This is a genomic window from Thermus caliditerrae, from assembly GCF_021462525.1.
GTDB classification, from domain to species: Bacteria; Deinococcota; Deinococci; order Deinococcales; family Thermaceae; genus Thermus; species Thermus caliditerrae.
Map to the genome: position 1 here is coordinate 219450 of NZ_JAKEDT010000001.1, position 54472 is coordinate 273921.

General features: G+C 67.4%; 57 protein-coding genes and 1 tRNA gene (2 of these 58 only partly in view). 34 read left to right on the forward strand and 24 right to left on the reverse strand.

Annotated elements, in window-relative coordinates; genetic code table 11:
- On the forward strand, window positions 1-339 hold the 3' portion of the coding sequence (locus L1088_RS01135; protein WP_234553364.1) for a CCDC90 family protein. Its footprint begins 33 nt before the window's first position; 339 of the gene's 372 nt are visible here — the last part of the coding sequence; its start codon lies beyond the left edge, outside the window; its stop codon occupies window positions 337-339.
- Between the two features lie 27 nt (window positions 340-366).
- On the opposite strand, the gene L1088_RS01140 is transcribed toward L1088_RS01135, so the two are convergent.
- The 5 genes from L1088_RS01140 to L1088_RS01160 all read right to left on the reverse strand — a co-directional run bounded on the left by L1088_RS01140 (window position 367) and on the right by L1088_RS01160 (window position 3124).
- Entirely contained in the window at window positions 367-660 is a 294-nt protein-coding gene (locus L1088_RS01140) for a nucleotidyltransferase family protein (RefSeq protein ID WP_234553365.1), read from the reverse strand.
- Window positions 661-717: 57 nt separating this feature from the next.
- Window positions 718-1365 carry a chromosome segregation protein ScpA gene (locus L1088_RS01145; protein ID WP_234553366.1) on the reverse strand — a complete coding sequence of 216 codons (648 nt, stop codon included), beginning with the start codon at window positions 1363-1365 and terminating at the stop codon, window positions 718-720.
- Entirely contained in the window at window positions 1362-2375 is a 1014-nt protein-coding gene (trpS, locus tag L1088_RS01150) for a tryptophan--tRNA ligase (RefSeq protein ID WP_234553367.1), read from the reverse strand. The genes L1088_RS01145 and trpS overlap by 4 nt, the downstream gene beginning before the upstream one ends.
- A 47-nt stretch (window positions 2376-2422) precedes the next feature.
- Window positions 2423-2509, reverse strand: a tRNA-Leu gene (locus tag L1088_RS01155).
- Window positions 2510-2554: 45 nt separating this feature from the next.
- Window positions 2555-3124, reverse strand: coding sequence for an apolipoprotein A1/A4/E family protein (locus tag L1088_RS01160; RefSeq protein ID WP_234553368.1), 570 nt, complete (start codon window positions 3122-3124; stop codon window positions 2555-2557).
- Between the two features lie 168 nt (window positions 3125-3292).
- Between L1088_RS01160 and leuC the strand changes: the two genes are divergently transcribed.
- From leuC to ilvD, 7 genes are read left to right on the forward strand one after another with little or no spacing between them, the layout of a single operon-like run.
- Window positions 3293-4705 (forward strand): 3-isopropylmalate dehydratase large subunit, encoded by a 1413-nt coding sequence (gene leuC / locus L1088_RS01165; protein WP_234553369.1) that lies wholly within the window; start codon window positions 3293-3295, stop codon window positions 4703-4705.
- Window positions 4706-4708: 3 nt separating this feature from the next.
- Window positions 4709-5314, forward strand: coding sequence for a 3-isopropylmalate dehydratase small subunit (leuD, locus tag L1088_RS01170; RefSeq protein ID WP_234553370.1), 606 nt, complete (start codon window positions 4709-4711; stop codon window positions 5312-5314).
- Window positions 5311-6348 carry a 3-isopropylmalate dehydrogenase gene (gene leuB, locus L1088_RS01175; protein WP_234553371.1) on the forward strand — a complete coding sequence of 346 codons (1038 nt, stop codon included), beginning with the start codon at window positions 5311-5313 and terminating at the stop codon, window positions 6346-6348. Before leuD ends, leuB begins: the two co-directional genes overlap by 4 nt.
- Before the next feature lie 5 nt (window positions 6349-6353).
- Complete coding sequence (locus tag L1088_RS01180) at window positions 6354-6893, forward strand: Uma2 family endonuclease (protein WP_234553372.1); 540 nt, start codon at window positions 6354-6356, stop codon at window positions 6891-6893.
- Window positions 6890-7423: a Uma2 family endonuclease gene (locus tag L1088_RS01185; RefSeq protein ID WP_234553373.1), complete on the forward strand. Its 534-nt coding sequence runs from the start codon at window positions 6890-6892 to the stop codon at window positions 7421-7423. The genes L1088_RS01180 and L1088_RS01185 overlap by 4 nt, the downstream gene beginning before the upstream one ends.
- On the forward strand, window positions 7420-8154 hold the full coding sequence (locus L1088_RS01190) for an SDR family NAD(P)-dependent oxidoreductase (RefSeq protein WP_234553374.1): 735 nt from the start codon (window positions 7420-7422) through the stop codon (window positions 8152-8154). The genes L1088_RS01185 and L1088_RS01190 overlap by 4 nt, the downstream gene beginning before the upstream one ends.
- Window positions 8151-9818, forward strand: coding sequence for a dihydroxy-acid dehydratase (gene ilvD / locus L1088_RS01195; protein WP_234553375.1), 1668 nt, complete (start codon window positions 8151-8153; stop codon window positions 9816-9818). Before L1088_RS01190 ends, ilvD begins: the two co-directional genes overlap by 4 nt.
- 48 nt (window positions 9819-9866) lie before the next feature.
- Here ilvD and L1088_RS01200 read toward each other — a convergent pair whose 3' ends face one another.
- The 9 genes from L1088_RS01200 to L1088_RS01240 all read right to left on the reverse strand — a co-directional run bounded on the left by L1088_RS01200 (window position 9867) and on the right by L1088_RS01240 (window position 16890).
- Window positions 9867-10256 (reverse strand): c-type cytochrome, encoded by a 390-nt coding sequence (locus L1088_RS01200; RefSeq protein WP_234553376.1) that lies wholly within the window; start codon window positions 10254-10256, stop codon window positions 9867-9869.
- 35 nt (window positions 10257-10291) lie between these two features.
- Window positions 10292-11347, reverse strand: coding sequence for a polyamine ABC transporter substrate-binding protein (locus L1088_RS01205; protein WP_234553377.1), 1056 nt, complete (start codon window positions 11345-11347; stop codon window positions 10292-10294).
- Window positions 11344-12123, reverse strand: a complete 780-nt coding sequence (locus tag L1088_RS01210) for an ABC transporter permease (protein ID WP_234553378.1) — start codon at window positions 12121-12123, stop codon at window positions 11344-11346. Before L1088_RS01210 ends, L1088_RS01205 begins: the two co-directional genes overlap by 4 nt.
- Window positions 12120-12980 carry an ABC transporter permease gene (locus L1088_RS01215; protein WP_234553379.1) on the reverse strand — a complete coding sequence of 287 codons (861 nt, stop codon included), beginning with the start codon at window positions 12978-12980 and terminating at the stop codon, window positions 12120-12122. The genes L1088_RS01210 and L1088_RS01215 overlap by 4 nt, the downstream gene beginning before the upstream one ends.
- Window positions 12973-14043, reverse strand: a complete 1071-nt coding sequence (locus L1088_RS01220; protein WP_234553380.1) for an ABC transporter ATP-binding protein — start codon at window positions 14041-14043, stop codon at window positions 12973-12975. The genes L1088_RS01215 and L1088_RS01220 overlap by 8 nt, the downstream gene beginning before the upstream one ends.
- A gap of 433 nt (window positions 14044-14476) precedes the next feature.
- A complete protein-coding gene (gene rodA / locus L1088_RS01225) occupies window positions 14477-15556 on the reverse strand; it encodes a rod shape-determining protein RodA (RefSeq protein WP_234553381.1) in 1080 nt (359 codons plus the stop codon).
- Window positions 15557-15560: 4 nt separating this feature from the next.
- Window positions 15561-15782 (reverse strand): cell division topological specificity factor MinE, encoded by a 222-nt coding sequence (gene minE, locus L1088_RS01230; protein ID WP_038047258.1) that lies wholly within the window; start codon window positions 15780-15782, stop codon window positions 15561-15563.
- Window positions 15782-16585 (reverse strand): septum site-determining protein MinD, encoded by an 804-nt coding sequence (gene minD / locus L1088_RS01235; RefSeq protein WP_038047260.1) that lies wholly within the window; start codon window positions 16583-16585, stop codon window positions 15782-15784. The genes minE and minD overlap by 1 nt, the downstream gene beginning before the upstream one ends.
- A complete protein-coding gene (locus L1088_RS01240; protein ID WP_234553382.1) occupies window positions 16582-16890 on the reverse strand; it encodes a winged helix-turn-helix transcriptional regulator in 309 nt (102 codons plus the stop codon). Before L1088_RS01240 ends, minD begins: the two co-directional genes overlap by 4 nt.
- Before the next feature lie 98 nt (window positions 16891-16988).
- On the opposite strand from L1088_RS01240, the gene L1088_RS12400 reads away from it, so the two are divergent.
- The 3 genes from L1088_RS12400 (at window position 16989) to L1088_RS01250 (ending at window position 19151) form a co-directional block, all read left to right on the forward strand.
- Window positions 16989-17123 carry a hypothetical protein gene (locus tag L1088_RS12400; RefSeq protein ID WP_267960886.1) on the forward strand — a complete coding sequence of 45 codons (135 nt, stop codon included), beginning with the start codon at window positions 16989-16991 and terminating at the stop codon, window positions 17121-17123.
- Between the two features lie 9 nt (window positions 17124-17132).
- The gene (locus tag L1088_RS01245) at window positions 17133-18677 is read left to right on the forward strand and encodes an acyl-CoA mutase large subunit family protein (protein ID WP_234553383.1); all 1545 of its coding nucleotides are present in this window, start codon (window positions 17133-17135) and stop codon (window positions 18675-18677) included.
- A gap of 87 nt (window positions 18678-18764) precedes the next feature.
- Window positions 18765-19151 (forward strand): nuclear transport factor 2 family protein, encoded by a 387-nt coding sequence (locus L1088_RS01250; protein WP_234553384.1) that lies wholly within the window; start codon window positions 18765-18767, stop codon window positions 19149-19151.
- Between the two features lie 148 nt (window positions 19152-19299).
- Here the strand turns inward: L1088_RS01250 and acs are convergent, their stop codons facing one another.
- Window positions 19300-21246 (reverse strand): acetate--CoA ligase, encoded by a 1947-nt coding sequence (gene acs / locus L1088_RS01255; RefSeq protein ID WP_234553385.1) that lies wholly within the window; start codon window positions 21244-21246, stop codon window positions 19300-19302.
- A 129-nt stretch (window positions 21247-21375) separates the two neighbouring features.
- Between acs and L1088_RS01260 the strand changes: the two genes are divergently transcribed.
- The 10 genes from L1088_RS01260 (at window position 21376) to L1088_RS01305 (ending at window position 34962) form a co-directional block, all read left to right on the forward strand.
- The gene (locus tag L1088_RS01260) at window positions 21376-23916 is read left to right on the forward strand and encodes an AMP-binding protein (protein ID WP_234553386.1); all 2541 of its coding nucleotides are present in this window, start codon (window positions 21376-21378) and stop codon (window positions 23914-23916) included.
- Window positions 23894-25777 (forward strand): acetate--CoA ligase, encoded by a 1884-nt coding sequence (locus L1088_RS01265; protein WP_234553387.1) that lies wholly within the window; start codon window positions 23894-23896, stop codon window positions 25775-25777. The genes L1088_RS01260 and L1088_RS01265 overlap by 23 nt, the downstream gene beginning before the upstream one ends.
- 185 nt (window positions 25778-25962) lie before the next feature.
- Window positions 25963-26211 carry a DUF4212 domain-containing protein gene (locus L1088_RS01270; RefSeq protein WP_038047276.1) on the forward strand — a complete coding sequence of 83 codons (249 nt, stop codon included), beginning with the start codon at window positions 25963-25965 and terminating at the stop codon, window positions 26209-26211.
- Between the two features lie 9 nt (window positions 26212-26220).
- On the forward strand, window positions 26221-27963 hold the full coding sequence (locus L1088_RS01275) for a sodium:solute symporter family protein (protein WP_234553388.1): 1743 nt from the start codon (window positions 26221-26223) through the stop codon (window positions 27961-27963).
- A 37-nt stretch (window positions 27964-28000) separates the two neighbouring features.
- The gene (locus L1088_RS01280) at window positions 28001-28372 is read left to right on the forward strand and encodes a hypothetical protein (protein ID WP_234553389.1); all 372 of its coding nucleotides are present in this window, start codon (window positions 28001-28003) and stop codon (window positions 28370-28372) included.
- Window positions 28326-30074 (forward strand): DUF294 nucleotidyltransferase-like domain-containing protein, encoded by a 1749-nt coding sequence (locus L1088_RS01285; protein WP_234553390.1) that lies wholly within the window; start codon window positions 28326-28328, stop codon window positions 30072-30074. The genes L1088_RS01280 and L1088_RS01285 overlap by 47 nt, the downstream gene beginning before the upstream one ends.
- Window positions 30071-30247, forward strand: a complete 177-nt coding sequence (locus L1088_RS01290; RefSeq protein ID WP_200874489.1) for a hypothetical protein — start codon at window positions 30071-30073, stop codon at window positions 30245-30247. Before L1088_RS01285 ends, L1088_RS01290 begins: the two co-directional genes overlap by 4 nt.
- Window positions 30244-32793 carry a sensor histidine kinase gene (locus L1088_RS01295; protein ID WP_234553391.1) on the forward strand — a complete coding sequence of 850 codons (2550 nt, stop codon included), beginning with the start codon at window positions 30244-30246 and terminating at the stop codon, window positions 32791-32793. Before L1088_RS01290 ends, L1088_RS01295 begins: the two co-directional genes overlap by 4 nt.
- Window positions 32717-33076 (forward strand): response regulator transcription factor, encoded by a 360-nt coding sequence (locus L1088_RS01300; RefSeq protein WP_234553392.1) that lies wholly within the window; start codon window positions 32717-32719, stop codon window positions 33074-33076. The genes L1088_RS01295 and L1088_RS01300 overlap by 77 nt, the downstream gene beginning before the upstream one ends.
- Window positions 33073-34962 carry a 3'-5' exonuclease gene (locus L1088_RS01305; RefSeq protein WP_234553393.1) on the forward strand — a complete coding sequence of 630 codons (1890 nt, stop codon included), beginning with the start codon at window positions 33073-33075 and terminating at the stop codon, window positions 34960-34962. The genes L1088_RS01300 and L1088_RS01305 overlap by 4 nt, the downstream gene beginning before the upstream one ends.
- 197 nt (window positions 34963-35159) lie before the next feature.
- Here L1088_RS01305 and purD read toward each other — a convergent pair whose 3' ends face one another.
- Genes purD through L1088_RS01330 form a run of 5 tightly spaced genes read right to left on the reverse strand, consistent with a single transcriptional unit; the run spans window position 35160 to window position 39526 of the window.
- A complete protein-coding gene (gene purD / locus L1088_RS01310; protein WP_234553394.1) occupies window positions 35160-36407 on the reverse strand; it encodes a phosphoribosylamine--glycine ligase in 1248 nt (415 codons plus the stop codon).
- Complete coding sequence (gene purN, locus L1088_RS01315; RefSeq protein WP_234553395.1) at window positions 36404-37294, reverse strand: phosphoribosylglycinamide formyltransferase; 891 nt, start codon at window positions 37292-37294, stop codon at window positions 36404-36406. Before purN ends, purD begins: the two co-directional genes overlap by 4 nt.
- A gap of 4 nt (window positions 37295-37298) precedes the next feature.
- Entirely contained in the window at window positions 37299-38195 is an 897-nt protein-coding gene (locus L1088_RS01320; RefSeq protein ID WP_234553396.1) for an MBL fold metallo-hydrolase, read from the reverse strand.
- Complete coding sequence (locus L1088_RS01325; RefSeq protein ID WP_135260004.1) at window positions 38189-38983, reverse strand: fumarylacetoacetate hydrolase family protein; 795 nt, start codon at window positions 38981-38983, stop codon at window positions 38189-38191. Before L1088_RS01325 ends, L1088_RS01320 begins: the two co-directional genes overlap by 7 nt.
- A 9-nt stretch (window positions 38984-38992) precedes the next feature.
- Complete coding sequence (locus L1088_RS01330; protein WP_038043654.1) at window positions 38993-39526, reverse strand: glycerol-3-phosphate acyltransferase; 534 nt, start codon at window positions 39524-39526, stop codon at window positions 38993-38995.
- 90 nt (window positions 39527-39616) lie between these two features.
- Here L1088_RS01330 and L1088_RS01335 point away from each other — a divergent pair, with 90 nt between their 5' ends.
- The 8 genes from L1088_RS01335 (at window position 39617) to L1088_RS01370 (ending at window position 46596) form a co-directional block, all read left to right on the forward strand.
- Complete coding sequence (locus L1088_RS01335) at window positions 39617-40651, forward strand: substrate-binding domain-containing protein (RefSeq protein WP_234553397.1); 1035 nt, start codon at window positions 39617-39619, stop codon at window positions 40649-40651.
- 10 nt (window positions 40652-40661) lie between these two features.
- Window positions 40662-41105: a YqhA family protein gene (locus L1088_RS01340; protein WP_234553398.1), complete on the forward strand. Its 444-nt coding sequence runs from the start codon at window positions 40662-40664 to the stop codon at window positions 41103-41105.
- Window positions 41106-41108: 3 nt separating this feature from the next.
- Window positions 41109-41789, forward strand: a complete 681-nt coding sequence (locus tag L1088_RS01345) for a hypothetical protein (protein WP_234553399.1) — start codon at window positions 41109-41111, stop codon at window positions 41787-41789.
- Window positions 41786-42907, forward strand: a complete 1122-nt coding sequence (gene mqnE, locus L1088_RS01350; protein ID WP_234553400.1) for an aminofutalosine synthase MqnE — start codon at window positions 41786-41788, stop codon at window positions 42905-42907. Before L1088_RS01345 ends, mqnE begins: the two co-directional genes overlap by 4 nt.
- On the forward strand, window positions 42904-43713 hold the full coding sequence (locus L1088_RS01355; protein WP_234553401.1) for a menaquinone biosynthetic enzyme MqnA/MqnD family protein: 810 nt from the start codon (window positions 42904-42906) through the stop codon (window positions 43711-43713). The genes mqnE and L1088_RS01355 overlap by 4 nt, the downstream gene beginning before the upstream one ends.
- Window positions 43714-43777: 64 nt before the next feature.
- Window positions 43778-44314, forward strand: coding sequence for a YceI family protein (locus tag L1088_RS01360; protein WP_234553402.1), 537 nt, complete (start codon window positions 43778-43780; stop codon window positions 44312-44314).
- A gap of 171 nt (window positions 44315-44485) precedes the next feature.
- Entirely contained in the window at window positions 44486-45520 is a 1035-nt protein-coding gene (gene aroF / locus L1088_RS01365) for a 3-deoxy-7-phosphoheptulonate synthase (protein WP_234553403.1), read from the forward strand.
- The gene (locus L1088_RS01370; RefSeq protein WP_234553404.1) at window positions 45517-46596 is read left to right on the forward strand and encodes a prephenate dehydrogenase/arogenate dehydrogenase family protein; all 1080 of its coding nucleotides are present in this window, start codon (window positions 45517-45519) and stop codon (window positions 46594-46596) included. Before aroF ends, L1088_RS01370 begins: the two co-directional genes overlap by 4 nt.
- On the opposite strand, the gene L1088_RS01375 is transcribed toward L1088_RS01370, so the two are convergent.
- Together L1088_RS01375 and L1088_RS01380 are read right to left on the reverse strand one after the other, a co-directional pair.
- Complete coding sequence (locus L1088_RS01375) at window positions 46581-47540, reverse strand: GGDEF domain-containing protein (protein WP_234553405.1); 960 nt, start codon at window positions 47538-47540, stop codon at window positions 46581-46583. The two genes, L1088_RS01370 and L1088_RS01375, sit on opposite strands and share 16 nt — an antisense overlap.
- A 46-nt stretch (window positions 47541-47586) precedes the next feature.
- A complete protein-coding gene (locus L1088_RS01380; protein WP_234553406.1) occupies window positions 47587-48933 on the reverse strand; it encodes an FAD-binding oxidoreductase in 1347 nt (448 codons plus the stop codon).
- Between the two features lie 259 nt (window positions 48934-49192).
- Here L1088_RS01380 and L1088_RS01385 point away from each other — a divergent pair, with 259 nt between their 5' ends.
- Entirely contained in the window at window positions 49193-49645 is a 453-nt protein-coding gene (locus tag L1088_RS01385) for an EVE domain-containing protein (RefSeq protein WP_038047320.1), read from the forward strand.
- Here L1088_RS01385 and pilC read toward each other — a convergent pair.
- Window positions 49620-50840 (reverse strand): type IV pilus assembly protein PilC, encoded by a 1221-nt coding sequence (pilC, locus tag L1088_RS01390; RefSeq protein ID WP_234553407.1) that lies wholly within the window; start codon window positions 50838-50840, stop codon window positions 49620-49622. The two genes, L1088_RS01385 and pilC, sit on opposite strands and share 26 nt — an antisense overlap.
- Between pilC and L1088_RS01395 the strand changes: the two genes are divergently transcribed.
- Entirely contained in the window at window positions 50839-51432 is a 594-nt protein-coding gene (locus L1088_RS01395) for an L-threonylcarbamoyladenylate synthase (RefSeq protein WP_234553408.1), read from the forward strand. The two genes, pilC and L1088_RS01395, sit on opposite strands and share 2 nt — an antisense overlap.
- A complete protein-coding gene (gene scpB, locus L1088_RS01400) occupies window positions 51425-51946 on the forward strand; it encodes an SMC-Scp complex subunit ScpB (protein WP_234553409.1) in 522 nt (173 codons plus the stop codon). Before L1088_RS01395 ends, scpB begins: the two co-directional genes overlap by 8 nt.
- On the opposite strand, the gene L1088_RS01405 is transcribed toward scpB, so the two are convergent.
- On the reverse strand, window positions 51893-52972 hold the full coding sequence (locus L1088_RS01405) for a PIG-L deacetylase family protein (RefSeq protein WP_234553410.1): 1080 nt from the start codon (window positions 52970-52972) through the stop codon (window positions 51893-51895). The genes scpB and L1088_RS01405 overlap by 54 nt on opposite strands.
- Before the next feature lie 116 nt (window positions 52973-53088).
- Between L1088_RS01405 and L1088_RS01410 the strand changes: the two genes are divergently transcribed.
- Both L1088_RS01410 and L1088_RS01415 read left to right on the forward strand, forming a co-directional pair.
- Entirely contained in the window at window positions 53089-53712 is a 624-nt protein-coding gene (locus L1088_RS01410) for a GNAT family N-acetyltransferase (RefSeq protein ID WP_234553411.1), read from the forward strand.
- 15 nt (window positions 53713-53727) lie between these two features.
- Window positions 53728-54472 carry the 5' portion of a DEAD/DEAH box helicase gene (locus tag L1088_RS01415; protein ID WP_234553412.1) on the forward strand. 1457 nt of this gene lie beyond the right edge of the window, so 745 of the gene's 2202 nt are visible here — the first part of the coding sequence; its start codon is at window positions 53728-53730; its stop codon lies beyond the right edge, outside the window.

The window sequence follows — 54472 nt, forward strand, 5'->3', positions numbered from 1 at the left end:
GGGATCGTGGAAGGGGTCATGGCCACCCTCCCCTCCCGGGTGGCGGGGGTGGAAAACCGCATGGACCTCCTGCGGCAGGAGCTCAAGGGGGAGCTGCAGGCCCTGCGGCAGGAGGTCAGGGAGGAAATCCAAGCCCTGCGGCTGGAGGTCAGGGGGGAAATCCAGGCCCTGCGCCAGGAGCTCAAGGGGGATGTTCACGCGTTGCACCAGGAGGTTATGGGAGAAATCCAGGCCCTGCGCCAGGAGGTCAAGGGGGACATCAACGCCGCCCTCAACCGGCTGATGCTCTACTTCACCGCCCTGGCCGCCGCCTTGGCCCTGCTCACCCTGCTACGCTAGACAGGCCATCGCTCGTAAAGCCGCCAGTCACGCAACCCTTAGCGCCTCCCGCTCCACCCGCCCCCGCAGCTCGGGCCGCAAAGACCCCTCGGTGACCAGGTCCACCCGTGTGCCCAACACCTCCTCCAAAAAAAGCTTAAGGCCCATATACCCCAGAAAACCTGGGCGGCGTGCGAAGCGCACCAGGAAGTCCACATCGCTTCCCGGCCCGGCTTCCCCGCGGGCGGTGGAACCGAAAAGATAAAGGGCTTCCACCCCAAAGCGCTGCCGCAACTCCTCCAGGTGTGGGGCCAGCCTGCTTTGGACCTCCTCGAGGCGCATCGCCCTCATTCTACAAAGCGCCAAGACCCCAGGAGCGCCTCCCAACGCCCAAGCCCCCTACGCCAGCCGCTCCTCCAAAGCCCCTTCCGCCTCCACCCAAAGGGGGCCGAAGGGCTCTTCCTGGTCTAGCCGCACCAGGCCCAACCGGTGTGCCTCCAAAAGCGCCGCGAAGCCCACCACCCGCTCCCCCCAGCCCCGCAAGGGCAGGCGGTGGAAGGCCACCCGCCCCCTCAGGAAGCCCTTCAACCGCTCCCAGGCCTCCTTTAGGCCAAAGCCCTCCCGGGGCAGGGCCAGCACCGCCTTGCGGAAGGGCCGGGCAGCCTCCTTGAGCGCCTTGGGGGAAAGGCGTAGGGCGGGCCGGGGCACCGGGGGCGGGGCCACGGGAAGGAGCCGGGCCCGCCGCTTGAGGCGCTCCTCCAAAAAGGCCACGGTCTCGGAAAGGTCCACCAGCACCCGCACGATGGGGGCCTCCTCCCCCTCCTCCTTGGGGGTGAGGGCCCGTTCCGGGGAAAGCTTCAACACCAAAAGCTCGGCCAGGAGGGGAAGAAGCTCTGCCCGGGCCCGGAGGTCCTCCGGCACCTGGGCCAGGGCTTGCTCCACCACCAGGAGGACGGGAAGCCCCTTGGGGGAAAGCCTTCCCCGCCTTAGGGCCTCCCGGAGCTCCACCGGGGTGCCGGCAAACCCGGGAAACTCCAGCCGGATCACCGGAATACCGGGCGCTTCGTGGGGAGAAGGAGCCCCACCTTCTCCCGCACCTCCTCCATGGTGGCCGCCGCCACCGCCCGAGCGCGCTTGGCCCCTTCCAGGAGGGCGTCCATCACGTAGTCGGGGTCCTTTTTAAGGGCCTCTGCCCGCTCGCGGATGGGGCGCAGGGTCTTCATCAGTTCCTCAAAGAGGATCCGCTTCACCACCAGGGTGCCAATGCCCGCCTTGCGGTACTCCTCCCTCAGGGCCGCCACCAGCTCCTTGGGGGCGAAGTAGGAGAGGTAGGTGAAGACGATGGTGCGCTCCGGGTCCCCGGGGTCGGAAAGGCGGATCCTCTGGGGGTCGTCGGGAAGGTGGCGGATCTTTTCCCAGATGCTCCTTTCGTCCTCCAAAAGGCCGATGGTGTTCCCTAGGGACTTGCTCATCTTGGCCTTGCCGTCTATGCCTGGCACCCTGGGGGCCTCGGGGTTCAGAAGGGCCTTTGGCTCGGGGAAAGTCTCCCCGAAGAGGGCGTTGAAGCGCCGGGCGATTTCCCGGGTGAGCTCGATGTGCTGCACCTGGTCCTCCCCCACGGGGACGGTGTCCGCCTTGTAGATGAGGATGTCCGCCGCCTGGAGCACGGGGTACATGAGGAGGCCTGACCAGACCGCCTCCTGCTTGGCGGCCTTGTCCTTGAACTGGGTCATGCGGGTGAGGTCCCCCAGGGGGGTGAGGGTGGTGAAGACCCAGGAGAGCTCGGTGTGCTCGGGCACGTGGGACTGGACGAAGAGGGTCACCTTTTCCGGGTTGAGGCCAGCGGCCATGTTCACCAGGGCCGCCTCAAAGGTGCGCCGGGCCAGGGTGGCGGGGTCGTAGGCCAGGGGGTTGGTGAGGGCGTGGTAGTCCACGATGCAGAAGAAAGCCTCCCGCCCCAACCTCTCCCCCAGCTCCACCCACTGCTTGATGGCCCCCAGGTAGTTGCCGATGTGGATCTCCCCCGAGGGCTGGATGCCGGAGAGAACCCGCGTCATGGGCTTAAGTGTAGCAAAAGGGCGAGGCCCCCTTGCGGGGGCCTTCCTGGTGCCGGGGGCGGGACTTGAACCCGCACGCCCTCGCGGGCACACGACCCTGAATCGTGCGCGTCTACCAATTCCGCCACCCCGGCAGACGCAAGGGTCATTGTACGGAAGGCCCTTATCCCCGTCAAGCCCTAGCGCCAAAGGGTGAGGAGGGCCAGGATCACCGCCAGGGCACTGAAGTAGAGCATGAGGCGGTTTAGGGCGGTGTTGATATCCCCCTTTAGCTCCTGGCGCAGGGAAGCCATATCCCCCTCTAGCTCCTGGCGCAGGGAAGCCACATCCCCCTTGAGCTCTTGCCGCAAGGACGCCATCTGCTCCCCAAGACGCCCCTCCAAAGCCCCCATCACCGCCTTGAGCTCCTGGCGTAAGGAAGCCATGTCCCCTTTGAACTCCTGGCGTAAAGAAGCCATGTCCCCTTTGAACTCCTGGCGTAAAGAAGCCATTTCCCCCTTGAGCTCCTGGCGAAGGGTGGCCATCTCCTCCTTAAAGCGCCCCTCGAGGGCCGCCATGTCCCCCTTGAGGTCTTGGCGTAAAACCGCCATGTCATCCTTGAACTCCTGGCGTAGGGCCACAAGTTCCGCCTTGATCTCCTGGCGCAAAAGATCCATGCGGGTTTCCAAAGCGGTAACCCGTTCAGGGAGGGTGGCCATCACCCCTTCCACAATTCCTTCCAACTTGTAGAGGCGCTCCTCCGTGGTCATCTACCCCCAGGCTAGCACAGCACTTGACCCCGGGGCAAAGGAAGCGTAGGCTATAGGACAATGCAGCGGGGCTTTCTGCTAGACCTAGGCCGGGCAGGCCCGGCTTAGGGAAGCCCTGTTGCCTTCCCCCGGGCCCAAAACCCGGGGGATTTTTGCAAGGGAGGGAGCATGGGAAAAACGCTTTACGAAAAAGTCTGGGAAGCGCACGAGGTCAGGAAGCTCCGAAGCGGGCAAAGCCAGCTTTTCATCGACCTGCACCTCCTCCACGAGGTAACGAGCCCCCAGGCTTTCGGGATGCTGAAGGACCTGGGGCTCAAGGTGCGCTACCCCCACCGCACCTTCGCCACCGTGGACCACATCGTCCCCACCCACGACCGCACCGAGCCCTTCCAGGATCCTCTGGCCCAGAGCATGTTGGAGGCCCTCCGGCAGAACACCAAGGAGCACGGGATCACCTTCTTTGACCTGGGAAGCGGGAACCAGGGGATCGTGCACGTGATCGGCCCCCAGCTGGGCCTGACCCAGCCCGGCATGACCATCGCCTGCGGGGATTCCCACACCTCCACCCACGGGGCCTTCGGGGCGGTGGCCTTCGGCATCGGCACCAGCCAGGTGCGGGACGTACTCGCCACCCAGACCCTGGCCGCCAGCCGGCTCAAGGTGCGGCGCATCAACGTGGAGGGGAGGCTCGCCCCCGGGGTCTACGCCAAGGACGTGATCCTGCACATCATCCGCCACCTGGGGGTGAAGGGGGGGTTGGGCTACGCCTATGAGTACGGGGGAAGCACCGTGGAGGCCATGGACATGGAAAGCCGCATGACCCTTTGCAACATGTCCATCGAGGGCGGGGCCCGCATCGGCTACGTGAACCCCGACGAGACCACCTTCGCCTACCTGGAAGGCCGCCCCTATAGCCCCAAGGGGGCGGAGTGGGAGGAGGCCAAAAAGCGTTGGAAAAGTTTCGCCTCCGATCCCGACGCCCATTATGACGACGTGGTCACCTTCCGGGCCGAGGAGATCCCCCCCACGGTCACCTGGGGCATCAACCCCGGGCAGGCGGTGCCCATTGACGGTAGGATCCCCCTCCTGGAGGAGCTTCCCGAGGAAGAGCGCCCCGTGGCGGAAGAGGCCTTGGCCTACATGGGCCTGAAGCCCGGCCAGCCCATCAAGGGGGTGCCCATCCAGGTGGCCTTCATTGGGAGCTGCACCAACGCTAGGCTTTCGGACCTCCGGGAGGTGGCCCGCTTCCTGAAGGGCCACAAGGTCAAGAAGGGGGTTAGGGCCCTGGTGGTGCCGGGCTCGGAGTGGGTGGCCCAGAAGGCCGAGGAGGAGGGCATCGCCGAGGTCTTCCGCGAGGCGGGGTTTGAGTGGCGGAACCCGGGGTGCTCCATGTGCCTGGCCATGAACCCGGACCGCCTGCAAGGGGACGAACTGGCCGCCAGCTCCTCCAACCGCAACTACAAGGGGCGCATGGGAAGCCCCAGGGGGCGCACGGTCCTCATGAGCCCCCTGATGGTGGCAGCGGCGGCGGTGACGGGCGAGATCGCGGACGCCCGCGAGGTGTTTGGGATTGGGAGGTAAGCCATGCTGGAAAAGTTCACCACCATCCGCGGTAAGGCGGTGCCCCTTAGGGGCGAGGACATCGACACCGACCGCATCATCCCCGCCCGCTTCATGAAGGCCCTCACCTTTGAGGGCTTGGGCCAGTATCTCTTCTACGACGAGCGCTTTGACGAAGGGGGCAACCCCAAGCCCCACCCCCTGAACGACCCCCGGTACCGAGGGGCCACCATCCTCCTGGTGGAGGCGGGGTTCGGCTCCGGCTCCAGCCGGGAACACGCCCCCCAGGCCATCAAGCGGGCCGGGTTCAAAGCCCTCATCGGGGAAAGCTTCGCGGAGATCTTCTTCGGCAACGCCACCGCCATCGGCCTCCCCTGCGTGACCCTGGCTCCGGAGGACCTGGAGGTGCTCTTCCAGGCGGTGGAGAAGGACCCGGCCCTCGAGGTGGAGGTGGACCTCCTGGCCAAGGAGGTGCGCTTTGGGGACCGCACCGCCCCCCTCTCCATTCCCGAGGCCGCCCGGGAAGCCCTGGTGGAAGGGCTTTGGGACCCCATCGGGGAGCTTTTGGAAGCCGGGGAGCTTCTGGACGAGTTTGACCGCAGGCTCCCCTACCCCAGGAGGGCGGAATGAAGCTGGCGGTCCTGCCGGGAGACGGCATCGGCCCCGAGGTGACCGAAGCCGCCCTAAAGGTGCTCCGGGCCCTGGACGAGGGCCACGGCCTGGGCCTCGTCTACGAGGTCTACCCCTTCGGCGGGGCGGCCATCGACCAGTTCGGCGAGCCCTTCCCCGAGGTTACCCGCAAGGGGGTGGAAGGGGCGGAGGCGGTGCTCCTGGGGAGCGTGGGGGGGCCCAAGTGGGACAACCTTCCCCGCAAGATCCGCCCGGAAACCGGGCTTCTCGCTTTAAGGAAAAGCCAGGACCTCTTCGCCAACCTGCGCCCCGCCAAGGTCTTCCCCGGCCTGGAAAGGCTTTCCCCTTTGAAGGAGGAAGTGGCCCGGGGGGTGGACTTGCTCATCGTGCGGGAGCTCACCGGGGGCATCTATTTCGGGGAGCCCCGGGGGATGTCGGAGGCCGAGGCCTGGAACACCGAACGCTACTCCCGCCCTGAGGTGGAGCGGGTGGCTAAGGTAGCCTTTGAAGCGGCCAGGAAGCGTAGGAAGCACGTGGTGAGCGTGGACAAGGCCAACGTCTTGGAGGTGGGGGAGTTCTGGCGCAAGACGGTGGAGGAGGTCCACCAAGGCTACCCCGAGGTGGCCCTGGAGCACCAGTACGTGGACGCCATGGCCATGCACCTGGTGAAGAACCCGGGGCGCTTCGACGTGGTGGTCACGGGGAACCTCTTCGGGGACATCCTCTCCGATCTGGCCTCGGTGCTTCCCGGCTCCTTGGGGCTTCTCCCCTCCGCCTCCTTGGGGCGGGGCACCCCGGTTTTTGAACCGGTGCACGGCTCCGCCCCGGATATCGCCGGGAAAGGCATCGCCAACCCCACCGCCGCCATCCTCTCCGCGGCCATGATGCTGGAGCACGCCTTCGGCCTGGTGGAGCTGGCAAGGAGGGTGGAGGACGCCGTGGCCCAGGCCCTCCTGGAGGCCCCCCCGCCGGACCTGGGGGGCAGCGCGGGCACGGAAGCCTTCACAAGGGAGGTCCTCCGCCATCTAAAATAGGGAAAATGCTCCGCCACCGCTTCACCGCCGAGGACTTCCACCGCATGCACGAGGCCGGCATCCTCCCCGAGGACGCCCGGGTGGAACTGGTGAGGGGGGAGATCTTCATCATGAGTCCGGTGGGCAAGCGCCACATGGCGGCAGTCAAACGGCTTATGGATCTCCTTTTTCCCCTGCAGCAGGCGAGGAAAGCCCTTCTGCAGGTGCAAGATCCTCTGAGGCTTTCCCCGGAAAACGAGCCCCAGCCCGACCTCGCCCTCCTCGCCTACCGGGAAGACTTCTACCGCGACAAGGTGCCTGAGGCCCGGGATGCCCTCCTGGTGGTGGAGGTGGCGGACACCTCCTTGGACTACGACCTGAACGTCAAGGTGCCCCTCTACGCCCAGGCTGGGGTGCCGGAGGTCTGGGTGGTGGACCTGGCCCGGGACCGGGTGCACGTCTTCCGCAGGCCCGCCGGGGAGGGCTATGGGGAGCGGGAGGCCCTCGAGGAGGGCGAGCTGGAGGTGCTGGGGCTCAAGGTCCCGGTGAAGGAGGTCCTGCCGTGACCCGCCACAAGATCTCCCTGGAGGAGTTCCACCGCATGGTGGAGGCCGGGGTCTTCCCCGAGGGCTTGAGGCTGGAGCTGGTGGAAGGAGAACTTATGGAGATGAGCCCCATCGGCAAGCGCCATGCGGCCAAAGTGGCCCGGCTCACCGCCCTCCTCGCCCCCCTGGTCCCAGAAAAGGCCATTCTCTTTGTGCAAAGCCCCTTGGTGGTGGGGGAGTCGGAGCTCTACCCCGACCTCGCCCTCCTGCCACCCCGGCCCGACTTCTACGAGGAAAGGCTACCGGAAGGGAAAGACGCCCTTTTGGTGGTGGAGGTCTCCGACACCTCCCTCCGCCACGACCTGGGGGTGAAGGTGCCCCTCTACGCCAAGGGAGGCGTGCCCGAGGTCTGGGTGGTGGACCTGGAAGGCAGGCGGGTTCTGGTGCATAGGGAGCCCAAGGAGGGAGGCTACAAGGAGGTGAGGGCCCTAGGGCCGGGCGAGTCCCTGAGCTTTATGGGGGTGGGGATCCCCGTGGAGGTCCTGCTATGAGAAAGACCCTGATCCTCACCGGGGCAAGCCGCGGGATTGGAAAGGCCCTGGCCCTGGAGCTGGCCAAGGCGGGCTACCACCTGGTGCTGAACGCCCGCTCGGAGAAGCCCTTGCTGGAGGTTCTGGAGGCGGTGCGGGCTTTAGGGGTAAGGGCCGAGGCGGTGGCGGGAAGCGCGGGGAAGGCCGAGGTGGCGGAGGCCCTGGTCAAGAAAGCGGAAGCCCTGGGGGGCTTTTACGGGTACATCCACAATGCCGGGGTCCTGCACCCGGGGCCCTTGGTCTACGAGATCGCCGAGCCCCTCTTCCTGGAAGTGCTGGAGGCCAACCTCCTGGCAGGCTACCAGCTGGCTCGCTTCGCCTACCCCCTCCTGCGGCCCCAGGGGGAAGGTCTGGCGGTCTATGTGGGCTCCGGGGCGGCAGAGTCTAACCTCCCCGGCATCGGGGCCTACGCGGTGGCCAAGGCGGCGGAGGAGCACTTGGCCAAACAGCTTGCCGCCGAGGTGCCGGAAGTGAGCTGTTTCGTCTACCGCCCTGGGGTGGTGGAGACCGAGATGCAACGCCAGGCCCGGGAGGCCCAGGGGAGCGCCGCCCCCGTGCTCCACCGGGTTTTCAGAGGGTACAAGGAGGAGGGCTACCTCCTCACCCCGGAACAGGCCGCCCAGGCGCTGGTGCGCCTTTTGCCGCGGGCGCGCCAGTTCCACGGGAAGACGGCATCCTGGAGGGACGCATGAGATCCGACCGCATCAAGAAGGGACTGCAGCAAGCCCCCGCCCGCTCCATGCTTCGGGCGGTGGGGGTAGGGGACGAGGACTTCGCTAGGCCCTTCGTGGGGGTGGTGAACACCTTCACCGACGGCATGCCCTGCAACTACCACCTGCGGACTTTAGCCCTGGACGTGAAGGCGGGTCTTAGGGAAGCTGGGGTCTTCCCCTTTGAGTTCGGGGCCCCGGCCATCTCCGACGGCATCAGCATGGGCACCCCCGGCATGCGGGCGAGCCTGGTGAGCCGCGAGGTCATCGCCGACAGCGTGGAGCTTGTGGCCCAAGGCTACCTCTACGACGGCATGGCGGTCCTCTCCGCCTGCGACAAAACCATCCCCGGCGGGGCCATGGGGGTGATCCGCAGCGGGGTGCCGGGCATGGTCCTCTACGGGGGGACCATCGCCCCCGGGGAGTGGGGAGGAAGGAAGCTCACCATCGTTTCCGTGTTCGAGGCGGTGGGGCAACGGGCCGCAGGGAAGATCACCGACGAGGAGCTTCTGGCCATCGAAAAGCACGCCATCCCCGGCCCGGGGGCCTGCGGCGGCCAGTATACCGCCAACACCATGGCCATGGCCCTCGAGGCCCTGGGCCTCTCCCCCGTGGGCTACAACGCCATCCCCGCCGTGCACCCGGAAAAGGCCAAGGCCACCCGGGAAGCGGGGCGCATCCTGGCCGAGGCCATTGAACGGGACTGGAAGCCCAAAGACTTCCTCACGCGGAGGAGCTTCCTCAACGGCATCGCCGCCGTGGCCGCCACCGGCGGGAGCACCAACGCCGTGCTCCACCTCCTGGCCCTGGCCAAGGAGGCGGGGGTGGAGCTCTCCTTGGACGACTTTGACCGGGTGTCCCGCAACACCCCGGTCATCGCCGACCTCCGCCCTTGGGGCACCTACACCGCCTGGGAGCTCTACGAGGCAGGGGGCACCGCCTTGGTCTTCCGAAACCTCCTGGAAGCAGGGCTTCTTTACGGGGAGGAAAGGACCCTCACCGGCAGGACCCTGGCCGAGGAGGTGGAACGGGCCTACCGGGAAACGGAGGGGCAGCAGGTGGTCTTCCCCGTGGGGCGCGCCTTAAAACCTCAGGGGGGGCTGGTGGTCCTCAGGGGCAACCTGGCCCCCAGGGGAGCGGTCTTGAAACTGGCCGGCACCGAGCGCACCTTCTTTGAGGGCCCGGCCCGGGTCTTCGACTCCGAGGAAGCCGCCATGGAGAAGGTGCTTAAGGGGGATATCCGCCCCGGGGACGTGCTGGTCATCCGCTACGTGGGACCCAAGGGGGCGCCGGGCATGCCGGAGATGCTCTCCGTCACCAGCGCCCTGGTGGGGGAAGGCCTGGGCCCGGAGGTGGCCCTCCTCACCGACGGCCGCTTCTCCGGGGGCACCCGGGGCCTCATGATCGGCCACATCGCCCCCGAGGCCTTCGTGGGCGGGCCCATCGCCCTCCTGGAGGAGGGGGACCGGGTGCGCATCGACGTGGAAGGGCGCCGCCTGGAGGTCCTCCTGCCCGAGGAGGAGCTGGAAAGAAGGCGGGCCCGCTGGCAGCCCCGCTCCCCTGCCTTCACCAAGGGCCTTTTCGCTCGCTACGCTGCCCTGGTGCGCCAGGCGGACGAGGGAGCGGTCCTGGAAGACCCCCTCTAATACCACCCCGCCTTGGCCCAAGCCAAGGCGGGGGCCCCAGCAAGGGCTCTACGGCCGCTTTACTTGCTCGGGGGTGAGATTCAGTCCCCGGCCCTTTTGCACCTCTTCCGGGGTGAAAGGCTCCCCTTTAGCCCCGAGGACGGCCTTAAGGTGGTTCAGGAGAGCGGCGAGCTCCTCGTTCTTGAGCTGGGCGAAGCCAGGCATCAGCCCCGCCTCGCCCTTCTTGCCGTAAAGGACCACCAAGACCAGGTAACGCCGCCCCTCGGGGGTGGCGAGGAGGGCGGCTACCCCCTGGAGGGACGGGTAGGGCCGCACCCCCTGGGCCTTCTCCCCGTGGCAGACGGCACAGGTCCGGCTCCACAGCCCCTCCACCCCCTGGGCCGAGGCCGCGGAAAGCCCCAAGGCCAGGAAGAAGACGAGGGGAAGAAGCCTTTTCATGGGCCCAGTATAGCCCCTGTCCTAGCCCCCTGCCTTTAGCGGGCCTTCACCTCGGTCCAGACCCGGTCAAAGAGGGCGATGTCTGGGCCCAAATCCTTCAGGTACTCCATCTTGGCCCGCGCCTCCTGTGGGGGGAAGACCGTGGGGTCTTGGCGCATCTCCTCGGGCAGGAGGGGCACCGCCGCCGCCACCGGGGTGGCGTACTGGGTGTACCGGGAAAGGGCGGCGGCGTTTTCCGGCTGGAGAAGGAAGTCCACGAAGCGGTAGGCCAGCTCCTGGGCCGGGCCTCGCTTCAGGACCACCAGGGCGTCGGTCCACAGGGTGCCGCCCTCCTTGGGGAGGGCGTAGCGGAGGCGCTCGTCCTCCTGCCGGGCCTGGAGCACGTCCCCCGAGTAGGCCAGGGCAAGGGCGGCATCCCCCGCCAGGATGCGGTTCAGGGCCTCCACACCCCCGGCGAAGCCCACGGAGCGCCGCTTGGCCTCTATGAGGAGCGCCTTGGCCTTCTCCAGGGCCTGGGGGTCGGTGGTGTTCACCGAATAGCCCAGGTACTTCAAAGCGGCCCCGATGGTCTCCCGCATCTCGTCCAGGAGGAGGAAGGGGCCCACCTGCTGGGCCGGGTCAAAGAGCACGGCGTAGGAGTCCACGCTCCCCTTCACCAGGTCCTCCCGGTAGGCCAGGCCGGTGGTGCCCCAGAGGTAGGGAACGGAGTAGGTGAGGCCGGGGTCGTAAGGGGGATCCTGGAAGAAGGGATCTAGGTTTTTAAGGCCAGGGAGCCTCGCCTTGTCCAGGGGCACGATGAGCCCCTCCCGGGCCATCTGCAGCACGTAGTAGTCCGGAGCCACCACCAGGGAGAACTCCTGGTCCGCCCCCGCCTTCAGCTTGGCCAGCATGGCCTCGGGGGACTCAAAGGTGTCCAGGACCACCTTGGCCCCGGTTTCCGCCTCGAACTTCTTCAGGAGCTCCTCTGGGATGTAGTCCGCCCAGTTCAGGAAGTAGAGGGTAGCTCCCGCCTTAGCCTCTTTGGGGCGCAGGACGAGGAAGCCCACGACCACCAGCAAAAGCAGCACGACCAGGATGCCCGCTCGCTTCATACCCGCCTCCGGCTAAGAGCATACCCGAGGGCCAGGAAGAAGGCGCTGAGACCCACGATAAGGGTGGAGAGGGCGTGGACCTTGGGGCTCACCCCCAGCTTCACGCTGGAGTAGATGTAAAGGGGCAACGTGGTGGCCCCGGGCCCCGCGGTGAAGAAGGTGACCACGAAGTCGTCCAGGGAAAGGGTGAGGGCAAGGAGGGCCCCCGCCGCCACCCCCGGCCAGGCCAAGGGCAGGGTCACGTACCAAAAGGTCTGGAAGCCCCTGGCCCCCAGGTCACGGGCGGCCTCCTCGAGGGCCGGGTCCAGGAGGAGGAGCCTGGAGCGGACCACCAGGGTCACGAAGGCCACCTGGAAGGTGATGTGCCCCAGGATCACCGTGAGGAGGGAGAGCTTGGGAAAGCCCAAGGCCTCCCGGGCAAAAGCAAAGAGGAGGAGGAGGGAAACCCCCATGACCACGTCCGGCACCACCACCGGGATGTAGAGGAGGTAGCGCAGGAAGCCCTTCCCGGGAAAGCGGTAGCGCACCAGGCCCAAGGCCAGGAGGGTGCCCAGGACCGTGGACACCAAGGTGGAGACGAAGGCCACGGTGAGGGTGTTCAGGAAGTACTCCAGCACCCTGGGATCCTGGAAGAGGGCCCGGTACCAGTCCAAGGTGAAGCCGGTGAAGCGCACCCCCCGGCGGCTCTCGTTGAAGGAAAGGGCCACGATGACCAGGATGGGGAGGTACAAGAAGGCGTAGACCAGGAGGGCGTGGAAGGAAAGGAGGCGCCTCATACCAGCTCCTCCAGCCCCCTTTCCCCCTGGATGCGGGCGTAGAGGTAAAGGGAAAGGAGGACAAAGCCCATGAGGAAGACGCCTAAGGCCGCCCCAAAAGCCCAGTCCCGCGTCACGCCGAACTGCTGCTGGATGAGGTTGCCGATGAGGACCACCCGCCCCGCCCCCAGGAGGTCCGCCACCACAAAGGTGCCCATGGCGGGGATGAAGACCAGGACGCTTCCCGCAAAAAGCCCGGGGTAGGTCTGAGGCAAGACCGCATGCAAGAAGGCCCTAACGGGCCTCGCCCCCAGGTCGTAGGCGGCCTCCAGAAGCTGCCAGTCCAGCCTTTCCACGCTGGCGTAGACCGGAAACACGAAGAAGGGCAAGAAGGTGTAAACGGTGGTCAAGAGCACCGCAAAGAAGGAGGGATAGAAGGCGTAAGGCCCGAGGCCGAAAGCCCCTAGGAAGGCGTTCAAGAGCCCCTCCCGCTGCAGGAGGACCAGCCAGGCGTACACCCGGATGAGGAAGTTGGTGAGGAAGGGCAGGAGGAGAAGGAAGAGGAGGAGGTCCCGCTTGGGGTGGCGGGCGATGTAGAAGGCCAGAGGGTAGCCCAGGAGGGCGGAGAGGAGGGTGGACAGGGCCCCCACCAGGAGGCTTTGGGCGAAGGCCTCGAGGTAGAGGGGCTCCAGCACCCGGGCGTAGTTGTGGAGGCCCAAGGGCCCCGAGAGCTCCCCATAGGGCCCCCGGGTGAGGAAGGAGGCCACGAGGACCAAAAGGGTGGGCAGGAGGACGAAAAGGAGAAGCCAAAGCCCCCCAGGCCCTACGGTGACCAAAACCCGGAAGAAGCGCTGGAAGGGGGTGGCGGCCTCATTCATGGACCACCACCAGGTTCTCTGGGGGAAGGTAGCAGAGCACCTCCTCCCCGTAGGCGAACTCCTCGGCCCCCGGCTCCTGCAGGTCCTGGTTCAGGGTGTAGGCCAGAAGCCTTACCTCTCCTGCCCGCAGGTAGTACTGGTTCTCCGCCCCCGTGTAGACGATCTCCTCCACCCTAGCCCGCACCAGGTTCTCCCGGGCAGGCACCCCGTTCCCCAAGGGGTAGAGGCGGATCTTCTCCGGCCGGATCACCAGGAGGGCCTCCCGGGAAAGGGGCTCGCGCAAGCGTAGTGGCCCCAGGGGGGTTTCCGCCCCTTGGGGGTGAGGCCTGGCGGGAAGGAGGTTGGAGCGCCCCAAGAAGTCAGCCACGAAGCGGTTTTTGGGCCGCTCGTAGACCTCGTCGGGGAGGCCCAGCTGCTCGATGCGCCCAGCCCGCATGACCGCAATGCGGTCGGACATGACCAAAGCCTCCTCCTGGTCGTGGGTCACGAAGATGAAGGTCTTGCCCAGGCGCCTCTGGAGCTGCATGAGCTCCACCCGGAGTTCCTGGCGGAGCTTAAGGTCCAAAGCGGAAAGGGGCTCGTCCAAAAGGAGCACCTCGGGCTCCAGCACCAAGGCCCGGGCCAGGGCCACCCGCTGCCGCTGCCCGCCGGAAAGCTCCCTAGGGTAGCGCCTCTCCAGCCCCAGGAGGTCCACGAGCTCCAGCGCCCAGGCCACCTTCCTCTGCACTTCCGCCTGGGGCAGGCCCTTCATGCGCAGGCCAAAGGCCACGTTGGCCTCCACGGTCATGTGGGGGAAGAGGGCGTAGTTCTGGAAGACGGTGTTCACCGGGCGGTCGTAGGGGGGCACCCCCGCCATGTCCTTTCCGGCGATCTCGATGCGCCCGGCATCCGGGGTGTCAAACCCCGCCAGGAGCCTAAGGAGCGTGGTCTTCCCGCAACCCGAGGGCCCCAGCAGGCTGAAGAACTCGCCCCGCCTGACCTCGAGGTCCACCCCGTCCAAGGCCACCACGCCCCCAAAGCTCTTCCTCACCCCGGAAAGGCGCACGAGCACGTCCGCGGCCACGGGGCCTAGTTTAGCAGGGATGGCCTCTGCAACAAGAGTACCCTCAAGGGTGACTCACGTCCAAATCAAAGGAAGCATACCTGATAAGATTTCCCCTTCTGGCCAGCACACGCAACGTATGGGTTCCTGGAGGCGCCACCGTTTCCACCCTCACAAAAAAGTCAGCGGTGGTGTAGGGCGCGCGCACCCTGACCACCACACCCCCTCCAGAAACCCATGGGGGAGGAGTATCCGCTTCCTTTCCCGCCAAGCCCAGGTACACCTCCCCGGAAAATCCCCCTTGTGGACGCAGGATCACGAGAAGTTGCCCCGTTTCCCCTGGCGAAAGGCGCAAAACTGGAGGCGTGACCTCGAGGTCCAGGTCCGGCACTTGCCCACTGCAACCCAGCAACGCCACAAGAAGCGCAGTGAACCATGCCCTCATAAACCCCTCCTATGGAGCCGCACGGTCTCGGTGCACCAACAACACCAGCCCTAACGACAAAAGGGTGGCCATGAGGCTAGACCCCCCGTAGGAGAAAAGGGGCAGGGTGAGGCCGGTGACGGGCATTACCCCCAGGGCCACCCCCAGGTTCACCAGCACCTGGAAGCCCAGCATACCCCCCACCCCGGCGATGAAGAGGCGGTCCGCAAGCCGGGGGCACTCCAGGGCCAGGCCCAAAAGGCGGGTGAGCCAAAGAGCGTAGAGGGCTAAGAGGGCCAGGGTGCCCACGAAGCCCCACTCCTCTGCCCAGACGGCGAAGACGAAGTCCGTGTGGCGGAAGGGGACAAAGCCCAGCTGGGTCTGGGTGCCCTGGCCGTACCCCTTGCCGAAAAGCCCTCCCGAGCCGATGGCGATGGTGGACTGTATCACCTGGAACCCCTGGCCCAAGGGGTCGCGGTAGGGGTCCAAGACGATGAGCACCCGCTCCCGCTGGTAGGGCTTCAGGTTCGGCCAGACCACCGTGGGCACCAAAAGGGCCAGGGCCAGCACCCCCACCAGGAGGTGCTTCCAGGGCAGGCCCCGCACAAAAAGGACGGCCAAGGTCCCGAAGAGCACCACCAGCGTGCCTCCCAGATCGGGCTGGAGCAGAAGAAGCGCCGCCACCGGGGCCACGAAGAGCCCAGGGAAGAGGTAGTCCCAGACCCGGACCACCGAACGGCCTTCCAAGAAGCGGGCCAGGGCCAACACCAACCCCAGCTTGGCCAGCTCCAGGGGCTGGAACTGCAAGGGCCCCAAGACGAACCAGGCCTTAGCCCCGTTGATCTCCTTGCCCACGGCTAAGACCGCCAAGAGTAGCACCAAGGAGAGGGCGTAAAGGGGGTAGGCCAGGGCGAACACCGCACGCCGGGAGAGGAACTGCACCCCCACCGCCAGCAGAAGGCCCAAGGCAAAGGCCGTGATCTGGCGCGGCAGGAGGCTGGGGTCGGGCGCCGCACTTTTCAGGTTGAAAAACCCTAGGACCAGGATGGTCAGGGCGAGGAGGACGAAGCCCCAGTCGTAGGCCAGGAGATTGGGCCGCCTCAAGACCATGGGGCTAGCGCAAGGGGATGTCCGCCACCAGAACCATCTTCTCCCCCCGCTCCTCCAGGGCCACGGAAAGCCCTTCTTCTTGAGCGGGGAAGTAGCGGCGGAGGACCTCCAGGAGGTCCCGCTTCAGGCTCTCCACCAAACCCGGGGAGAGTTTGGCCCGGTCGTAGGCCAGCACCAGCTTGAGCCTTTCCTTGGCCTTATCCTTGCTCTTTCTGCGCCACCACATCAGCGACCCCCGAAGAGCTTGCGGATCACCGCCAGAAGGCCCTGGGCCTCCTCCAGGTTGCGGAAGGGCACCTCTTCCCCCCGGATCCTGCGGGCGGTTTCCAGATAGGCCACCGCCGCCGGGCTGGTGCCCTTCAGGACCAAAGGCTCCCCCTGGTTGGTGGAGATGAGGACCTGCTCGTCCTCGGGGATGATGCCGATGGGCTTGAGGCCTAAGATCTCCACCACGTCCTCCACCGAGAGCATATCCCCCCGGGCCACCATCTTGGGCCTTAGGCGGTTGATGATGAGGAAGTTTTCCCGAATCTCCCGGGCCTCGAGGAGGCCGATGATGCGGTCGGCGTCCCGGACGCTAGAGACCTCGGGGTTCACCACCACCAAGGCCCCTTCCGCCGGGGCGGCGGCGGTCTGGAAGCCCTTCTCGATGCCGGCAGGGGAATCGATGAGAACCCGATCGAAGCCCTCCTCCGTGAGGAGGCGCTGCACCAGCTCCCGGAACCGGGCGGCGTCCAGGGCCTCCTTGTCCTTGGTCTGGGAGGCGGGGAGCAGGAAGAGGTTCTCCACCCGCTTGTCGCGGATGAGGGCTTGGCGCACCTTGGCCCGCCCCTCCAGGACGTCGATGAGATCGAAGACCACCCGGCCCTCGAGGCCCATCACCACATCCAGGTTGCGGAGGCCCACGTCCACGTCGATGACCGCCACCTTCTCCCCCAGCTTGGCCAGAGCCGCACCCAGGTTGGCGGTGGTGGTGGTCTTCCCCACCCCGCCCTTACCCGACGTCACCACTATGGCTTTCGCTTTCACCGCACGCCCTCCTGCGCCACCTCCAATACCTGCTCCAATTCGCGTAAAAACTCCAAAACCCGCTTACCCCGCGGGGTCAGGGTGTATTCTACCCGGGGCGGCACCTCGGGGTAGGCCCGCCGCTCCACGAACCCCAGGAGGTGAAACTCCCTTAGCCGCTCTGCCAGGGTGCGGGGGGAGAGCACCAATAGGCTTTCCAGGTCGGAGAAACGGGAGGAACCCCGGCTCAAGGCAAAGAGGACCTCCGGAGCCCCGCGCCGGGCCAGGACCTTAAGCACCTTGCGGGCGTTCTTGGAGAGGGCCATGGCCTAATGCTATCAAAAGCGGGCGTAGCTATGTCGCCCAAAAGCAAAAGCGCCCCGCGCCTTGTCCCAAACCCCCAAGGCCGCTATCCTGAGGGGGCATGAAGGAGGTCCGGCCCGACTGGAAGGACTACCTGGCCCTGGTGCTGGCGGCCTACAGCCTCCTTTTACCCCCCATTTTCCTGGTTTTGGGGGTGCTCTTCCTCTTCCTACTCCTGGTGCGGATTTTCCTGTAAAACTAAAGCATGGAAGGCCTCTTTGAGTCCTTACCGGAAGGCTACCGGGAACGGCTGGGCCGCCCGGGGGAGTACCCCTTTACCCGGGGCATCTACCCCCGGATGTACCTGGACAGGCTCTGGACCATGCGGCAGTATGCGGGGTTTTCTACCGCGGAGGAGTCCAACGCCCGCTACCGATACCTCCTGGCCCAAGGGCAGACCGGGCTCAGCGTGGCCTTTGACCTCCCCACCCAGCTGGGCCTGGACCCCGACCACCCCATGAGCGTGGGGGAGGTGGGCCGGGTGGGGGTGTCCATCGCCACCCTCGAGGACATGCGCAAGCTCTTTAGCGGCATCCCCCTGGACCGGGTTTCCACCAGCATGACCATCAACGCCCCCGCCATGATGCTCCTGGCCCTCTACCTCCTGGTGGCCGAGGAACAGGGAGTTTCCTGGGACAAGGTTTCCGGGACCGTGCAGAACGACATCCTCAAGGAGTACTTCGCCCGGGGCACCTACATCTACCCTCCCGGGCCCTCCATGCGCCTGGTGACGGACATCTTCGAGTTTTGCGCCCAGCGGGTGCCCAAGTGGAACACCATCTCCATCTCCGGCTACCACATCCGCGAGGCGGGGGCCACGGCGGCCCAGGAGATCGCCTTCACCCTGGCGGACGGCAAGGCGTACGTGCGGGCCGCTTTGGAGCGGGGCCTGGAGGTGGACGCCTTCGCCCCCCGGCTCTCCTTCTTCTTCGCCGCCCACGGGGACATCCTCGAGGAGGCCGCCAAGTTCCGCGCCGCCAGAAGGCTTTGGGCCCGCATTATGCGGGAGGAGTTCGGGGCCAAGGACCCCAAGAGCTGGATGCTCCGCTTCCACACCCAGACCGGAGGCTCCACCCTCACCGCCCAAGAGCCCCTCAACAACGTGGTGCGCACCGCCTACCAGGCCCTGGCGGCGGTGCTGGGGGGCACCCAGAGCCTCCACACCAACGCCTACGACGAGGCCTTGGGCCTGCCCACGGAGAAAAGCGCCCTTCTCGCCCTGCGCACCCAGCAGATCCTGGCCTTTGAAAGCGGGGTCACCCGGGCCGTGGACCCCTTAGGGGGAAGCTTCTACGTGGAGCACCTCACGGACCAGCTGGAGAAGGAAGCGGAAAGGCTTATCCAGGAGATCGATGCCCTAGGAGGCGCAGTGGCCGCGGTGGAGGCAGGATACTTCCAGCGGGCCATCGAGGAGTCGGCCTGGCAGTTCCAGAAGGAGGTGGAGGAGGGACGGCGGGTCATCGTGGGGGTGAACCGCTTCGCTGACCCCAACAGCCCCCTCAACGAGCCCACCCCGGTGCAGCGCATCGACCCCGAGCTCCACGAAAGGCGCAAGCGGGAGCTGGCCGAGTTCAAGGCCAAGCGGGATGGGGAAAGCGTGCGGGTGGGCTTGGAGAACCTGCGCCAGGCCGCCAGGGGGAGCGAGAACCTCTTCCCCTACGTGCTGGAAGCCTTCCGCCGCCGGGCCACCTTGGGGGAGGTCTGCGGGGTCCTGCGGGAAGAGTGGGGGGAGTACCAGCCAGGGAGGTAAGAAGGCCCTGCCTGGGCTCCGTCAGGGCGAGAACCTCCGCAGGGGACCTTCCCAAACCTGCGAAAGAGGGGTACGAAGGAGGTAGGGATGGAAGGCGAGGCCGAACTCTGGAGCTTTTTGGAAAGGCATCTACGGAGCATCTACGAGGGGGACCCCGAGGACTACCGGGCCACCACCCACGAGGAGCTCTCCCTCTACGAGTGGTTCGTGACCCCCCACCGCTTGGACGGCCTGCCCTTCCACCTCTACATGACGGAGCGCCGCTTTGCCACAGGGGGCAGGCCCTACCGCTTGGATCTCTTGGAAAAACGCCTCCAGCGCTACGGGGACGTAGCCATCTTAAGCTACACCCTCCTCCTCACGGTGGAGGAGGAAAGGGGGCTAACCCACCGGGCAGTGAACGAGAGCCGGGTGGCGGTGCGCTTCCCCGAGGGGTGGAAGGTGGTGCACGTGCACAAGAGCCCAGCCCAGTAGCCTCCCAAGCCGAACTGGGTCAAGAAGGGGCCGGGGGTACCCCCGGCCCTGGGCCTGAAAGAAGGCCACGCGCCCATGCACCAAAGCTGGTGGCTTGCCCGTGGCTTCTTTGGGACCCCCGTTGGGGCTTGCGCCCCAACGGGGTACCCTAGGCCCCCTCTTTCAGACGTTCCACCACCGAGCGGTCCTCGAGGGTGGAGGTGTCCCCCTTGATCTCCTTCTCCCCGGCGGCGATCTGCCGCAGGAGGCGGCGCATGATCTTGCCGGAGCGGGTTTTGGGCAAGGCCTCGGTGAAGCGCACCTCATCGGGCCGGGCGATGGCCCCGATCACCTTGGCCACGTGGGCCTTGAGCTCGTCCCGCAAGGCCTCCGAGGGCGCATGCCCCTCCTTCAGGGTCACGAAGGCCACGATGGCTTCCCCCTTCAGGGGGTCAGGGCGGCCCACCACCGCCGCTTCGGCCACCGCCGGGTGGGCCACCAGGGCCGACTCGATCTCCATGGTGCCCAGGCGGTGCCCCGCCACGTTCAAGACGTCGTCCACCCGGCCCAGAATCATGTGGTAGCCGTCCTGGTCCCGCCGGGCCCCGTCCCCGGTGAAGTAGACCCCGGGGTGCTGGCTGAAGTACTGCTGGAGGAAGCGCTCGGGGTCACCCCACACCGTGCGGAGCATGCTGGGCCAGGGGCGGGTGATGCAGAGGTGCCCACCCTCGTCGGGGTTCTCTACGGGCTTGTGCTCAGAATCCAGGATCTCGGGCTTCACCCCGAAGAAGGGCTTCCCCGCATGCCCAGGCTTCATGGCGTGGGCCCCGGGCAGGGTGGTGATCATGATGCCCCCGGTTTCCGTCTGCCACCAGGTGTCCACGATGGGGCACCGCCCCTTGCCGATGACGTTGTAGTACCAAAGCCAAGCCTCGGGGTTGATGGGCTCCCCCACGGTGCCCAGAAGGCGCAAGGAGTCCAGGCGGTGCTTCAGGGGCCAGCCTTCCCCCCACTTCATGAAGGCGCGGATGGCGGTGGGGGCGGTGTAGAGGATGCTCACCCCGTACTTATCGGTGATCTGCCAGAAGCGGTCGGGCTCGGGCCAGTTGGGAGCCCCCTCGTACATCACGGTGGTGGCCCCGTTCAGGAGGGGGCCGTAGACCACGTAGGAGTGCCCGGTGATCCAGCCCACGTCCGCGGTGCACCAGTACACATCCTCGTCCTTCAGGTCAAAGACCAGCTTGGTGGTGAGGTAGACGTAGGTCATGTAGCCGCCCAGGGTGTGGAGAACGCCCTTGGGCTTCCCCGTGGAGCCCGAGGTGTAGAGGATGAAGAGGGGCTCCTCCGCCTCCATGGGCTCCGCCTCGCAGCGGTCTGAAGCCGCCTCCATGAGCTCGTGCCACCAGTGGTCCCGGCCTGGGGTCCAGGGCACCTCCTCCCCGGTGCGGCGGACCACCACCACGTGCTCCACGCTGGGGGCCTCCTTGAGGGCCTCGTCGGCGTTCTGCTTTAGGGGTACCACCTGGCCCCGGCGGTAACCCCCGTCGGCGGTGATAAGCACCTTGGCCTCGGCGTCCTTGATGCGGTCGGCCAGGGCCCCGCTGGAAAAACCCCCAAAGACCACGGAGTGCACCGCCCCGATGCGGGTGGCGGCCAACATGGCGATGGCCGCCTCGGGGATCATGGGCAAATAGATGGTGACCCTATCCCCCTTCTTCACCCCCAGGCGCTTCAGGACGTTGGCGAACCGCTGCACCTCCCGCCAGAGGTCGTGGTAGGTGAGGACCCTTTCCTCCCCCGGCTCCCCCTCCCAGATGAGGGCGGCCTTGTTCTTGCGCCAGGTGGCCACATGGCGGTCCAGGGCGTTGTAGGAGAGGTTGGTCTTGCCCCCCACGAACCACTTGGGGTGGGGCAGATCCCCCTCCAGCACCTTCTGCCAGGGCTCAAACCAGTGGAGCTCCGAGGCCACCCGCCCCCAGAAGCCCTCGGGGTCTTTGAGGCTTTCCTCGTAGAGGCGCTGATACTCCTCCTCGCTCTTGATGTGGGCCTGCTGGCGGAAAGCTTCGCTGGGGTAGAATACCCGCTCCTCCTTGAGCACGCCTTCAATCCGGTCCATCTCCCCCTCCTTTGGCCCCGAGGATAGGCCGCTCCCGGTGCGGGGTCAAGAAAAAGAGGGTTTTTCACCATTTGCCAAAGGGTGTCTTTCTTGACAAGGGGCGGCTACCCTGCGGAAGATGAGCCCACCATGGCCAGGAAAAGAAGCCTCTCCACCGTCCAGGCAGCCTTGCGCATCCTGGCCTACCTGGCTGAGCACCCCGAGGGGGTGGAGGTGAAGGAGGTGGCCCGCCTCCTGGGCAAAAGCCTCTCCACCGCCTACGCCCTCTTGAACAGCCTGGCGGAGGAGGGATTTGCTGTGAAGACGGAGCGGGGCTACCGCCTCGGCACCACCAAGCCGGTGCCCGTGGAAAGCCCCAGGGGTCCCTACCTGGGCGAGGCCCTGGAGGAGCTTTACCTGCGCACCCGGGAGAGGTGCTACTTGGCCCTCCTCACCCCCGAAGGGGTGCGTCTCAAGACCCGGGGGCGGCAGGGCCAGCCCCACCCCTTGGGGGACACCCTTCCCGAGGAGGTCCACGCCCTGGCCCTGGGCAAGGTGCTCCTGGCCTTCGGAGCCCTGCCCCTTCCCCCCTTGCGCCCCCGCACCCCCTACACCCTCACCGATCCCCTGGCCCTCGAGGAGGAGCTCAAACGGGTGCGGGAGTCAGGGCTGGCGGCGGAGATGGAGGAGTACGCCCCCGGGCTTTCCGCCCTGGCCGCTCCCCTCTTCGGGCCCCGGGGGGAGCTTCTGGGAGCCCTGGGGGTGGTGGTGCCCGCCAGGCGGTTCCCCTTCGCCTTTAGCCGCCTGGCCCGGGCCCTCTCGGAGGTAGCCCAGGTTTCCCCCCATCTAAGCCCCCCCGAGCCCCCCAGTTTGGCCCCACCCCCAGAACCCAGCCTGCGGGTGGAGGCCGTCGAACCCCCCCGCACCCTCCGGGAGGAGGCCAACCTACAGGACTACGCCGAGGCCTACCGGGCGAGCCTCGAGGACCCCGAGGCCTTCTTCGGCCCCTTCGCCCGGGAGTTCTTATGGGAAAGCCCTTGGAAAGAGGTCTACGACCCGGAAAACCGCCGCTGGTTCGCGGGCGGGCGCACCAACGCCGCCCTAAACGCCCTGGACCGCCACCTGCCGCAAAGGGCCCAGCAGGTGGCCCTCCTCACCCTGGACGGGGAAGGCCGCCTGGAGAAGTGGACCTACCGCGAGCTCCATGACCTCTCCCGCCGCCTGGCGGGAGTCCTCCAGGCCCTGGGGGTGCAGGCGGGGGACCGGGTGGCCCTGTACCTGCCCACGGGGGTGGAAGCCGCTTTGAGCCTCCTGGCCCTGGCCCGCCTGGGCGCAGTGCACGTGGCCCTGCCGGTGGGCCTCGGCCCCGAGGCCCTGCGGGAAAGGCTGGTACAGAGCAAAGCCCGGCTCCTCATCGCCGCGGATAGCTACTTCCGCCGGGGACAGGCTATCCCCTTGCGCCCCGTGGTGGAGGCGGCGGTCCACGGGCTGGACCTCCCCATCCTGTGGCACCCCCGGGGCACCACCGAGTTCCTGGAACGGGCGTCGGAAGGAAGGTCGGTGGAGGCGGTGCCCGTGGAGGCCCATCACCCCCTCTTCCTCCTCTACACCTCGGGCTCCACAGGAAAGCCCAAGGGGGTGGTCCACGGCCACGGCGGGTACATGGTGGGGGTGGCCTGGGCCCTGCGGTACCTCTTTGACCTGAAGCCGGGGGAGGTCTTCCACACCACCGCCGACCTCTTTTGGGTGGTGGGCCACTCCTTCGGCCTCTACGCTCCCCTCCTCCTGGGGGGAACCAGCCTCCTGGTGGAGGACCGGCCCGACCACCCCAGCCCCGCCGCCTTCTACGAGAGGCTTGGGCGCCTGGGCGTGGACGTCCTCCTCACCTCCCCCACGGTCCTCCGGCTCCTCCGGCGCCACGGGGAGGCCCGGCCCACCGCCTTGCGCCTGGTGGGCAGCGTGGGGGAGGCCCTGGCCCCCGAGGTCTGGCGCTGGGCCCAGGAAAACCTGGCCTGGCCCCTGGACAACTGGTGGCAGACGGAGCTCGGGGCCCCGGCCCTGGCTACCCCCCTTGCCCTTCCCGCCAAGCCGGGGTTCGTGGGGGTGCCCCTGCCGGGGGTGGAGGCCCGGGTGGTGGACGCCGAAGGCCGGGTCCTGCCCCCGGGGGCCAAGGGCCACCTGGTCCTCCTGCGAACGGGCCCCGCCCACATGGTGGACCTCCTGGGGGGGGAAAGCCCCTGGCGCGGGGGCCTCTACTGGACAGGGGACCTAGCCACCTGGGACGAGGAAGGCTACTTCCGCATCCTGGGGCGCACAGACGAGGTCATCAAGGTGGGGGAGGCCCGGCTCGGCACCGCCGAGGTGGAGGCCATCGCCCTCACCCACCCCCAGGTGGCGGAGGCCGCGGCCATCGGCCTTCCTGGGGAGGAGGGGGAGGAGATGGCGGTCTTCGTGGTGCCCAAGAAGGAGGTGCCCGAGGAGCTCAAGCCCCTCCTGGCGGAAAAGCTCAAGGGGCACCTCCTGCGCCACCTGGGCCCGGTGCCCCCACCCCGGATCTACTTCACGGAAAGCCTTCCCCGAACCCGCAGCGGCAAGATCCTGCGGAGGCTTCTGAAAGCAGAGCTTTTGGGCATGGACCCGGGGGACACCTCGGGCCTGGAGGAGGGATATGGCACTGGAAAAGCTTCTTAAGGAGGAGGAGCGGCTTTGGGCTCCGGAAGGCCTCAGGCGACAGGCCAACCTGCAGGACTTCGCCGGGGAGTACCGCAGGAGCCTGGAAGACCCAGAGGGCTTCTGGGGGGAGTGGGCCAGGAGGTTTTACTGGGAGAAACCCTTTGAACGGGTGCTGGAGTGGAACCTTCCCGAGCACCGCTGGTTCCTTGGAGGCACCACCAACGCGGTCTACAACGCCCTGGAGCGGAACGTGGAAAGGGGCCTGCGCAACAAGGTGGCCCTCATTTACCTCGCGGAGGACGGCCGGGAGGAGAAGCTCACCTACGGGGAGCTTCTGGACCGGGTGCGCCGCTTGGCCACGGGGCTTAGGCGCCTGGGGGTAGAGAAGGGGGACCGGGTGGTCATCTACATGCCCCTGACCCTCGAGGGCGTCCTCTCCATGCTGGCCACCGCCTACCTGGGGGCCATCCACAGCGTGGTCTACGCGGGGCTCGGGGTGGCCGCCCTTAGGGAGCGCATCCTGGACGCGGGGGCCAAGCTCCTCATCGCCGGAGACGTGAGCTACCGGAGAGGCAAGGGGGTGGACCTCCGCTCCATCGTGGAGGAGGCCATTCGGGACCTGCCCCTAAAGGTGGTCTGGTTCCAGCGGGCCTTCCGGACCGAGCTTCCCGAAGGGCATTACGACTTCCAGGAGATCCTTTGGGGAAGCGCCCCCGAGGCCCGGGCGGAGATGGTGGACGCGGAGCACCCCCTCTTCATCCTCTACACCTCGGGCTCCACGGGCAAGCCCAAGGGCGTGGTGCACGTGCACGGGGGGTACATGGTGGGCACCACCTACCACCTGCGCACCTTCTTTGACGTGAAAGACGACGACGTCTACTGGGCCACCAGCGACATCGGCTGGATTGTGGGCCACTCCTACATCGTCTACGCCCCCCTTCTGGAGGGGGTGACCAGCGTCCTCAGGGAGGGCGCCCCCGACTACCCCGACCCTGGGGCCTTCTGGCAGGCGGTGGAGCGCCACCGGGTAAACGTGATGTTCACGGCCCCCACGGCGGTGCGCCTCTTCATGAAGTTCGGCCCCGAGTGGCCCAAGAGGTACGACCTCTCCTCCTTGCGCCTCGTGGCCGTGGCCGGGGAGCCCTTGAACCCCGAGGCCCTGCGCTGGGCTTACACGCACCTGATGGAAGAGGGCCAAAGGGGCTTTGTGGCCGACAACTGGTGGCAAACGGAACTGGGGGGGCCCACCCTGGGCACGCCTCTCACCCTCCCCGCCAAGCCGGGCTTCGCCGGGGTGGCCCTTCCCGGGGTGGAGGCGGCGGTGGTGGACGAGGACGGGAAGCCGGTACCCCCGGGCCAGGGCGGGCTTTTGGTGCTCAAGCGCCCCTTCCCCCACATGATGCGCACCGTCTGGGGCAACCACGAGCGGTACCTGCAGTACTGGCGGGAGGTGCCGGGGGGCGTGTACGCCGCCGGGGACGTGGCCAGCCGGGACGAGGAGGGCTACTTTAGCGTTCTCGGGCGGGCGGACGACGTCCTGAACGTGGCGGGGCACCGCATCGGCACCGCGGACGTGGAAAGCGCCCTGGTCTCCCACCCCGCCGTGGCTGAAGCCGCCGTCATCGGGGTGCCCGACCCCCTCAAGGGGGAAGCCATCAAGGCCTTCGTGGTCCTTAGGCTGGGGGAGAGCCCTTCCGAAGAGCTCAAGGAAGGCCTCATCGCCCACGTGCGCCGGGAGCTGGGCCCCATCGCCACCCCCTCGGAGGTGGTCTTCCTGGACAAGCTCCCCAAGACCCGGTCAGGAAAGATTTTGAGGCGGCTCCTTAAGGCCCAGGAGCTGGGGAAAGACCCCGGGGACCTCTCCACCCTCGAGGAGTAGCCCCCTCTCTCCTGGGGGGCGGGGTTTCCCCACCCCCTTTTCTTGGGAAACCCCGCCTTTTTCGCATGCCCGCAAAGCCAAGGTTTCTTGACACCCCCCTCATCCTTCCCTAAGATGGCCGCCAACCGCGAGGGAAGCCAAAAGTAGGAGGCGCAAAAGGCGCTTCCCAAGCGGGGGAGGGAGTTATGGAGAAGGCGACGGAGTACTGGAAGGCCAACACCTCGCTCATACGAAACCTGCTCCTCATCTGGGCTTTGGTTTCGTACGTCTTCGGCATCCTCCTGGTGGAGCCCTTAAACGGCATCCGCCTGGGAGGGGTTCCCCTGGGCTTCTGGTTCGCCCAGCAAGGGAGCATCTACGTCTTCGTGGTCCTCATCTTCTACTACGCCTGGAGGATGGACCAGCTGGACCGGCACTACGGGGTGCACGAGTAGGGGTGGAGCATGAGCGTTGAGACCTGGACCTACCTCATTGTGGGCATCACCTTCGCCGCCTACATCTACATCGGCTACGCCTCGAGGGTGCGGGAGACCGCGGGGTTCTACGTGGCAGGGCGCGGGGTGCCCGCCATCGCCAACGGGGCGGCCACCGCCGCCGACTGGATGTCCGCCGCCAGCTTCATCTCCATGGCGGGCCTCATCTCCTCCATGGGCTACGACGGGGCGGTGTACCTCATGGGCTGGACCGGGGGCTACGTGCTCCTGGCCCTCCTCCTGGCCCCCTACCTGCGCAAGTACGGCAAGTACACCGTGCCCGACTTCATCGGCGACCGCTACTACTCCCACACCGCCCGGGCGGTGGCGGCCATCGCCACCATCTTCATCTCCCTCACCTACGTGGCCGGGCAGATGCGGGGTGTGGGCATCGTCTTCAGCCGCTTCCTCCAGGTAGACATCGCCACCGGGGTGATCATCGGGGTAGCGGTAGTGGCCTTCTTCGCCGTGCTGGGCGGCATGAAGGGCATCACCTGGACCCAGGTGGCCCAGTATTCGGTGCTCATCATCGCCTACCTGATCCCGGCCATCGCCATCGCCAACGTGCTCACCGGCAACCCCATCCCTCAGCTGGCCTTCACCTTCAGCGACCTGGTGAGCCGCCTCAACCAAATCCAGGTGGACCTGGGCTTCACCGAGTACACCAAGCCCTTCCAGGGCAAGCCCATGATCGACATCCTGGCCATCACCCTGGCCCTGATGGTGGGCACCGCCGGGCTTCCCCACGTGATCATCCGCTTCTACACCGTGCCTGACGTGCGCTCGGCCCGCTACTCTGCCGGCTGGGCCCTCCTCTTCATCGCCCTCCTCTACACCACGGCCCCGGCGCTTGCCGCTTTCGCCCGCTACAACCTCATCTCCACCCTGAACGGCAAGACCCTGGAGGAGGTGCGCCAGATCGAATGGGTGGCCAAGTGGGAAAAGACCAAGCTCCTGGCCTTCGTGGACAAGGACGGGGACGGCAAGGTCACCATCGCCCCGGGGCGGGCCTTCACCCTCAAAGGAGGCAGGCCGGACTTCAACACCCCGGACGAGAAGAGCAAAAACGAGGTCCACTTGGACAACGACATCATCGTCCTCTCCACCCCGGAGGTGGCCCGCCTCGCCCCCTTCGTGATCGCCTTGGTGGCGGCGGGCGGTCTGGCCGCGGCCCTCTCCACGGCGGCAGGGCTCCTTCTGGCCATGTCCAGCGCCATCTCCCACGACATCTACTACCGCATCTTCCGCCCCAACGCCACCGAGGCCCAGCGCCTTTTGGCGGGGCGCATCGTGATCCTCCTGGCGGTGATCCTGGCCGGCTACTTCGGGGTGAACCCCCCCGGCTTCGTGGCCCAGGTGGTGGCCTTCGCCTTCGGCCTGGCGGCGGCCAGCCTCTTCCCCGCCATCCTCTTGGGCATCTTTGACAAGCGCATGAACCGGGAGGGGGCCATCGCCGGCATCCTGGTGGGCCTCATCTTCACCGCGGTCATGATCGGGATGATGCGGGCGCCGCAGATCTTCGGGGCCCCGGCCCCGGTGATCCCCAACCTTTTCGGCATCAGCGCCGAAGGGGTAGGCGTTATCGGCATGATCCTGAACTTCATCGTGGCCTACGTGGTCTCCCGGGCCACGCCTCCGCCTCCGGAGCACATCCAGCACCTGGTGGAGGAGATCCGCGTCCCGAGGGGGGCAGGCCAGGCGGCGGAACACTGAGGTGAAAGGGGGGCGCAGGCCCCCCTAAAATGCCCCTATGCTCCTCCTTTACCTGCGGTTTTACCTGGGAAGCCTGGTGGCGCTTTTTGGCTTCTACCTCTCCGGCCACTACCTCCTGGCTCTCCCCTTCCCCACCCCGGCCACCCTGTTCCACCTGGCCTTGGGGACCCTGGTGGGGATGGGCCTGGGGGTGCTCTACCACCGGCTCTGGCCCCTGCCCCCGCCGGGGCTTGCCCGGGTGGTGCGGCTCTTCGTTCTCCTGCCCCCGGCCTTCATGCTGGGGATTGGGCTTCTTGTGCTGCTCCAGGCCCAGGTGGCGTTGCACCTCCTGGTGCCCCTCCTGGCCTGGCTAACCCCGGACTATGGACCCAAGAACGCTTCCACCCCTGAGCGCCCTTCCCGAGGCTGAGCGGGAGGCCCTGCTGGCGGAGGCCCAGGAAGGGGTCTACCCGCCAGGCCACCGCTTTTTGGAGCAGGGGGGGGCACCCGCCCGGGGGCTCTACCTGGTCCTCGAGGGGGAGGTCGTCCTCCTGGACGGCGAGGAACCGGTGGGCACCTTGGGGCCTGGGGAGTTCTTCGGCTTCCCCTCCCTCCTCTCCGGGGAACCCCCCGCCTTCGGTGTGGAGGCCCGGGGACCAGTGAGGGTCCTAACGTTTCCGGAAGAGGCCTTCCGCAGGCTCCTCACCCACCCTGAGGCGGGCCGCTTCTTCGAGCACGGGCTCTGGGAGCGGGTCCGGCTCAAAGCCGCCCCGGACCTCTCCCTCTTCGCCCCCGTGGGGCGGCTCGTGCGCAAAGCGCCCATCTTTATCTCCCCCTCGGCTACGGTGGCGGAGGCGGCCCAGGTCATGCGGCGGGAGGGGATCTCCAGCCTGCTGGTGGCCGGGGAGCCCCCCGGCATCCTCACCGACCGGGACCTGCGCAACCGGGTGCTGGCGGAAGGCCGCCCCTCCAGCACCCCGGTGCGGGAGGTCATGAGCGCCCCCCTCTTCGCCCTGCCGGCGGAGACCCCCCTTTACGAGGCGGTGGCGGCCATGGTGGAAAGGGGCATCCACCACCTCCCCCTCCTGGAGGGGGAACGGGTGGTGGGGGTGGTGACCCACACCGATCTGGTGCTGAGCCAGGCGCAAAGCCCCCTTCTCCTCCTGCGGCGCATTGAGCGGCTGGAGCTGGAGCGGTACAGCCTCGAGGTGGCCTCCCTGGTGGAGGCCCTCTTCCAAAAGGGCCTGGGCGGGGTGGAGATCGGCCGGGTGGTGGCCTCCTTGAACGACGCCCTCGTCCGCCGCCTGGTGAAGGAGGCGGAGGCCGCCTTGGGCCCTCCCCCCACCGCCTACGCCTTCATGGTCTTCGGCTCGGAAGGAAGAAGAGAGCAAGCCCTGCTCACCGACCAGGACAACGCCCTGGTCCTGGCGGAAGCGGGGCACGAAGGCTACTTCCAGGCCCTGGCAGAGCACGTGGTGGGAGGGCTGATCCGCGCCGGTATCCCCGAGTGTAAGGGCGGGTACATGGCCACCCGCTGGCGGATGCCCCTTTCCGAATGGACGGCCACCTTCCGCAAGTGGATGGAGGCCCCTGAGCCCCAGGCCCTCCTGGAAACCCAGATCTTCTTCGACCTGCGCCAAGCGGCGGGCAGCCTCTCCCTGAGGCCCCTGGAGGAAACCTTCCTGGAGGAAAGCCGCAAAGGCGTCTTCCTCTACCACTTGGCCCAGGCCAGCCTGGCCTTCCGCCCGCCCCTGGGCCTGTTCGGCCGGGTGCGCACCGAGGAGGGGTTCGTGGACCTCAAGCGTCACGCCCTGGCCCCCATCGTCTCCCTGGCCCGGCTCTACGCCCTGATGGCCGGAAGCCTGGCTAAGGGCACCCCAGAGCGCCTGGAGGCCGCCGCAGCCGGGGGTACCCTGAGCCGGGAGGGGGCGGAACGCCTGGCCGAGGCCTTCCGCTTCTTCTTCGCCTTGCGCCTGGCCCACCAGCTCCGGGCCCTAAAGGAGGGGAAGGCAGTGAGCAACCGGGTGCTCTGGTCCTCCCTCTCCCCTGGGGAGAGGCGGGAGGCCCTCGAGGGCTTCCGGATCATCGCCGAGGTGCAGGAGAGCACGGCAAGCCGCTTCCAGTTGCGATGAAGGAAAAGGCCCTAGCCCTCTTTTTCCTGGCCATCCTCCTCTTCCTGCTGCCTCTAGACCTCCTCTTCCGCCAAACCGAGGGCCCCTGGGGGCTTCCGCCCCTTTACCTTTACCTCTACGGAGCCTGGGGCTTCGTGGTCCTCCTGGCCTACCGCTTCTTTCGCAAGCCATGAGCCCCTCCCTTCTCCTCACCAGCCTCGCCCTCTACCTGGGCCTCCTCTTCCTGGTGGCCCTCCTGGGCGAAGGCCGGGGCAAGGCCCTGGCCCAGGGCCCGTGGGCTTACGCCCTTTCCCTAGCGGTCTACGCCACTGCCTGGACCTTCATGGGAAGCGTGGGCCGGGCGGCCACGGAAGGAGCCACCTTCTTGCCCATCTACCTAGGGCCCACCCTGGTCCTTCTCTTTTGGCCCCTCCTTCACGGGCGGCTACTCCAGCTGGCCCGCGCCCACCGCCTCACTTCCTGGGCGGACTTCCTCTTCCTACGCTACCGCCATCCCCTTCTGGGCCCCCTGGCTGCAGCCTTCCTGGTGGTGGGCCTCCTCCCCTACCTTGCCCTACAGCTCAAGGCCATCGCCCAGGCCTTCCTCTTCCTCAGCGGGGAGAAGGAGCCCTTGGCCGATGTGGCTTTCCCCACGGCCCTCTTCCTCGCCCTCTTCGCCATCCTCTTCGGCACCCGCCGCCTGGACCCCTCGGAGCGGCATCAGGGCCTGGTGTTGGCGGTGGCCTTCGAGTCCCTGGTAAAGCTCCTGGCCTTCCTCCTGGTGGGGGTAACGATGCTCTGGAGCCTGGGGAACCCCTTCCCTCAGGCCCAGAGTCGCCCTGAGCTGGCACCCCTGCTTCTCCCTCCCGAGGGGCTTGCGGGATACCTGGCGTGGGTGAGCCTGATTCTCCTCTCCGGCCTGGCCTTCCTCTTCCTGCCCCGGCAGTTCCACGTGAGCGTGGTGGAAAACGTGGACCCCAAGCACCTCCCCCTGGCGGCCTGGGCCTTCCCCCTTTACCTCCTCCTCATCAACCTGCCGGTGCTGCCCCTGGCCCTTCTGGGCCGGCTCCACCTGCCTGGAGAAAACCCCGACCTCTACGTCCTGGCCCTCCCCCTGGAGATAAGCCCTCTCCTGGCCCTCCTGGCCTTCCTAGGGGGGGTTTCCGCGGCCACAGCCATGGTGGTGGTGGAAAGCCTGGCCCTCTCCATCCTGATTTCCAACCACCTTCTCTCCCCCCTTCTCCTCCGCTACCGCGCCCTGGGCAGCCTCCTCCTGTGGCGGCGGCTGGCCATCTTGCTGGTGATGCTCCTGGCCTACCTTTACTTCCGCCTGGCGGGGGAGGCCTACGCCCTGGTGGGCATGGGCCTCATCTCCTTTGTGGCCGTGGCCCAGCTGGCCCCGGCCAGCCTTCTTGGCCTCTTCTGGAAAGGAACCACCCCGCAAGGGGCCCTGGCGGGCCTCCTTGGGGGCACGGCCCTTTGGGCCTACACCCTTTTCCTCCCCGCTCTAGCCCGCTCGGGCTGGCTCCCCAAGGGCTTCCTGGAGGGCCCCCACCCCCTCCTCAGGCCCGAGGGGCTTTTGGGCCTCTCCGGCCTGGACCCCGTCACCCACGGTTTCCTAGCGAGCCTCACCCTCAACCTGGCCCTCACCCTGGGGGTATCCCTCTTCACCCGGCAGGAAGCGCCCTCGAGGGACCGCACGGGGGAGGTGGAGGAGTTGGCCGCCCTTTTGCGGCGCGTCCTTGGCCCGGAAGCTGGCGAAGCCTTCCTGGAGCAGGCCACGGGGCTACGAGGGCCGGAGGCCGCGGCCTTGGCGGAGGCCTGGCTGGCGGGGTCAGTGGGACCCGCCACCGCCCGGCTTCTCCTTCTCTCCGCTACCCGGGAGGCCCCACCCCAGGCCCTGCGGGAGGAGGTGGAGGCAGCCGCCCGGGAGTCCAGGGCCCTCAGGACCTACGCCGAGGCCCTGGAGGCGGCAAGAAAGGAGCTTTCCGAAGCCTACGAGCGGTTGAAGGCCCTGGACCAGGCCAAGGATGAGCTTCTGGCGGCGGTTTCCCACGAGCTCAAGACCCCCCTGACCTCGGTGCGGGCCCTGGCGGAGATCCTCGAGGCCCACCCCGACCTGCCCGAGGAGGAGCGCCGCCGCTTCATCGCTCTCCTGGCCAAGGAGGCCGCCCGGCTCTCCCGCCTGGTGGACCAGGTTCTGGCCTACACCCGCTTGCAGGCGGGCCTGCCCCCCGCTTTAGCCCCCACAGACCTCAAGGGCCTGGCGGAGGAGGCCTTGGCTTTGGTCAAGCCCCTCAGCCTGGAAAGGGGCGTTAACATGGAGGAGGCTTTGGAAGCAGTCCACGCCCCAACCGACCGGGACCGCGTACTCCAGATCCTCTTGAACCTGCTGCACAACGCCCTGCGCCACGCGCGAAGGCGGGTGCGCCTGGAGCTTCACCGGAGGAACGGGGAGGCCCTCTTTCGCGTGGTGGACGATGGCCCTGGGGTGCCCGAGGAGGCGAGGCCACGGGTGTTTGAACCCTTCCAAAGCTTCTCCGGCGGAACCGGGCTGGGCCTATTCCTGGCCCGGCGGCTGGTGGAGGGGTTGGGAGGGAGAATCTGGCTGGAGAACGGCAACGGAACCACCTTTGCCTTCACCCTACCCCTGGAGGTGAGCCATGAGGATCCTGGTGGTGGACGACGAGGAGAGCATCCTGGTGCCCCTGGAGTTCCTCCTGAAGAAGGCGGGGCATGAGGTGACCTTGGCCCGGACGGGGGAGGAAGCCCTGGCCCATCTGGGGACGGGGAGCTTTGACCTGGTGGTGCTGGACCTGATGCTGCCCGGGTTGGACGGCTTCGCGGTTCTGGAGCACCTGCGGGGGCTTCCCACCCGGCCTAAGGTCCTGGTGCTCACCGCACGGGGGCAACAGGCGGACCGGGCTAAGGCCCTGGCCTTGGGAGCGGAGGCATTTTTACCAAAACCCTTTAGCATCCAGGAGCTTTTGGCTCAGGTGCAAAGTCTTGGGGAGGAAGGATGAGAGAAAGCCTGCGCTTCCTGGGCGCCCTCCTCCTGGGCCTCCTCCTGGTGGGGGGCGCGGTGGCCTTGGGCCTCTTTCTGCTCCTGCAGGGGGAAGAGGGCCTGAGGCAGGAGCTCTTGCGGGTAGCCAAGGCCAAGCTTCCCCTTCTGGGCTTCGTGGTCCTCCTCTTCACCCTGGTCCTGGCCGCCCTCCTCCACCCCCTCTTCCTGGGCTACCTGGCCGCTAGCCGGGCCTTGGGCCAGGAGGCAGAGGTTGTCCTGGCCAATCCCGGCCACCGCCTGCGCCTCAGGGGGCCCTTTGAACTCCAGGCCCTGGCAAGCCTCATCAACCGCCTGGCCGCGGAGAAGGAGGCCTTGGAACAGGAGGTGGCCGCCAAGATCGCCGAGGCCAAGGTCATCTCGGAGCAGGAGCGCGAGACCCTAGCTGCCCTCATCGGCCACCTCCCCCAAGGGGTGGTGCTCGCTAACCCTCGAGGCCAGGTGCTCCTCTACAACTCCACCGCCCGGCGGCTCTTGGGCGAGGGCCTGGGGGTGGGCAAAAGCCTCTTCGGCCTTCTGGACCGGGGCCTCTTGGCCCACGCCCTAGCCCTCCCGGAGGAGCGCTTTCTCACGCAAGGACCCAAGGGCCCCCTCCGCTTGCAGGTGGTGCCCCTGGAAGGGGAAGGGGGGTTCTTGGTGCTCCTGGAGGAGGGCAAGGAAGAGGGGGGCCTCGAGGGGAACACCCTGCACCGCTTGAAAGACAAGCTCGCGGGAATCAAGGCCCTGGTGGAAGCCTTAAGGGAAGAGGCTACCCCCCACCTCCAGCCCCTTCTGCAGGCGGCCCAGACCACGGCGGACGAGCTGGCAGCCCTGGTGGCCTCCCTAAGTCCCCCGCCCCAGGCGGCGGAGGTGCTGGCGGAGGACCTCTGGCCCCTCCTCTCCCAGGCCCTGGAACGGGAGGTGGGGGTTTCCCCAGGGATGTCCTTGGAGGAGGAGGCAAGGGGGCTGTTGGTTCAGGCCAACACCTACGCCCTGACCCAGGGGCTAGCGGCCACCCTGCGGGAAGAGGAGGAGGTCTTCCTGAAGGGCGCGCGCCAGGAGAGCCTGCTACACCTCACCTTCCACTTCCCCCACCCTGCCCCCGAACCCCACCCCCTGCTCCGCCAGGCGGTGGAAGGAGTGGGGGGAAGCCTTTGGCGGGAAGGAACCGCCCTCCACCTCCTCCTCCCCGCCCGGGAAGCCCCCCGCCTTCCCAAGAAGGAAGGACCCCCACCCCGGGCGGAGGTTTTTGACCTATCCCTCCTCCACACCCCCGAGGAGCTGGAGGAGGCCCCCTTGGAGGGGCTGCTCTACACCGCCTTCGACCTGGAAACCACCGGGCTGGACCCGGAAAAGGACGCCATCCTTGCCCTGGGAGCGGTGCACGTGCTGGGGCGAAGGGTGCTCCACCACGAGGTCTACGAGGCCCTGGTGGACCCGGGGCGTCCCATCCCCAAGGCCTCCACCGAGATCCACGGCCTCACCTGGGAAATGCTCAAGGGGAAGCCCAGGCTGGCGGAGGTTCTGCCGGGGTTCCGAGCCTTTTTGGAGGACACCGTGCTCCTGGCCCACAACGGAGCCTTCGATATGGCCTTTCTCAAACGGGTGGGCATCCACCAGCCCCCCCTGGTGGACACCCTCCTCCTTTCGCACCTCCTCTTCCCCGACCTCGAGGACCACCGCCTGGAAACCCTGGCCGAGCGCTTCGGGGTGCCGGTCCTGGGCCGCCACACCGCTTTGGGGGACGCCCTGATGACCGCGGAGGTCTTCGCCCGCATGGTGCCTCTCCTGAAAGAAAGGGGATACCGCACCCTGGGCGAAGTGCTCCAGGCCTGCGCCCGCCTCCCCCTGGCCCGGCTCAAGTACTAAGTATCTGCGCACAAAGGCTGCCCCATCGGCTAAAGCCAAAGCGGCTTGCTTATCGCCTCTTTGGGGCCCCCGTCTTGGCGCAAGCCACGACGGGGTACTTAAGCGGTGGTCGCCTCATGGGCTGAGCCAGAGCGGCTGGCGCACAGCCTTTCCGGAGCCCCCGTCGGGACGCAAGCCGCGAGGGGCCCCTTGGCCGCTCAAGCCCGACGCAAGGCCTTCTGCCCGATGTCCCGACGGTAGAGGGCCCCGGGGAAGCCCACCTGGCCCACGTAGGCATAGGCCCGGTCCAGGGCCTCCTTCAGGTCCCGCCCGAGCCCCACCACGTTCAGCACCCGCCCCCCTGCGCTTACCAAAGCCCCACCTTCCCGCCGGGTGCCCGCATGGAACACCAAGACCGCCTCCGGGGGCTCGGGGACGTGGAGGGGGATGCCCCTCCTGGGGCTTTCCGGGTAGCCGGGGGCCGCCAGAACCACACAGGCGGAGGCTCCCTCCCGCCAGGCCAGCTCCGTTCCCCTTAACCGCCCCTCCGCCACCCTTAGGGCCAGCTCCACCAGGTCATTGTGCAAAAGGGGCAGGAGGGCCTGGGCCTCCGGGTCGCCGAAGCGGGCATTGAACTCCAGCACCTTGGGGCCCTCCCGGGTGAGCATGAGCCCGGCATAGATCACCCCCCGGTAGACCACCCCCTCCGCCCGCAAGCCCCGGATGAGGGGCCTAAGGATCTCCTCTTCTACCCGCCGCAAGGTGGCCCCGTCCATGGGATACGGGGCCACCGCCCCCATGCCGCCGGTCATGGGGCCCCTATCCCCGTCCAAAAGTCGCTTGTGGTCCTGGGAAGGGAGGAGGGGCAAGACGGTTTCCCCATCGGTCAGGGCCAGGACCGTGGCCTCCTCCCCCTCCAGGAACTCCTCCACCACCACCTCCCCCCCCTCGGGACCGGAAAGCAGGTTCATCACCGCCTGCTTGGCGGTGTGGAGGTCCAAGGCCACCGTCACTCCCTTGCCCGCCGCCAGCCCCGACTCCTTGATGACGATGGGCACCCCCACCTCTTCCAGGTACTCCAAGGCCAGGATGGGATCCTGGAAGACCCGGTAGCGGGCGGTGGGGATGCCGTAGCGCTCCATAAGGCCCTTGGCGAAAGCCTTGGAACCCTCGATCATGGCCGCCTTCTGCGTGGGGCCGAAGATGCGTAGACCCCTCTCCAAAAAGGCGTCGGCAATGCCTTCCACCAGGGGGGCCTCCGGCCCCACCAGGGTAAGGTCGATGCCCTCCGCCAGGGCCCACTCGGCCAGGGCCTCCACGTCCCCATTCCAGGGCACGAGCTCCACCAAGGCGGCCATCCCGGCGTTGCCAGGGGCAGCGTAGAGCCTGTCCACCAAAGGGCTTTGCGCCGCCTTCCACAAGAGGGCGTGCTCCCGCCCCCCGGAACCCACCACCAGCACCTTCATGAGGGAGATTCTACCCGCCTTAAGGCCTCCTCGGCCCTGAGGCGGACCTCTTCAGGGAGTTCCGCAAGCTCCCGGCGCAGGGCGGGATGGTCCTCCACCAGGAGGTGGGCGGCGAGGAAGGCCCCCCGGCCCCAGTCCCCCCCTTGGCCCATAAGGGCGGCCGGGACCAGGCCCCCCAGGCCCCAGGCGGAAAGCAGGGCCGCAACCCGGAGATAGAGGGGCTTTTCCCGGGGGGAAAGCCCCTGGAAGCGGGGCCAGGCCTCCCCAAGAAGGGCCTTGAGGCCATCCCCTGGGGGGAAGGCGAGCCCGGAAAGGACCAGGCGCACCGCCTTGGGATAAAGGCGGTGCTCCAGGAAAAGCACCCGCCTTTCCAGGGTTTCCGGGGTATCCCCAGGCAGGACGGGCACCCGCCCCTGGAGGACGATGGGCCCCGTGTCCATGCCCTGGTCCACGAAGTGCACCGTGGAGCCCGTTTCCCTTTCCCCCGCCTCCAAGACCCTCCGGTGCACGTGGAGCCCCGGGTAGTCCGGGAGGAGGGAGGGGTGGATGTTCAAAAGACGCCCGTACCAGGGTTCCACAAAACCCGGAGAGAGGAGACGCATGAAGCCAGCCAGGAGCACCAGGTCCACATTCCTGGCCCGCAACAGGTCCAGGGCCTCCCTTTCAAACGCCTTCCTCCCCCGCCAGGGGATGGCCAACGCCTCCACCCCCCGCCTCGAGGCCCGCTTCAAAGCGTAGGCCTCCGGGTTGTCGGAGAGGACCAACACCACCTCCCCCCAGGGGTTTTGGGGGGGAAAAGCCTCCAGGAGGGCTTCTAGATTGGTGCCCCGGCCCGAGGCCATCACCGCCATCCGCGCGGGGCGGCCCAAGGGAAACGGGCTCAGCATAAGCCTATCCCAGAACCTCCGGGTGGTGCTTCTGCCAGTAGCGCAAAAGGCCCTGCAGGTTCATGTAGGGGGGATCGGCGAGCTCGTAGAGGCGCATTCCCTCCTCCTCCACCCCGGCTCGCCTCAGGCCCTCCCGCCAGTAGGCCTCAAAGCGCTTGGTCATCTCCTCCAGGGGAAGCCCCTCCTTGAGCCGGTGCAGGACCCAGCCCGCCCACTCCTCCAGGACTCCCCGCAGGGCCAGGAGGTGGGCCTCCACATCCCGGTACGGGCCGAAGTGGGTGAGGTAGAGGACCTCGGGCCTTAGGGTCAGGATGCGATCCAGGGAAGCGGACCAACTTTCCAGGTGGATGTCGGGGGGTGGGGTGGGAGGGAGGACCGGCCCGGGGGCGATGCGCACCCCGGCGATGTCCCCAGCGAAAAGCGCCCCCTCCACCAGGTAGGCGTGGTGGTGGGAGGCGTGGCCCAGGGTTTCCAGGGCCTGGACCCTAAGCCCCCCGAGGTCCACCACCTCCCCGTCCTCCAGGACCCGCACCCGCTCCTGGGGGATCCCCTTGAGCTCCCCCCAGAGGGGTTTCAGCATCGCCCCGTAGATGCGCTCCGCGGAGGTCAGAAGCCTCGAGGGGTCCACCAGGTGCGGGGCCCCCCGGGGATGCACGTACACCGTGGCCCCAAGCTCGGCCAACCGCCAAGCGGCCCCGGCGTGGTCCAGGTGGATGTGGGTCACGAAGACATGGCGGACCTCCTTCGGGTCCACTCCCTCCTGCTTTAAGGCCGCCTCGAGGCGGGGATAAGTGCTCTCGGGCCCGGTTTCGATCAACACCGGCCCCTCCCTGGAGTCCAGGAGGAAGCTGGCAATCACCCTTTCCACTCCCTGGAAGCGGAGGTCCAAGACCCTCACCATGGGCGCTCCTCCTTAGGGCCGATGCGGGTGTGCAGGGTGCCGATGCCCTCCACCGCCACCTCGATCCGGTCCCCCGGGCTTAGGGCCCCCACCCCCTCGGGGGTGCCGGTGAGGACCACATCCAGGGGCTCGAGGGTCATGAAGCTGGAGATGTAGGAGAGGATCTCGGCCACGCTGAAGATCATGGCGGAGGTGTGCCCCTCCTGGCGGAGCTGGTCGTTCACGTAGGTGCGCACCCAGGTGTTTTGCGGGTCCAGATCGGTTTCAATCCAGGGGCCTAAGGGCAAGAACTTGTCCGCGCTCTTGGCCCGCACCCACTGGAGGTCCTGCCTCTGCGCATCCCGGGCGGTGATGTCCACGGCGATGGTGTACCCCAGCACGTGGTCCAGGGCTTTTTCCGGGGATACATTCCGCATGCGGTCGCCGATGACCACCGCCAGCTCCCCCTCATAGTGAAGCTCCTGGGTGAAGAAGGGGTAGGGCACCGCATCCCCCGTGTTCCAGGGATCCCGCGGGTTTCCGGGGTGGGCCAGGGTGTTGGGGGCCTTCAGGAACAGGCCCGGCTCCTTGGGCAGGTCCTGGCCGAAATCGTGCCCCATCTCCCGGATGTGTTCCCGGTAGTTTCTTCCCACGCACACGATCTTGCTGGGCGCGGCCGGGGCCAGAAGGCGCACCGAGGCCAGGTCGTAGCGCCTCCCCGTGGGGTTTCCCCCTGGACCATCCGTTTCCAGAACCAGCTCCCCTTCCAGTATCCCCCAACGGCCTTCGTTAAAACGTAAGAGCTTCATGCCCTAACGCTACCATCTTCCCGAAAGGATTTGCAGACCCCTTAGGGCCACCACCAAGGCCACCAGCAAGGCCGCGAGCCGCCCCTCCGCAGGGGCCAGGAGCAAAAGCGCCAGGTAGCCGAAGATGGCCCCGAAGGGTATGGGATAAATACCCTTACGCCGCCCCCTCCAGTAAAGGAGGTGGTAGACCCCCGCCACCCCCAGGCCCAAAAAAGCCGCCCCCAGGGTTTCCCCGGGAAGCCAGGCCAGGAAGTAGCCCAGGGAGGGGGCAATCCCACCCCCACCCCGGAAGCGAAAGAAAAGGGGCCAGTTGTGCCCCGCCACCACCGCCCCCGCGGCCCACACCCGCCACTCCGGGGGAACAAGGAGAAGGGTCAAGGCTCCCTTGCCCAGGTCCCACAGCACCACCCCGAGGGCGGCCCAGGGACCCTTCTGACGGAAAACCCCCGAGCCCCCCGGGAGGTCCCTGGCCCGCACCTCGGGAAAGAAGAGGAGCCCCCCCACCAGGGAACCCAGGAAGTACGCCAGAAGCAGGTAGGCCATGCCCACATTCTTGCAAAAACCTCCTCCTTGCCCTATCCTGGTTATGGAAGTTTCCATGAAGCGCTTCCACCGGGAACAGGGAACCAGGCTATGAGCAAGAAGAAACCCACCATCCTCGAGGTGGCCGCCCGGGCCGGGGTCGGCTTGGGCACGGTGAGCCGGGTGCTCAACAACCACCCGGCGGTGCGGCCCGAAACCCGGGCCCGGGTCCTCCGGGCCATGGAGGAGCTGGGCTACACCCCCAACCCCCACGCCCGGCGCATCGCCGGGGGACGAAGCTACACGGTAAGCGTCCTCTTGCCCTTTGTGGCTACGGAGTTCTACCGCAGGCTGATTGAGGGCATCGAAGGGGTGCTTTTGGAGAAGCGCTACGACCTGGCCCTCTTCCCCATCCTCTCCCAGGCCCGGCTCCGGCGCTACCTGGAGAACACCACCCTGGCCTACCTCACCGACGGCCTCATCCTGGCCTCCTACGACCTCACGGAGCACTTCGAGGAAGGCCGCCTGCCCACGGACCGGCCTGTGGTGTTGGTGGACGCTCAAAATCCCCGCTACGACTCCGTCTACCTGGATAACTTCCAGGGCGGGTATCTGGCGGGCGAGTACTTGGCCCGCTTCCCGGGGGCGGTGTTCGCGGTGAAGGTGGAAGAGGAGCCCGACCAGGCCTTCCGCCACACGGTGTTCGCCCAGCGCATGGCGGGCTTCCAGGAGGCCCTGAGGCGGGCGGGCCGCCCCTTTATCCCTGAGCACCTCTACACCACCCGCCTCTCCCAGGATGGGGGTCGGCTGGCCCTGCGCCACTTCCTGGAGAAGAGCTCTCCGCCCATCAACGTATTCGCCGGTGCGGACCAAGTGGCCCTAGGGGTCTTGGAGGAGGCAGAGCGCCTGGGCCTCACCGTGGGTCGGGAGGTGCGGGTTTTGGGTTTTGACGGCCACCCTTTCACCGAGGAGGTGGGGCTTTCCACCATCGCCCAGCCCGTGGAGGCCATGGGCGCCAAGGCCGCTCAGCTCCTATTGGAGAGGATGCAGGGTTATGCGGGAGCGCCGCGGGAGGTGCGCTTCGAGCCGGTGCTCTTGGAACGGGCCTCCACAGGAACCCCCCCAGCGGCTCCCTATGTGCCCTAAACTCTAGAGGATGCGCCTGGAACTTCTGGCCAACCTGGTGCGCTGGCTGATGCTCATGCCCGTGGTGGGTCTCCTCCTGGGGGCTTTTTACTTCGCCTGGCACGCCCTGGGCGAAACCCTGGTTGCCCTCCGCCAGCCCCTGGAGACGGCGTTGCCCGCTTTGGTGGGGGCGGTGGACCTGGCCCTTTTGGCAGCGGTCTTCCTCATCTTCAGCCTGGGGCTCTTTGAGCTTTTCATCCGCAAGCTGGACCTTCCCCTGGAAAACGTTTTGGCTGTGGACAGCCTGGCAGACCTTAAGGCCAAGCTGGGCCAAGTCATCATCATGATCCTGGTGGTCAAGTTCTTTGAGAAGGCCTCGGCTTTCAAGCCGAACTCTGCCCTGGACTTCCTCCTCTTCGCTGGGGGCGTCGCCCTTCTGGCCGCCTCCTTGTGGCTGGCCAAGGCCAAAGAATAGCCCTTGCTGGTCTACCTGGACCAAAACTACGCCAGCCGCATGGCCAAGCACCTCTTGGGCCAGCGGGGGCACGAGGTGTTTGGCCAGCTCTTCCACGTCCTGAAGGGCCAAGTCCTGGCCCCACCCAGCCCCTTCCACGTGCTGGAAACCCTCCACCCCATCCGAGGTCCCGAGGAGAAGGCGGGCTACCTCCTCCCGGCCCTTAAGGAGGTCTTCGCGGCGCTTTCCCAGGGCTTCTGGGTGCGGCCCTGGCAGGAGGTGGCCCAGCGGCAGGTCCGGGGCCTCTTCCGGGAAGACCTCCTTTGGACGGGAGGGAACTGGGAAACCCCCGCCGACCTCTCCCCCTTTCTGGGCCTCCTCGAGGCCCTGCGGGGCCTACCCTACCGCGAGGCCCTCGAGGGTGCCCTGCGGGAAATCCAAAGCCGCACGGGCCTAAAGGAGGTTCCCTTCGTGCGCCTCCTAGCAAATCTCCTGGCGTGCATGGCCGCGGATAGCAACCGCAAGCCCCGGCCCTCCGACCTCCTGGATGCGGTGATGGCCGCCACGGTCTACCCTTATGCCGACCTCCTCCTCACGGACCGCTACCTGCGGAACCTCCTGCCAGAAAGGAGCGTGGGGGGAAGGCGGAAAGAGGTGCAGGCCCTGGTCAGCCGCTTCGCCCAGGGAGTAGACTCCTTGCCGTGAAGGGGATCAAGGACCCCAGGCTCTTCCCCATCGCCGAGAAGGTGCTGGCCGGAGAGCGGCTTTCCTTTGCGGAGGGGCTCGTCCTCTACGAGACCCAGGACCTCCCCACCCTCATGCGCCTGGCCAACCGGGTGCGGGAAAGGAAGCACGGGCACAAGACCTACTTCGTCCACTCCATCCGCGTTTCCCAGACCAACATCTGCTACGTGGGTTGCACCTTCTGCGCCTTCCAACGGAAGTTCGGCGAGGAAGGGGCCTGGGACTGGGAGGTGGAGGAGGTGGTGGCCTGGGTGCGGGAGCGCTACCAGCCCGGCCTCACGGAGATCCACATGACCGCGGGCCACCACCCCAAAAGGCCCTTTTCCTACTACCTGGACCTGGTGCGGGCCCTAAAAGCGAGCTTCCCCGGGGTGCAGGTCAAGGCCTGGACCGCGGCGGAGATCCACCACTTCTCCAAGATCGCCCGCCTGCCCTACAAGGAGGTGCTCCAGGCCCTCAAGGAGGCGGGGCTGGACGCCATGCCGGGGGGCGGGGCGGAGATCTTCGCCGAAAGGGTGCGGCGGCAGATCGCCCGGGCCAAGGTTTCCGCGGAGGGCTGGCTGGAAATCCACCGCACCGCCCACGAGCTCGGGCTCCCCACCAACGCCACCATGCTCTACGGCCACATCGAGACCCTCGAGGAGCGCCTGGACCACATGGACCGCCTCCGCCAGCTCCAGGACGAAACCGGCGGCTTTATGAGCTTCATCCCCCTGGCCTTCCAGCCGGACGGGAACCAGCTGGCCCGGGAGCTCGGCAAGCGGGAGTTCACCACGGGCCTGGACGACCTCCGTAACCTGGCGGTGGCCCGGCTCTACCTGGACAATATCCCCCACATCAAGGGCTACTGGGCCACCCTGACCCCGGAACTCGCCCAGGTCGCCCTGGACTGGGGGGTGACGGACATCGACGGCACCCTCATCGAGGAGCGCATCGTGCACATGGCGGGAAGCCCCACCCCCGAGGGGCTTTCCAAGGAGGCCCTGGCCCGCATCATCCTGGCTGCGGGGCGGATCCCCGTGGAGCGGGATGCCCTCTACCGGGAGGTGCGGGTCTGGGACAAGGTCGCCGCAGGATGAGCTACGTTCTGGGGGTGCCCCCCTACGCCAACGTGGCCCCCCTGTACCGCTTTTTGGAGGGCGGCTGGTCCCTGCGCCAAGGGGTGCCCGCCGAGCTCAACCGCCTGGTCCTCTCCGGGGAGGTGGGCCTTTCCTTGGTCTCCAGCTATTTCTACCTGGAACACCAGGAGGAGCTGGGACTCCTTCCCGATTTTTCCGTGGCCGTCCTGGGCCGGGTCTATTCCGTCAACCTCTTCCATAAGGGAAACCTGGCCGACCTCCAGCGGGTGGCCCTCACCACGGAAAGCGCCACCAGCGTGGCCCTGCTCCAGCTCCTCCTGCGGGAAAAGGGTATCGCCCCTAGCTACCAGCGGGCGGAGGGCGCTTTGGAGCTTCTGGAAACCTACGATGGCGTCCTCCTCATCGGGGACCGGGCCATCCAGGCCTACGCCCAGCTGCTCCCCTCCCTGCCGGAAACCCCCCACGCCCTCCCCACCCGCTTTGGGGAGGTGGAGGTGGTGGACCTCTCCATGCTCTGGTTTGCCCGCACAAGGCTTCCCTTCGTCTTCGCCGTCTGGGCCTACCGCAAGGAAAACCCTCCCCCCTTAGGGCTGGTGCAGGCCCTGAGGAGAGCCAGGCGCCAGGGGCTCGCCCGGCTGGGAGAGGTGGCCGAGGGCGAGGCCCGGCGGCTTGGGGTCCACCCCGCCCTCATGGAACACTACCTCTGGAACTTCCGCTACCACCTGGAGGAGCCGGACCGCTTGGGCCTAGCCGCCTTCGCCGAGACCCTAGGCCTGCCCTTCGCTCCCAGGTATTATCCTCAATAGCGCTTGACTTTTCATAGCACTTTGCTTAGGATACCCTTGGGCCCAAGGCCCAAGGGAGGCCAAGATGCGTTGGAACCTAGACCCTACCCACACCAGCATTGAGTTCGCCGTGCGCCACATGATGATCGCCCAGGTGAAGGGCACCTTGAACCTCAAGGAGGGCTATGTGGAAACCGATGAGGCGGGAAGGCCCCTGAAGGTGGAGGCGCGCCTGGAGGCCCGGAGCATCCACACCGGGGTGCCGGACCGAGACAACCACCTGCGCTCACCGGACTTCCTGGACGTGGAGAACTTCCCGGAAATCCTGTTTAGGAGCGAGCGGATCGCCCCCCTGGGGGAGGGTCGGTACCGGGTGGAGGGGGAGGTGACCCTCCGCGGGGTCACCCAGCCCCTTGCCTTTGAGGTGGAAACCCATGGCCCCGCTAAGGACCCCTGGGGCAACCAGCGCGTGGCCGCCCACTTTGAGGGCAAGCTGAACCGCAAGGACTTCGGCCTCACCTGGAACGTGGCCCTAGAGATGGGTGGGGTGCTGGTGGGCGACGAGGTGCGCTTCAGCGTGGACACGCAGGCGGTCAAGGCAGAAGAGGCCGTGGCGCGGTGATAGCCCCTTGACAGGGGTTTTCACCCCCACTAAGCTTAGGGGCAATATGCGGACCTTTGGGCGCTTCTTCGGCTTTTACTATCCCGCCGGGGGCGCCCTGCGGTTCGCATAGGCTTTGGCCGCAAGAGGGCGCCCCCAAACGGGGGCGCCCTAGGCCTTTAGGAGGGAACCATGCTGATCGTGATGCGGCGCGGGCACACCGAGGCGGAACTGGAAGAGGTCATCAGGGAAGTGGAGCGGGTGGGCTACCGCCCCCACCTCTCCCGGGGGGTGGAGACCACCCTGGTGGGGGCCATCGGCAAGGGGCCTACCCCCGAGCTCATGGAGCACTTCCGAGCCCTTTCCGGGGTGGCGGAGGTCATCCCCATCTCCAAGCCTTGGAAGCTAGCGAGCCTCGAGGTCCAGCCCTTCCCCACCGTCATCCAGTTCCCCACGGGTAGGACGGGGGACGGCCACGTCCTGGTGGCGGCAGGCCCTTGCGGGGTGGAGTCCCGGGAGCAGACCCTCAAAGCGGCCCGCTACGTGAAGGCCCACGGGGCGGGGATGCTCCGGGGCGGGGCCTTCAAGCCCCGCACCAGCCCCTACGCCTTTCAGGGCCTGGGGGTGGAGGGCCTCAAGATCCTGGCCGAGGCCCGGCGGGAAACGGGCCTCCCCGTGGTCACCGAGGTCCTTTCCCCCGAGCAGGTGGAGCTGGTGGCCGAGTACGCCGACGCCTTCCAGATCGGGGCCCGCAACGCCCAGAACTTCCCCCTCCTTCAGGCGGTGGGCGAGGCGGGAAAGCCCGTCCTCCTCAAGCGGGGCATGAGCATGACCCTGGAGGAGTTCCTCATGAGCGCCGAGTACATCCTCTCCCGGGGCAACATGCGGGTGATCCTGGTGGAGCGGGGTATCCGCACCTTTGAAAAGGCCACCCGCTTCACCCTGGATGTCTCCGCCGTGCCCGTGCTCAAAAGCTGGACCCACCTCCCGGTCTGGGTGGACCCCTCCCACCCCGCAGGGCGCCGGGAATGGGTCATCCCCCTGGCCCTGGCGGGGCTGGCGGCAGGGGCGGACGGGCTCATCGTGGAAACCCACCCCGAGCCGGAAAAGGCCCTCTCCGACGCCGCCCAACAGCTCCACGAGCACGAGTTCGCCGAGCTGATGGCCAAGGCCCGGCGCCTGGCAGAGGCCCTGGGCAAGACCCTCTCCCGCCCGGTCCTGGGATGAAACCCCTCTTCGCCAAGGTGGGCGTCTTCGGGGTGGGCCTTTTGGGGGGAAGCGTGGCCCTGGGCCTCAAGGAACGCTTTCTGGCCGAAGAGGTCCACGCCTACGACCAAGACCCGGAGGCCCTGGAAAAAGCCCTCTTCCTGGGGGTGGCGGACCGGGTCCACACGGAGCTCGGCCCCTGGGTGGGGGAGCTCTCCTTGGGCATCCTTGCGGCCCCGGTGCGGGCCCTCCTCCCCCTGGGTCAGGCCCTCTCCCCCCTGGCCCACCCGGAAAGCCTGTGGACGGACGTGGGCAGCGTGAAGGGCCAGGTGGTGGCCGCTTTGGAAAACCTCCTCCCCCGCTTCCTGGGGGGCCACCCCATGGCGGGAAGCGAGCGCTCCGGGGTGGAAAACGCCCACGCCGGGCTCCTGCAAAACGCGATCTGGGTCCTAACCCCCACGGAGAAGACGAGCCCAGAGGCCAAGGAAGGGGTGCGCCGCCTGGTGGAGGCCCTGGGGGCCTACCCCCTGGAGATGCCTCCCCTTCTCCACGACCAGCTGGTGGCCCGCATCTCCCACCTGCCCTACCTGCTGGCCGTGGCCCTCAACCGCATGGTGGCGCAAAGCCCCCACCGGGAACTCCTCATGTTCCTGGCCGCGGGCGGCTTCCGCGACCTCACCCGGGTGGCCTCGGGAAGCCCCCGGATGAGCCGGGACATGGTGGTGGAGAACAAGGAGGCCCTGAAGGAGGCCATAGAGGAGCTTCGGGCGGTGCTCCTGGAGCTGGAGGGGCTTCTGGAGCGGCCCGAAGGCTTTTTGGAAGCGGCCGAGGCGGCCAAGCGCACCCGCGACGCCCTGCCCATCGTGCGGCGGAGCCTCCTTCCTGAGATGCACGACCTGGTGGTCCAGGTGCCGGACCGCTCCGGGGAGATCGCCCGCATCGCCACCGCCTTGGGGGAGGCGGGGGTGAACATCAAGGACATCGAGGTCCTCACCATCCGCGAGGCCGCTGGGGCCCTGCGCCTTTCCTTCGCCACCCGGGAGGAGCGGGCCACGGCCCGGCAGGTCCTGGAAAGGGCAGGCTACCGGGTACCCTGAAGGCCGCACCCTTCGGTGTCCCGCACCACCCGGTTCTTGCCCAGCCCCTTGGCCCGGTAAAGAGCTTGGTCGGCCTTTTGGAGGAGGGCCTCGAGGCTTCCCTGGTAGAGGGCCACCCCAAAGCTGGCGGTGACGCCCATGGCCGCCAGCCCTTCCTTGAGCCTTTCCGCAAGCCGCTCGGCCCTCAGGCAGTCGGTAGCGGGCAGGAGAATGGCGAACTCCTCACCGCCAAACCGGGCCACCAGGTCGCCCCGGCGCACGTGTGCCACCAGGTGCCGGGCCGCCTCCTGCAGGAGGCGGTCCCCCTCGGGGTGGCCTTTCTCGTCGTTCACCCGCTTGAAATCGTCCAGGTCCAGGAGGATCAGGCTGAAGGGCTTCTCCCCCCGCTCCACCCGGGCGGCCTCCTTCTCTAGGGCCATTTCCAGGGCCCGGCGGTTGGGAAGGCCCGTGAGGGGGTCGGTGAGGGCCTGCTCCCGCCAGAAGCGGGCCTGGCCGTAGAGCTCCCGGAAGCGGGCCAGGAGAAGGGTGAGGGCCAGGAGCACCGGCTGGGCCAGAACAAAGTGGGCCCACTCCAGACCGGTTTCCCGACCCAGCGCCCAAGGCGCGGCCACCAGGGCCGCTCCCCACAGGAAGCCAAAGGCCAGGGCCCAGGGGAAGCGGTAAGCGAAGGCGGCCAGCAGGTAAACGGCGGGCACAAAAAACCCCACCCCTACCCAATCGGCCTCCGAGTGCCAAAGCTCAAAAAGCAAGTAGGCCCCCACCGCGTGGGTCAGGTAGCGGGGCGCCTCCCTGGGCCCCTTCAACAGGGCCACCAGAAACACCAGGGCAAAGACCCCGTAGACCCATGCCCAAGGGCCCGGGGGGAAGATCCAAAGCTGGACGGCGATGCCCAGGGGGAGGCCCACCCAGGCCACCCCATAGAGCACCCACGCCAACCGGTCCACACCCGGGTTTTATCCGCGGGCTGTGAAGATTGTGTGAAGGGTTCCTTTACGGAAGAAGCTTTCCGGGATTGAACACCCCCCCAGGGTCCAGAGCCCCCTTCACCGCCCAGAGGGCCTCGAGGGTATCGGGGTCCATGGCCTCTGCCAAGAAGGCCTTTTTCATGAGGCCAATGCCGTGCTCCCCGGAAAGCACCCCCCCGTGGCGCAGGGCCACCCGAGCGATCTCGTGGGCCAGCTCCCAAACCTTCTCCTCAGGCTCGCGCCCAGGGTCAAAGAGGATGTTGGGGTGCAGGTTGCCATCCCCGATGTGGCCGAACTGGGCCACGATGAGGCCGTAAGCCTTCCCCAAGGCCTGGATCTCCCGCACCACCTGGGGCAAGGCGGAGCGGGGCACGGCGATGTCCTCGTTCACCCGCTTGGGGCGGATGCGGCCCAGGGCAGGGCTCACCGCCCGGCGGGCCCGCCAGAGGGCCTCGGCCTCCTTCTCGTCCCGGGCCTTTTGCACCCTAGCTCCAAAGCTGGCCGCGGTTTCCTCCACCAGGGAAAGCTCCTCCTGGACCACCTCGAGGTCGTCCCCATCGGTTTCCGCCAGGAGAAGGGCATCCCCCCGGGGCAGGCCCATGCCCAGGTAGTCCTCCACCGCCCCCACGCAGGTGGGGTCCAGGAACTCTAGCCTGGCGGGCACCGCCCCTTCGGCGATGGCCTGGGACACCGCCGCCGCCAAGGCGCCCACCTCGGGGAAGGCGGCCATCAGGGTAGCCCGGTACCGGGGCAGGGGCAGGAGGCGCACCCGCACCCCCGTGATGAGCCCCAAGGTGCCCTCCGAACCGATAAGGAGGCCGGGCAGGTCGTAAGCCTGGCGACCTAGGCGGTGCACCTCCCCAAAGGCGTCCACAAACTCCAGCTCCAGGACGTAATCCCCCGTGACCCCGTACTTGAAGCAAAGGGGCCCCCCGGCGTTTTCCCCCAGGTTCCCCCCTAAGGTGCTGGTGCGCCAGGAGGCGGGGTCTGGGGGGTAGAAGAGCCCGAAGGGCCTGGCCTCCTCGGAGATCCTGGCCGTGGTCACCCCAGGCTCGGCCCAAGCGGTGCGTCCCTGGGGGTCCAGCTCCAGGCGGGTCATGCGGGTGAAGGCCACCACCAAAGCCCCCTCCTCCGGCACCGCCCCTCCCGAGAGGCCGCTTCCCGCCCCTCGAGGCACCAAGGGAAGGCCGAAGCGCCGGGCAAGGCGCACCAGGGCCTGCACCTCCTCCCGGCTCTCGGGCAGGACCACCGCCAGGGGCTCGGGGCCCACCAGGATGGCGTCATAGCGGTAAACCCTCTTTTCCGGCCCCGACAGGACTCTGGGGCCCAAAAGGGCCTTCAGCTCCCCAAGCATCGCCTCAGAAACCCCCATGTTCCCAGGCTACCAAAGGCCAGAAGCGGCGCGCTCCTTCTGCCCTAAGTACCCCGTCGCGGCTTGCGCCACGACGGGGGCCCCAAAGAGGCTATGAGTACGCCGTTTAGCTTTGGCCGATGGGGCAACCTCTGCGTGCGGGTACTTGGCCCGCCACATCCCCTTTCCCGGAACCTCCCCCCAACCCGGGGGCTGCCTACCCCTCCCTCGGTCCCCTACCTCAGCGAAGCCAAGGGGGGATGGCCTTAGACTCTAGGCCATGGCCTACTGGCTCCTCAAGTCCGAACCCGAGGTCTACAGCATCCTGGACCTGAAGCGGGAAGGAAGGGCGGTCTGGGATGGGGTGCGCAACTACCAGGCCCGGAACTACCTCATGCGGATGCGGGAGGGGGACCTTTGCTTCTTCTACCACTCCAGCACAACCCCCCCGGGCATCGCCGGGCTTTGCCGGGTGGCGCGCACCCTCCTCCCCGACCCCACCCAGTTTGACCCAGAAAGCCCCTACTTCGACCCCAAGGCCACCCCGGAGAAGCCCCGCTGGTACACGGTGGAGGTGGAGTTCCTCGAGGCCTGGCCTTTGGTGACCTTGGAGGAGCTCAGGGCCTGCTTCCCCAAAGACCACCCCCTAGTGAGGAGGGGGAACCGGCTTTCCGTGATGCCGGTTCCCCCGGAGGTGGCCGAAAGGCTTATTGCGCGGAAAGGGTGCCGATGATCTTGAAGAGGGGCAGGAACATCCCCGCCACGATCATGCCCACGATCACCCCCAGGAAGATGATCATGAGGGGCTCAATGGCCGCGGTGAGGCTGGCCACCGCCTCGTCCACCTCCCGCTCGTAGAAGTCGGCGATCTTGGAAAGCAGGGTATCCAAGGCCCCCGTTTCCTCCCCGATGGCCACCATGGAGCTCACCATGGGGGGGAAGACCAGGGGGTGCTGGGCCAGGGTGAGGTTCAAGGGATCGCCCTGCTGGATGCGGAGCTTAGCCGCCTCCACGATCTCCTCCACCACGTTGTTGCCGGCGGTGCCCTTGGTGATGTCCAAGGACTCCACGATGTTCACCCCGCTAGAGAGGAGAAGGGCCAAGGTGCGGGAGAAGCGGGCCACGGCGGTCTTGCGGTTCAGGTTGCCGAAAACAGGCATGCGGAGCTTGACGCGGTCGATGACCTTCCGCCCCTGGGGGGTGCCGTAGTACCAGCGGTAGGCGAAGACGAGGACCACCGCCAAGAGCACCAAAGGTAGGGTGGCCGCCCGCAGGAAGTTGGAAACGGCGATGAGGAAGCGGGTGAGGAGGGGGAGCTCCGAGCCCAGGTCGGTGAGGATCTGGGCGAACTGGGGCACGATGCCCGTGAGGAGGAAGTAGGCCACGCCCACGGCGAAGACGAAGACGATGGTGGGGTAGGTCATGGCGCTACGGATCTTGCCCCGGAGCTCCAGGTCCTTCTCCAGGAAGGTGGCCAGCCGGTCCAGGATCACGTCCAGTCCCCCGGAGGTCTCCCCGGCCCGCACCAGGTTCACGTAGAGGCGGGAGAAGAACTTGTGCTTGCTGAGGGCCTCGGACAAGGCCTGGCCGCCCTCGATGTCGGTGCGCACCTGCTTGAGGATCTCCCGGAACTTCTTGTTTTCCGTCTGGCGCTCCAGGATGGCTAAGGACTGGAGGAGGGTGAGCCCCGCCCCCAGCATGGTGGCCAGCTGGCGGGAGAAGATGGCGAGGTCCTTTAAGCCGGGGCCCCGCTCCAGGGCGGGCAAGCGCACCTCAGCCTTGAGGCCTTTTCCCGGCTCCTTGATCTCCGCCACGAAGAGGCCGCGGTCCCGGAGGAGCCTGGCCGCGGTGCGCAGGTCCTCGGCCTCGATGGTGGCCTCCACCAGGCGGCCCTGCCGATCCCGGGCCTTATACTGGTAGACTGGCATGCTCGAAGTATACCCGAAGGAGCTAAATGAAGCGGCGGAAGCCCTAAGGAAGGGGGGCATTGTGGCGTTTCCCACCGACACCGTCTGGGGAGTCCTGGCCCGCCTCGAGGACGAGGCCGCCTGCCGCAGGATCTACGCCCTCAAGGGACGGGAGGAGACCAAGCCCCTCCAGGTGCTGGTGGCTGACCTGGAAAGCGCCCTGAAGCTTGCGGATCTGGGACCCCTGGAAGCTAGGTTTTTGCGCCTGGCTGAGGCCTTCTGGCCCGGGGGGCTCACCCTGGTGGTGCCGGGGAAGGGCATCCCCCCCTGGATCAGCCAAGATGGCTCTGTGGGCCTGAGGATGCCCGCCCACGACCTCCTGCGGGCCCTCCTCCGCCGGGTGGGGGGGTACGCGGCGGCCACCAGCCTGAACCGAACCGGCGAGCCCCCGGTGCGCACGGAAGCGGAGGCCCGGGGCTTCCCCCTGGACTACGTCTTTCCCGGGGAAGCGGGGGGGCTGGCCTCCAGCGTGGTGGACCTGCGCACGGGAAAGGTCCTTCGGGAGGGGGCCATCCCTAAGGAAGCCCTTCTGCCCTACCTCCAGGATGCCTGACCTCAAGGGAGAGCTTCTCGCAGTCCTCTTCGCCGCAGGAAGGCCCGTGGGCCTCAAGGAGTTGAAGGCGCTGGGCTACCCGGAAGAGGCTCTCCTCCGGGCCCTGGCGGCCTTGGAGCGGGACCTCGAGGCCGGCCACCTGGGGGTGGCCCTGGAGCGGGTGGCGGGGGGGTGGCGGCTCGTGGTGCACCAAAAGGCCCTCCCGGCGGTGGAGCGGGTGCTGAAGCCCTCCCCACCCCGCCTCTCCAAGGCGGCCCTGGAGGTCCTGGCCCTCGTGGCCTACCACCAGCCCGTGGCCCAGGCGGAGCTGGAGGCCATGCGGGGGAAAAGCGTGGAGGGTGTCTTGGAAAGCCTTTTGGAGAGAGGCCTCGTCCGGGTGGTGGGGGAAAAGGTGGCCCCGGGCAGACCCAAGCTCTACGGCACCACAGAGCGCTTCCTGGAGGTCTTCGGCCTGGAGAGCCTAGACGACCTCCCGCCCCTCGAGGACGGCCCACCCCTCCTCCTCCGGGGCTAGGGCCTCCCGGGCCGGGATGGGCAGGGGGCTAAAGAGCTCGTTCTGGCGCACGAAGGCCAGGAGAAAGCGCCCCAGGAGGCGCATCTGGCTCCTATGGGCCCGGATGGCCCGCTCCTTGAGGCGAACCTCCTCCTCGCTCAAGGGAAAGCGGTGCCAGGGCAGGCCCCTACCCCGGGGCGGGGGGTAGAGGGGAAGGCGCGGGTGGAGGCCCTTGGGCAGGGGGTACTGGTACCCCCCGTGGACCAGGTAGTACTCCAGCCGCCCCTCCATCCCCAAGGCCGCCGCCGCCTGCATGCCGAAGTAGGCCGTGGCCTGGTGGTCCCGGTGGGCATCCAGGGGGCTTGGCAGGAGGATTCGGGTGGGTTTGAGGGAGGAGAGAAGCTCCACCAGGGTGGCCTCCAAAGCCTTCCCCGTATAGGGAAGCCCCAGGCGGTAAGACCCACGGTAAGCCACCGCCTTAAGCCCCGTGTAGGGGCTCTCATAGGCCAGGTAGTAATGGGTGGTGAAGAGCTGGAAAAGTCCCTGGTCGGGGAAGCCCAGGAAGTAGGCGCTCTCCCGGGGAAGGCCCAAGGCCTCGAGGCCCCGCCAAGCCTCCACCATCCGCCTCAGGGCCAGGCGGCGCATGGCCTCCTGGGAGGGTAGGGGGCTTCCCGCGGCCCAATCAAAGGCATCCCCCGAGGTGAGGTAGACCACGCTCACCCGCCCACCCCGCACCAGGGTGCGGCGCATAAGCCCTGCTGCCGCCAGCACCTCGTCGTCCGGATGGGGAGCCAGCACGAGGAGGTGCTCCTCTGCCCCCGGCTCCCGGGCAAGGGGAAGCCCCCGCACCCGCACCGAGGTGGCGAAGGCGTGGTAGTAGGCGAAGAGAAAGCGCCCGTTGATGAAGGCCCAGACCCCCAGGGCGGCCAGCACCAGGCCCAGCCTTTCCGCCCAGAGGAGCCCCACCCAAAGGCGGAGGGCTTCGGCCAAGGCCAGGTAGAGGAGAAGCAGGAGGACAAGCCACTGCCATGGGGCCAGGCGGCGCACGAAGGGCATTTTACCCAGGACCCGCACGCAAAGGTTGCCCCATCAGCCAAAGCGGCGCGCTTAGGGCCTCTTTGGGGCCCCCATCGCGGCGCCGGCGGGGCCCGTAGACTGAAAGCGTGCCCCGCCTGCGCCCGGCCCGGGAGGAAGACTTGCCCGCCATCGCCAAGCTCTCCCACGACACCCTTCTCTTGGGCCGGGCGGGGGAGCGGGTCTTCCCCAGCCGGGAGCTTTGGGGCGAGCTCTTCGTGGCCCCCTACCTGCGGCGGGGCTGCTGCAACCTGGTGGCCGAGGAGGAAGGAGCCGTCCTGGGGTACATCCTGGGTGCCTGCGGCGACCTGGCCCTGGCCTGCTACCTTTTGCCCCGCCTGCCTAGGCTCTTCTTCCGGCTCCTTCTCGGAAGGTACGGACCGGTTTGGCCTCACGTGCGCTACCTCCTTCGCCTGCTCCTCTACCCCGGCCCCAAGGCCTCCAGGCGGCGCTACCCCGCCCACCTGCACATTGCGGTAAGCCCCGAAGCCCAGGGAAAGGGCCTGGGCAAGGCCCTCCTTGCGGCTTTCCTGAACTGCCTACAGAGCAAGGGGGTGAAGGGGGTGCAGCTCTCCACCACCCGGGCCAACGCCGCCGCCCGCAGGCTCTACCAGGCCCTGGGCTTCCGCCTCCACGCCAAGAAGGCCAGCCCCTTCTGGGCCCCCTACCACGGCCACCCCGTCATCCACGAGGTCTGGGTGAAGGAGCTCTGAGGCCATAATGGAAGGGTGCTGCCCGAGGCCCTGAAGGGATGGGAAAGCTACCGGGAGTGGCTGGAGGCCGACCCGGAGTTCCGGGGTCGCATCGTCTTCGCCCGCACCCTTCCCCAAAGACCCCCACGGAGCGTCCCCTACCAAGGGACCTTCGCCGGGGTACTCCAGGCCCTGGGCCTTATCCCCTTCGCCCACCAAAAGGAGGCCCTCCTCCAGGTGGAGGCGGGGAAGAACGTGGTCATGGCCTACTCCACCGCCGCCGGCAAGAGCCTGGTCTTCCAGGTGCCGGTGCTCCAGGCGGCCATGGAGGGGGAAACAAGCCTCCTCCTCTTCCCCACCAAGGCCCTGGCCCACGACCAGCTGAGGCGCCTAAAGGCCATGGCCGAGGCCCTGGGGGTGAAGGGGGTCTACCCCTACGACGGGGACACGGGCAGCCACCTCCGGCGGAAGGCCCGGGAGGAGGGGCTGGTCCTCCTCTCCAACCCCGACATGCTCCACTTTGGCCTCCTGCCCCGCCACGGGGCATGGGCTTCCTTCCTCTCCCGCCTGCGCTACCTGGTTCTGGACGAGGTGCACGCCTACCGGGGGGTGTTCGGCACCCACGTGGCCTTGGTCCTCTTCCGCCTCTTGCGCCTGGCCCGGCACTACGGGGCCAGTCCTCAGGTGATCGCCGCCAGCGCCACCATCGGGAACGCCAAGGAGCACGCGGAAAACCTTACCGGCCTCCCCTTCGTGGCCCTCCAGGAGGAGGTGGCCCGCT

Excerpts from the sequence above, each read along its gene's own strand:
- L1088_RS01200 (WP_234553376.1), bottom strand. The coding sequence starts at position 10,256 with ATGAAAAGGCTTCTTCCCCTCGTCTTCTTCCTGGCCTTGGGGCTTTCC.
- L1088_RS01215 (WP_234553379.1), bottom strand. The coding sequence starts at position 12,980 with ATGAATGAGGCCGCCACCCCCTTCCAGCGCTTCTTCCGGGTTTTGGTC.
- L1088_RS01380 (WP_234553406.1), bottom strand. The coding sequence starts at position 48,933 with ATGGGGGTTTCTGAGGCGATGCTTGGGGAGCTGAAGGCCCTTTTGGGC.
- leuC (WP_234553369.1), top strand. The coding sequence starts at position 3,293 with ATGGGAAAAACGCTTTACGAAAAAGTCTGGGAAGCGCACGAGGTCAGG.
- L1088_RS01370 (WP_234553404.1), top strand. The coding sequence starts at position 45,517 with ATGAAACCCCTCTTCGCCAAGGTGGGCGTCTTCGGGGTGGGCCTTTTG.
- L1088_RS01265 (WP_234553387.1), top strand. The coding sequence starts at position 23,894 with ATGGCACTGGAAAAGCTTCTTAAGGAGGAGGAGCGGCTTTGGGCTCCG.
- L1088_RS01240 (WP_234553382.1), bottom strand. The coding sequence starts at position 16,890 with ATGGCCCTCTCCAAGAACGCCCGCAAGGTGCTTAAGGTCCTGGCCCGG.
- L1088_RS01280 (WP_234553389.1), top strand. The coding sequence starts at position 28,001 with ATGCTCCTCCTTTACCTGCGGTTTTACCTGGGAAGCCTGGTGGCGCTT.
- purN (WP_234553395.1), bottom strand. The coding sequence starts at position 37,294 with ATGCTGAGCCCGTTTCCCTTGGGCCGCCCCGCGCGGATGGCGGTGATG.
- minE (WP_038047258.1), bottom strand. The coding sequence starts at position 15,782 with ATGTGGTGGCGCAGAAAGAGCAAGGATAAGGCCAAGGAAAGGCTCAAG.
- L1088_RS01395 (WP_234553408.1), top strand. The coding sequence starts at position 50,839 with ATGCTCGAAGTATACCCGAAGGAGCTAAATGAAGCGGCGGAAGCCCTA.
- pilC (WP_234553407.1), bottom strand. The coding sequence starts at position 50,840 with ATGCCAGTCTACCAGTATAAGGCCCGGGATCGGCAGGGCCGCCTGGTG.
- L1088_RS01325 (WP_135260004.1), bottom strand. The coding sequence starts at position 38,983 with ATGAAGCTCTTACGTTTTAACGAAGGCCGTTGGGGGATACTGGAAGGG.
- L1088_RS01275 (WP_234553388.1), top strand. The coding sequence starts at position 26,221 with ATGAGCGTTGAGACCTGGACCTACCTCATTGTGGGCATCACCTTCGCC.
- rodA (WP_234553381.1), bottom strand. The coding sequence starts at position 15,556 with ATGGTCTTGAGGCGGCCCAATCTCCTGGCCTACGACTGGGGCTTCGTC.
- L1088_RS01190 (WP_234553374.1), top strand. The coding sequence starts at position 7,420 with ATGAGAAAGACCCTGATCCTCACCGGGGCAAGCCGCGGGATTGGAAAG.
- L1088_RS01180 (WP_234553372.1), top strand. The coding sequence starts at position 6,354 with ATGCTCCGCCACCGCTTCACCGCCGAGGACTTCCACCGCATGCACGAG.
- ilvD (WP_234553375.1), top strand. The coding sequence starts at position 8,151 with ATGAGATCCGACCGCATCAAGAAGGGACTGCAGCAAGCCCCCGCCCGC.
- trpS (WP_234553367.1), bottom strand. The coding sequence starts at position 2,375 with ATGACGCGGGTTCTCTCCGGCATCCAGCCCTCGGGGGAGATCCACATC.
- L1088_RS01210 (WP_234553378.1), bottom strand. The coding sequence starts at position 12,123 with ATGAGGCGCCTCCTTTCCTTCCACGCCCTCCTGGTCTACGCCTTCTTG.
- L1088_RS12400 (WP_267960886.1), top strand. The coding sequence starts at position 16,989 with ATGAAGGAGGTCCGGCCCGACTGGAAGGACTACCTGGCCCTGGTGCTG.
- L1088_RS01160 (WP_234553368.1), bottom strand. The coding sequence starts at position 3,124 with ATGACCACGGAGGAGCGCCTCTACAAGTTGGAAGGAATTGTGGAAGGG.
- L1088_RS01245 (WP_234553383.1), top strand. The coding sequence starts at position 17,133 with ATGGAAGGCCTCTTTGAGTCCTTACCGGAAGGCTACCGGGAACGGCTG.
- L1088_RS01205 (WP_234553377.1), bottom strand. The coding sequence starts at position 11,347 with ATGAAGCGAGCGGGCATCCTGGTCGTGCTGCTTTTGCTGGTGGTCGTG.
- purD (WP_234553394.1), bottom strand. The coding sequence starts at position 36,407 with ATGAAGGTGCTGGTGGTGGGTTCCGGGGGGCGGGAGCACGCCCTCTTG.
- L1088_RS01290 (WP_200874489.1), top strand. The coding sequence starts at position 30,071 with ATGAAGGAAAAGGCCCTAGCCCTCTTTTTCCTGGCCATCCTCCTCTTC.
- L1088_RS01260 (WP_234553386.1), top strand. The coding sequence starts at position 21,376 with ATGGCCAGGAAAAGAAGCCTCTCCACCGTCCAGGCAGCCTTGCGCATC.
- L1088_RS01305 (WP_234553393.1), top strand. The coding sequence starts at position 33,073 with ATGAGAGAAAGCCTGCGCTTCCTGGGCGCCCTCCTCCTGGGCCTCCTC.
- L1088_RS01270 (WP_038047276.1), top strand. The coding sequence starts at position 25,963 with ATGGAGAAGGCGACGGAGTACTGGAAGGCCAACACCTCGCTCATACGA.
- L1088_RS01340 (WP_234553398.1), top strand. The coding sequence starts at position 40,662 with ATGCGCCTGGAACTTCTGGCCAACCTGGTGCGCTGGCTGATGCTCATG.
- leuD (WP_234553370.1), top strand. The coding sequence starts at position 4,709 with ATGCTGGAAAAGTTCACCACCATCCGCGGTAAGGCGGTGCCCCTTAGG.
- acs (WP_234553385.1), bottom strand. The coding sequence starts at position 21,246 with ATGGACCGGATTGAAGGCGTGCTCAAGGAGGAGCGGGTATTCTACCCC.
- L1088_RS01355 (WP_234553401.1), top strand. The coding sequence starts at position 42,904 with ATGAGCTACGTTCTGGGGGTGCCCCCCTACGCCAACGTGGCCCCCCTG.
- L1088_RS01335 (WP_234553397.1), top strand. The coding sequence starts at position 39,617 with ATGAGCAAGAAGAAACCCACCATCCTCGAGGTGGCCGCCCGGGCCGGG.
- L1088_RS01250 (WP_234553384.1), top strand. The coding sequence starts at position 18,765 with ATGGAAGGCGAGGCCGAACTCTGGAGCTTTTTGGAAAGGCATCTACGG.
- leuB (WP_234553371.1), top strand. The coding sequence starts at position 5,311 with ATGAAGCTGGCGGTCCTGCCGGGAGACGGCATCGGCCCCGAGGTGACC.
- L1088_RS01330 (WP_038043654.1), bottom strand. The coding sequence starts at position 39,526 with ATGGCCTACCTGCTTCTGGCGTACTTCCTGGGTTCCCTGGTGGGGGGG.
- L1088_RS01140 (WP_234553365.1), bottom strand. The coding sequence starts at position 660 with ATGCGCCTCGAGGAGGTCCAAAGCAGGCTGGCCCCACACCTGGAGGAG.
- L1088_RS01295 (WP_234553391.1), top strand. The coding sequence starts at position 30,244 with ATGAGCCCCTCCCTTCTCCTCACCAGCCTCGCCCTCTACCTGGGCCTC.
- L1088_RS01385 (WP_038047320.1), top strand. The coding sequence starts at position 49,193 with ATGGCCTACTGGCTCCTCAAGTCCGAACCCGAGGTCTACAGCATCCTG.
- scpB (WP_234553409.1), top strand. The coding sequence starts at position 51,425 with ATGCCTGACCTCAAGGGAGAGCTTCTCGCAGTCCTCTTCGCCGCAGGA.
- L1088_RS01320 (WP_234553396.1), bottom strand. The coding sequence starts at position 38,195 with ATGGTGAGGGTCTTGGACCTCCGCTTCCAGGGAGTGGAAAGGGTGATT.
- aroF (WP_234553403.1), top strand. The coding sequence starts at position 44,486 with ATGCTGATCGTGATGCGGCGCGGGCACACCGAGGCGGAACTGGAAGAG.
- L1088_RS01360 (WP_234553402.1), top strand. The coding sequence starts at position 43,778 with ATGCGTTGGAACCTAGACCCTACCCACACCAGCATTGAGTTCGCCGTG.
- L1088_RS01300 (WP_234553392.1), top strand. The coding sequence starts at position 32,717 with ATGAGGATCCTGGTGGTGGACGACGAGGAGAGCATCCTGGTGCCCCTG.
- L1088_RS01285 (WP_234553390.1), top strand. The coding sequence starts at position 28,326 with ATGGACCCAAGAACGCTTCCACCCCTGAGCGCCCTTCCCGAGGCTGAG.